The organism is Burkholderia sp. Leaf177 (assembly GCF_001424345.1).
GTDB lineage: Bacteria > Pseudomonadota > Gammaproteobacteria > Burkholderiales > Burkholderiaceae > Caballeronia.
On the sequence record NZ_LMPF01000001.1, the window covers coordinates 575,565 to 633,235 of the forward strand.

Below are 57,671 nucleotides of genomic sequence, written 5' to 3' on the forward strand. Positions count from 1 at the left end.
GTGGAATTCACGCGCCTTGTCCGGATCGAGGCCGAGGTTGAACTGGTCGTCCCAGCGGAATTCGAACCGCGCTTTCGATAACGCATTGTCACGAACCTGCGCGCCTGGATGACCCTTGGCGAGATCGGCGGCGTGCGCTGCGAGCTTGTACGTGATGATGCCGGTCTTCACGTCGTCTTTGTTCGGCAGGCCCAGATGTTCCTTCGGCGTGACGTAGCAGAGCATGGCGGTGCCGAACCAGCCGATCATCGCGGCGCCAATGCCCGACGTGATGTGGTCGTAACCCGGTGCAATGTCCGTGGTCAACGGCCCGAGCGTGTAGAACGGCGCTTCGTCGCACCAGTCGAGCTGGAGGTCCATGTTCTCCTTGATGAGCTGCATCGGCACATGGCCCGGCCCTTCAATCATCACCTGCACGTCGTGCTTCCACGCAATCTGCGTCAACTCGCCGAGCGTCTTCAGTTCGCCGAGCTGGGCTTCGTCGTTGGCATCGTAGATGGAACCCGGACGCAGGCCGTCGCCAAGCGAAAATGCCACGTCGTAGGCCTTCATGATTTCGCAGATGTCCTCGAAGTGCTCGTACAGGAAGCTTTCCTTGTGATGGGCCAGACACCATTTCGCCATGATCGAGCCGCCGCGCGAGACGATGCCCGTCATGCGGTTTGCGGTCATCGGCACGTAGCGGAGCAAAACGCCCGCGTGAATGGTGAAGTAATCCACGCCCTGTTCGGCCTGTTCGATCAGCGTGTCGCGAAAGATCTCCCACGTGAGGTCTTCGGCCTTGCCGTTGACCTTTTCGAGCGCCTGATAGATCGGCACCGTTCCGATCGGCACCGGGCTATTGCGGATGATCCATTCGCGCGTCTCATGAATGTGCTTGCCGGTCGAAAGATCCATGACCGTGTCGCCGCCCCAGCGGATCGACCACGTCATCTTGTCGACCTCTTCGCCAATTGACGACGTCACCGCCGAATTGCCGATGTTCGCGTTGATCTTCACCAGGAAATTGCGGCCGATGATCATCGGTTCGCTTTCCGGATGGTTGATGTTGTTCGGGATGATCGCGCGTCCTCGGGCGACTTCCTCGCGCACGAATTCGGCCGTGATTTCCTTCGGCGCACCTTCGCCAAACGCCTTTGCGCCGAACGCCTGGCCGGGATGCTGGCGGCCCATCATCGCGGCGAGCTTTTCGCCGTTCGGGCCGCTCTGCTTCAGCGATTCGAGATATTCGGCGCGGCGCTGGTTCTCGCGGATTGCGACAAATTCCATTTCCGGCGTGATGATGCCCCGCCGCGCGTAGTGCATCTGCGAGACGTTTTTGCCGGCCACGGCGCGGCGCGGTGTCCGGTGCAGGCCTTTGAAGCGCAGATCGGCGGTGGCGGGATCGGCGGCGCGTTCGCGGCCGAAATCGCTGGAAAGACCGTTGAGCGATTCGGTATCGCCGCGTTCCTCTATCCACGCCTGGCGCAACGCGGGCAGGCCCGAGCGGATATCGATGCTCGCGTCCGGATCGGAATAGGGGCCGGAGGTATCGTAGACATACACCGGCGGGTTTTTTTCGCTGCCGAAACTTTCGTTCGTATCGGATTGCGTGATTTCGCGCATCGGCACGCGGATGTCCGGGCGCGAACCCGTCACGTAGATCTTGCGCGAATTGGGCAGCGGAGCGATAGCGGCGGCGTCGACTACAGCGTCGGCAGACAGGAACTTCGGGTTGGCGTTCATGCGGTTTCTCCTGTGTCGACCGGAGCAAGGGCATAAGCGCCGACTCCGGTCCCATGCAGATGGTTGCTATGGGGACGGTGTTCCCAGCCGGCCGCGCGTTTGCAAGACGAAGCCACGCGCACGGTGTCAGCTGAGCCAAACGCTAGCAACGGGAGACCGAAGAAAAAGCAGAGAGAGGAGGCGGCGGATTCGGCGAGGATGCGCGAGAAGAAAGAGAAAGACCCCGGCGCGGCAAAATCCGAACGCTTCCCTGCGCTGGCATTATCCAGATCAGGTTCAAAGGGTATTTCTCACCCGCGACACACGGACAATCCGTAGAACAGATTGCGATGTGCAGCGCAGGACCCCCGCGTTAGCAGCCGCAACAATACACCGCGCCGTAGCGTGTTGGCAACCATCTGTAACGATCTTGCGTAAGCGCAGGGCGCTTACTGCATAATGGCGTCCACCGCGTGCTGTCATGGTGTTTTCCCGGATGCGCCCCGATTTTTTTCGTGCGTCCGGTCCAGATCTGACCTCGTGGCGGTTCGTGCCCGCTTTCGAGCGGGTTGCGAGCTTCGGCATGAAGATGCCCGACCCTTTTCTGCTGCTTCCGACATGTTGTTCTGCCTTGCCCGTTTTGCCGCGATACTCGAGCGGCATGCGCGCCGTTCATCGATTCACCGCTTGTCCGCGGTCGAATCAATGCCGGCGGTCCTGAGCTTTTCTTCGGGTTTGGCCGCGTGGCCAGCCGGCATCGCCATCGGCGCGGAGTGACGGATGTCTACACCGTTGCCGCCGCAGTCTTCATCTTCGTCACCTTCTTCACAATACGTTCCGCCCGCGCCGGATCATTCCGCCGATATCCTGCCATTCCCACAGCCGGTTGCTGAGTCGCCGCCGCAGTCTGATGCCTTCGCGGCAGACGTATCGCCGCCGCAAGCCGTAGCCGATACCACCCAGCGTCGTCCGTTCAGTCTGCCGGGTTATTTCCCGTTCCGGCTTCCCGCCACACGCGGCGGACGGATCGCGCTGGCGCTTTGCGTGGTTTATTTGGTCTGGGGCTCGACCTACATGGCCGTGCATCTGTCGCTGGAATCGTTTCCGCCGCTGATGCTTTCCGGCTTGCGCAATTTGTTCGCGGGCATCGGCTTGTTCATCTTCGCCGCGCGCCGCAATCCGATCTGGCCGAAGGCGGCCGAGGTCCGCAACGCGGCGCTGGTGGGTACGTTGCTCGTGGGTTTGTCGAGCGGAATGCTCGCATTCGGCATGCGTACGGTCGAGACCGGCACGGCCGCCGTCATGGTCGCGACCGTGCCGCTGTTCGCAACGGTCATCGCCGCCATTGCCGGGCGCAAGGTAGCAAAGGGCGAATGGATCGCGGTGGGATTGGGTCTGGTCGGAATCGGGCTGCTGAATCATGGCGATCCGTCGTCGGGTTCAACGGCCGGCAGTCTTGCAATCTTGTGTGGCGCGATTTTCTGGGCGGGCGGTTCTCATCTCGCCAGCCGTCTGAAGTTGCCTTCGGACTTGCTGGTATCGACCGCATTGCAGATCGGGCTGGGCGGGATGATGGCGACCATCGTGGCGTGGGTGTCGGGCGAGCGGATCGTAAGCATGGGATTCACGCCGTTCCTCTCGTATCTCTACTTGATGCTCGTTGGTTCGATGGCCGCGTATGTCGCTTATGCATACCTGATCCGGCACACGAGCCCGATCATTGCGAGCAGTTGCATGTACGTGAATCCGGTCGTGGCCGTGGTGATCGGCGCGCTGTTCCTGGGCGAAGTGATCACGGAGTGGACCGTGATGGCCACGTTGATCATTCTGGCTAGCGTAGGTTTGTCGTTCTGGTTCGACTATAAGCGGCGCGGGCTGGTTTGATTCTTCACGCACAAGACGAAAAAAGAGCCTCCTGAGAGGCTCTTTTTGCATTCGCTTACGACTTACGTTACTCAGCGCCGTGCTTATCGGCTGAATTCGTGAGTGCGTTACCAGCCTTCGAGATGTCCTGGCCGGCGCCGGCCGTCGTGTTGCAACCTGCGAGTGCGGCGGTTCCTGCGATCAACAGCAAAGCGATGAGTCGAGTCATGTGAAATTCCCCTTGAGTATGCTGCGATGAATATGGGCAGTCGGCTTATTGTCGATAAACCTGCGATACATGCCCGAAGTTCGAATCCCGGCCATTCAGCGTATCAGCTAACACGTCGTGGCTTTGGTAACGACCGATCCTTGAAACGATTTCCAGCATTGACTGCATCGTTTCGATCGACCACACCGGTCTGAAGAATCTTAAAAAAATGATTGTCCCGGGGCTGTAGGCGCGGATGTTTTTATCGTGTAGGTGCGCTCTCCAAGTTATGTCGGCGGGGTCCTACACGGGCGCTTTTGCAAGGGCTCATGTAGCAAACTCATGTGGCTAATTCACGTAGAAAACTCACGTGGAAAAATTACGCACGCGAGGCATGGTCACGCGGATATCCGTGCCGTGCGGCTCGCGCCGCTGGATCTCGATGCGCCCGCCGCGCGCGCTCACCCGCTGCCGCATGCCAAGCAGCCCGTGCGTATGCGTGCGCTGCAAATCCTGCGGGCGGATGCCGACGCCGTCATCGGCTATATGCATGGACACGCGTTCGTCATCAAGGGCGAGTGCGATCGAGACCCGAGAAGCCCGTGCGTACTTCGCGGCATTCGTAAGCGACTCCTGCGCGACGCGAAACAACGCGATCTCCACTTCCTCGCCGAGCTTGATGTCGTCCTCAGGCAGGGCGAGGTCGAGCGTCCAGCCGGTGCGCTGGGCGGTTTCATCGGCGAGAGTGCGCAACGCCGTGACAAGCCCGAAGTTTGCAAGCACGGTAGGCCGCATGTCTTCGATAATCCGCCGCTTCAGCGCAATACCTTGATCGAGATTGGCCAGCGCACGACCGAGTTTTTCGGCCATCGCGGGTTCCATGTTTTTGAGTTTGTTGGTCACCCATGCCACGTCCATTTTGCTGGCTGTGAGTATCGAGCCGAGTTCGTCGTGGAGTTCGCGTGCCAATTCAGTCTTCTCGTTTTCGCTCACGGACTGCAAATGCCATGCGAGCGCTTCGAGTTGCCGCGTGCGCTCAAACACGAGTTGATCAAGCTCCTCCTGTTGCGTGATCAGCTTCTGCTGCACACGATCCTGCTTGTCTAGCTGAATGCCCAGGTTTCGGAACAACAGCAGGAACAACACGATGTTCAGCGCGCACAACGCGCCTACGCAGAATGTGGAAATACGCTGGTCGGCGCGGCTTGCGTCGAGCGCGGATTGCGCACGGCGTTCTTCGTTGAGGCGCAGCAGGGCAAGGGCTGTATCGAGCGTGTCCGTGTTGGAAGCGTCTTGCGAAGTCAGTCCCGCGTTGATGCGTGCATCGAGAATCGCGCTGAGCTGGCGGAAGCCGGCGAGCGCGGTGTCGTCCGCTTTACGGCGGTAATAGGCATCGAGCAAAGCCACTGATTTTTGAATACGGCTCGCCGTCGCCTTGTAATCCGTTAGGGTCGCCGCGTCCGGAGATGGATGCGAAGCGCGTTCGTCGGCGTTCAGGGATGCGATGTCGCCATTGAGCGCCGTCAATAACGTGGTCGCGCTTTTGGCTTCGAGCGCGGTCTCGTACTCTGCGGCAATGCGCATGCGTCCGGATTCGAGAATCACGAGACCGCCGACCGTAATCACGATGGCGACGGTCATCGCGACGGCCCAGCTCCAGCGGCGCATCCAGCCGTTGATGCGCGCGTTGAGCCTGGCTGCGTGTTGCGCAACGCCTGGCGTCGAGGCCGTCTTGCTGCCGTCGTGTAAAGAAGAAGTCATGAGAGTTGCCGGATTTTTATGCAGCCAGTGTAGCTTTTCAGGCCGATCAAGGCCGCTGAATCAACGCAAACGACCGCTGCTCCAAGATATTTGAAAGCGCATGTCGGCGGTCTCCTACATCAAAAACGGCCAGCGTCCACGTGGAAGCGGGCAGACTCGCCGCTAACATCCGATTATCAAGTCCAACTCTATGGGGAATCGATCATGTTGAAGTGGGCATTGTTTTTCGCGATTATCGCCGTCGTTGCCGGTCTGCTCGGCTTCACCGGCGTTGCAGCGGGTGCGGCCGGTATTGCGAAGTTCCTGTTCGTGCTGTTCCTGATTGTTTGCGTGGTCTTCCTCGTACTCGGCTTCGTAGTGACGAAGAAAATAGTCGATTAGGTTCGGATCCATTCGCAACCAGCCCGATCATTCCTCGATACAGACAGCGGTGCCCGAAAGCGATCTCTTTACCGGTCGCCTTCGGACAACCAAGCTCTTGAATCCATACAAGACGAGGAGGTCGTCCATGCTTCATTACGCCGTCATTTTCTTCGTCATCGCGATCATTGCCGCGGTGTTCGGTTTCACGGGAATTGCCGCGGGCGCCGCCGAAATCGCGAAGATACTTTTCTATATTTTCCTCGTGGTGTTTGTCGTGACCTTGCTGCTCGGCGTGTTCCGGACGTGACGACCAGGCACGCCGTATGCGGACGATGAAAGAAGCGACCGTAGACGCGAGCTATGCCACATTTAAAGGCTCAGCACTCGTCCGGATTCCGTCTAATTGCTGAATACAGAACCCCAAATTTGGAGCACATCAATGTCGAAATCGTCTGCTGTAAAAGCTGCACCGGTCCAACCCAACGACGCAGGTCAAAAGTCGGATCCGTTTGTGCTGGACGTTGAAAAGATTCGCGCCGACGCCCGTCAGCACATGGACGATGGTCCCGTCACGGCAAGCTACGGCGCCGACAAGGATGTCGTGCTGAAGTTGCTGAACGATGCGCTCGCAACCGAGATCGTGTGTGTGTTGCGCTACAAGCGCCATTACTTCATGGCAAAGGGCATCCATTCTGAAGCCGTTGCAAGCGAGTTCGCCGAGCACGCGACCGAAGAGCAGGAACACGCCGATTCCCTCGCTGAACGTATCGTCCAGCTGGGCGGCGAGCCGAACTTTGCGCCGGATAGCCTGGCGTCGCGTTCGCACTCGGAATACAAGGAAGGCGGCAATCTCACCGACATGATTCGCGAGAACCTGATCGCTGAGCGCATCGCGATCGACACGTATCGCGAAATCATCCGCTACCTCGGCGAAAAAGATGTCACCACGCGCCGTCTGTTCGAAGAGATCCTGGCGGTCGAAGAAGAACACGCCGACGACATGGCCGACTTGCTCGACGGCCTCGACGGTTGATACTCGTTGAAATAACGAAGTAACGGACGATAGAAACGAACGACGACGCGCGACGGGATGATTTCCGCCGCGCGTCGTCAGTACAATGGGTCAATACAAAACGGCCGCGGGCAGCGTAGATGATTCGAGTGTTGATAGCGGACGATCACGCCATCGTGCGAAGCGGGTTCCGGCAGTTCGTCGCCGATGAACCCGACATGGAAGTGGCGGGCGAAGCGTCCACCGGGGACGAGACCATCGCACTCGTGCGCGAAAGCGCGTTCGACGTGGTCTTGCTCGACATCGCCATGCCGGACAAGAATGGCATCGACACCTTGCGCGTGATCAAGCAGATCCGCCCGGAGCAGGGCGTGCTGATGCTTTCCGGCTATCCCGAAAGCCAGTACGCGATCAACTTGCTGCGCGCCGGCGCCAATGGATATCTGAACAAGGACGCAGCGCCCGACGAGATCGTGCGCGCCATTCGAACGGTCGCGCGCGGGCATCGGTACTTGTCGGAATTCATTGCGGACGCGTTGGCCGACAAGCTCGAAAAGCCGGCGACCGAACGGCCGCACGAGATGTTGTCGGAGCGCGAGTTCCAGATATTTTGCAAGCTGGCTGGCGGACAATTGCCGACGGAGATAGCGGACGAACTGCATTTATCGGTGAAGACGATCAGCACGTATCGCGCGCGTGTTCTCGAAAAAATGCGTCTCGCCAACAACGCCGATCTCACGTATTACGCCATCAAGAACGGGTTGATCGAGTAGGAGGATGCCCGCCGTGGGCCAACAAACGATCGCTGATGAAACCGGCCTCGCGCACAGGCGGCCGCTGAGCGTATTGCTGATCGAAGACTCGCCGTTGATCCGGCGCAGCCTCGTCGAGGCTATCGATGCGTCCGGCGAACTCAAGGTGAACGCATGGGCCGATACGCCCGAGGCCGCGATTGCGCTGCTGGCATCGGCCGCGTTCGATGCGGTGATCGTCGATCTGCAGTTGAAAAGCGGGTCGGGCATTGAAGTGCTGGCTTACCTCCAGCGCACGGGCATCACGGAATCAAGCTTTGCCGCCGTGCTCACCAATCATGCGTTGCCTGCATACCGCGAGCGCTGCCTGCAATTCGGCGTGCGCCATTTCTTCGATAAATCCCTGGAATTCGATCGTGTACTCGACGCGCTGCATCTCTATGCGCGCGCGCGGGCCTGAGTATATTTAAACCGACGTTATTCGGCGTCGCCTTGGTCAGGCTGCAAAGGATATTTTGCGGCGAGCGTGGCAGGCGTCAGCCATTGGAACGTGCGCATCTGGTCGCCAACGAAGGTGCACTCCACCGCAGCGGGAACGGGAAATTTGGTGGTCTTGATCGGCGTCACGCCGGCAGGCGCGCCTTTGACAATGTATGTCCCTTCGACCACCACTCGCGTTGCCCGATAGGAAACACGGGGAATTTCGTAATCCAGCTTCGGGCTGGTGGCGGGATAGGTCTCGACCATCTTCGCCTTGCATTGCTGAGCGTTTTGATATGCCGTGGTGCAGCCAGCGCTACAGGCGAGAACGGCGGCCGCGGCGACCGTATAAAGGCTTCGATGTTTCATGTGGGCTCGCGCTAATAGAGACGCTCGATAAGACGCGCAGTCTACTTCAGTCGGCGGGCATTGGCAGATTCGACCGGAACCGATAGCCGGCTCGCGCTGCAATGGCGTCCGCCCGTCTTTCCAAAGCCGTATCGGGTGCTGGTAGCGGGGACCGGACTTGAACCGGCAAGCCGTTAGGCGGCGGATTTTAAGTCCGCTATGTTTACCAATTTCATCACCCCGCCAGGCGGACGGCATTCTACCATCGGACGGACAAGGGGCCAATTTCAGCCGCCAGGCGCGTCGCCGCGCCGGCTCGCTCGGCGCGTTTCAAGCTTGATGGTTCATGCATCTATAAACGGTCTTCGCCCAGTTGCGCATTGCAGCAAACTCGAGCTTGCACGCAGCGCTTCGCATGTGTTCGGAAAGAAACAGAAATATATTCGCGATTGCTTGCATCCGTTTCATCGCAGCCCCGCGTATCTAGCTACGTGAAGATCAGCCGTCCTGATGGCATCAGGGTTTCATCGCTCCGGTCTGTCTTCATCCTCACCCTCATGTCTTATGCATCACGGCTCCTTGTTACAAGGTGTGGCCGCTGCTTTCGCTCGGCTGTGCGTGTCGCGTGGTGTCGTACGGTTAATTACTTAAAGCAGGTAAGGAGATAGTCATGGCAGAAGAAATTGCGATCCTCGATATCCTCGAACGCCGCGCCAACAAACTGGCAAAACGCCGGCAGTTCTTCAGGAGCGCGGGCGGCCTGGGATTAGGGCTCGTCGGTGGCACGATACTCGGCGCATGCGGCGGCAGTTCAGGCGATAACGCCAACGCCCAAACAGGCCCGAGCGATGCAGACATTCTCAACTTCGCACTCAACCTCGAATACCTCGAAGCAAGCTTTTATGCCTATGCAGTGACAGGCGCTGGCTTGCCGGCCAACCTGATGAGCGGCGCGGGCACGCCCGGCACGGTCATCCCGGGGCAAAAGGTCGATTTCACCGGCGACCCGCTGGTAGGCGCGTACGCCGCTGAAATCGCCCGCGATGAACTCGAGCACGTCACCTTCCTGCGCACGGCGCTTGGCGGCGGCGCAGTGGCAATGCCGGCGCTCGATGTCGGCGGCACGAGCGCGACCGGCGCTTTCTCGCTGGCGGCACAAGCGGCCGGCGTGATTGGCCCGGGCCAGGTGTTCAATCCGTACTCGAGCCCGACCAACTTCCTGATTGGCGCGTTCATCTTCGAGGACGTGGGTGTGACGGCTTACAAGGGCGCGTCGCCGTTGATCACGAACAAGACGTATCTGGAGGCGGCCGCCGGCATTCTTGCGGCCGAGGCCTATCACGCCGGCCTGATCCGAACTGTGCTGTTCTCGCGCGGCATGACGACGCCTTCCATCTATACGACCGTGCAGCAGATCTCCGATGCCCGCGATTCCCTCGACAGCTCGACGGACGTCGACCAGGGCATCACGGGCGCGGCGGCGGGAAGCTCGAACATCGTGCCGCTCGATGCAAACGGTCTTGCGTTCAGCCGCAGTTATGACGATGTCCTGAACATCGTGTATTTGAACAAGGGCGCGGTGACGCAGGGCGGGTTCTTCCCGGCTGGCGTGAATGGCACGTTGCACATGAGCAGCGCGTTCGCGTAAGCGCTTGGAACTTGGGGTGGTTGGGTAAAGCAGGCAGCGCCGGTTCTCGCATGTGGGGTCATGCGAAACCCGGCGTTTTGTTCGGTCAATATTTGATTCGGGAGACGATCATGAAAAACGTTTCTATTGGTGCATGGCGCGAGCGGACGCGGCTCGGGATTGGAATATCGATCATCGCGGCCGGCGCCGGCTTGCAACTGCTTCAATGGCTTCATACCTCGATGCCCGGATAAATCCGCGCGCCATCGGCGCTTTCTCTCGTTCACGCTAAATCGACAACGCCGCGCCGCTCCCGCATAATTTGCAGCGCGCGTGCAAAACGCCACGCAGCACGGTGGGCGTCAGGTCGGTTCAGTCATAAAAACGGGAGAGGGCGCAGATGGGTACGAACCGTATCGAAGCATTCAGCGACGGCGTGATCGCCATCATCATCACGATCATGGTGCTGGAACTGAAGGTGCCGCATGGCGCCGACCTTGCCGCACTGGGCACCTTGATTCCCGTGTTCTGCGCATATGTGCTGAGCTTCGTGTACGTCGGGATCTACTGGAACAATCACCACCACCTGATGCATGCGGCCAAGCGCGTCAGCGGCAGCGTCCTGTGGGCGAACCTGCATGTCTTGTTCTGGCTGTCGTTGTTTCCGTTCACCACCAACTGGATGGGCGAAAACCACCTCGCTTCCTGGCCGACCGCACTTTACGGTTTCGATCTCTTCATGACAGCGGTCGCGTGGTACATCCTCACGCGCACGCTGATCGGCTTGCATGGCGCCAATTCCATGCTCGAGCGCGCGATCGGTTCGGACATCAAAGGCAAGCTTTCCGTGGTTCTTTATCTCGTCGCGATCGCTGCGTCGTTTTGGGAACCTTGGGTCGCAGCCGCGTTGTATGCGTTCGTGGCAATCGTCTGGCTCGTGCCGGATCGCCGTGTCGAGAAGGTCTTGATGACCGAGGAGCCGTAACAGCGGCTCTGACTCGCATGATCGGTGCTACGCTTGGGGCACGAAGTTCTCCGAGCGAAGCCCATGTCATCTGCAATTACGTCTCGCGCAATACGCATTGGCGTTTTATCCGATACCCACAATCTCGTGCGCCCCGAAGCGCTTCAGGCGTTGCGCGGTTGCGAGCAGATCATTCACGCCGGCGACATCTGCAATCCCGCCGTGCTGGACATTCTCAATGAACTTGCGCCCGTCACCGCGGTGCGTGGCAATAACGATTCGGGCGGGCGTATCGATGATCTCCCGAAAGCGGTGACCATGCGTTTAGGAGAGAAGTCTGTTCACATCGTGCACGATATTGCCGATGTCCCCCGACGGCTCGATGGAATCGATGTCGTCATTACGGGCCATTCGCACAAGCCGCTGGTCGAGCGGCGCGGCGCAACGCTCTTCCTCAATCCAGGAAGCGCGGGACCACGCCGCTTCAAATTGCCGATAACGCTCGGAATCATGACGATCGAAAGCGGCGAAGTGAACGTGGAAATCGTCACGCTGGTTGAGTGAAACTCGCGAGCACAAAAAAGAGGCCGTTCCCAATCAGGAACGGCCTCTTTGTTTTGCTGGGTTTGCTAAAACCCGTTTCAAGCGTGCGCGGTCACATCCGGCAAACGCTCATCCATTTCAGCGGCTTCGCGCGCGCCGCGCATCACGGCATGCGCTTCAGAACGCGAACCGACCGACGGCGGCGATCCCTTTAACGGCTTTCTCGCAGTTTCATGCAGCGCGAACACGGAAACTATGCCAATCACCGATGCGCCCATCAAGTAGTACGCGGGCATCATCAAATTTCCCGTCGATGAAACCAGCCATGCAGTCACCAGCGGTGTCGTGCCACCAAAAAGCGATACCGAAACATTGAAGCCGATCGCAAGCGCGCCGTAGCGGATTTTTGTCGGAAACAGCGCCGGCAACGCGGAAGGCATTGCGCCGGTGAAGCACGACAGCAGCACACCAAGGATCAGCATGCCGCTGAAAATCGTCGTCACGTCGCCCATGCGGATCAGCGTGAGCGCGGGCATGGAAAGCAGCAGCAAGCCGACGCATCCGAACATCATCACCGGCTTGCGCCCGATCTTGTCGGAAAGATGGCCGGCGAAAAGCGTCATCGGCATCATCAGCACCATGACGATCAGCACGATAAACAGTCCGTGCGTTTCATTGAACTTGAGCGTAGCCGAGAGATAGCTCGGCAGATATGACAGCGCCATGTAGTCGGTGACGTTGAAGATCAGCACGAGCCCGACGCATTGCAGCATCGGCTTCCAGTTCTTTAGCAGCATGTCGCGAAACTGGTCCTTCGGTGTGCTGTGCGCTTCAGTTTCGCGCTTGTCGGCTTCACGCTGGAACGCCGGCGTTTCTTCGAGCTTCAAACGAATGTACAAGCCGATCAAACCGAGTGGCCCCGCGATCAGAAACGGAATGCGCCAACCCCACGAAAGCAGCGATTGCTCGGTCATGGTCGCGGTCAATATCGCGACGCAACCCGCGCCGAGCACATAACCTACGAGCGTGCCGAATTCCAAAAAGCTGCCGAGGAAACCGCGCCGTTTGTCCGGCGCAAATTCCGCGATGAACGTCGCAGCGCCGCCGTATTCACCGCCCGTCGAAAAGCCTTGCAGCAAACGCGCGGCGAGCAACAAGATTGGCGCAAAAATACCGATGGTCCCATAAGCCGGAATCAAGCCGATGCAGAACGTGCCCACGGCCATCATGATCATCGTCATTGCAAGAACGCGCTTGCGGCCAATACGGTCGCCCAGCGGTCCGAACACCATGCCGCCGAGCGGACGTACGAGAAATGCCGCTGCGAACGTGCCGAAAGTGGCGATCAGCTGCGCGCCCGGATTGCTCGACGGGAAAAACACTTTGCCGAGCGTCACCGCAATGTAGCTGTACACGCCGAAATCGAACCATTCCATCGCGTTGCCTATTGCCATGGCGCCGACGGCGCGCTTGAGCAGGGCTTTATCGACGATGGTGATATCGGCAAGCGTCAGGTCTTTTTCGGGTTGGGGCTGCCGCCAGAGGCCGTCGTTCTGTGTTGCCATGTAAAAGAAGCTCCAGATGTGTCGCCGATCCGCTAGGGGGCGGGTGGGCGTGTGCGCAGGGCGCACGTTGCCGGAAAGTGCAGTTTCGCGACGAGGCGAGGCTCAGCCCATGAAGGAGCTGAGGGCCGGCCGGGCGCCGGACGCGTCGGCAATGCTCAGAGCAAAGCTTATGCCTCGCAACAATGGTCGCGAAATGGCACTTCGTGGGTACCGCTTGAATTGGTGGCTGGACACAATAAAACCCGTTCAACGCGGCGCGTGATGCGCGGCGGTACGGCTATTTGCTGTGTCGCGGATCGAGAAGGCTCGGGAACAACATCCACGGGCTAATCAGACTGTGGAAGCCTTGACAATCGCTGGCCGGTACTCTTGATTGACGCCAGGGCGAGGTCTCGATGACTTTTAGAGATGCTTCGCCATTCGTTCAATCGTGAGAAATTGACTTTGAGATGCAGTTGGAAAGAAGAAGATAATAGCACGATGGCAGAAGATGCGCAAATGGCCCGTCTTGGCGGGGACTTTGCGGTGGTCTTGGAACGTATCGCGCAAATGAAAAAGCCGGTCTCGAAAGACCGGCTCGTCACCAAAAAACGGCAGTTTCTGGCTCAGCTTTGTGCAGGAGGAACGTAGCCTTGAGCCGTGTCCGCGCCTTCGCCGAAAAAGTACTTTTCCGTTTGCTTAAGCAAGTACTGACGCGCGCGCGGATCGGCCATGTTCAGTCGGTTTTCGTTGATCAACATGGTTTGCTGCTTGAGCCAGCCTTGCCACGCTTCCTTCGATACCGTTTCATAAATTTTCTTGCCGAGTTCTCCCGGCAGCGGCGGAAAATCAAGTCCTTCGGCTTCTTTGCCGAGCTTCGCGCATTGAACCATTCGTGCCATCTGTCATTCTCCTGTAGCGGGTTTTCTGGACGCTTCGTTCCGGCGGCGCATCGAGTGCGCGGCGATCGTTGCGAGGCGTCGCTGAATAGAGTGCTTAAAGCTGTTTCATCAGCACGAGCGATTTGCGCTGCCAGTTATAAAGGCGGCGCCGGTCTTCGGGCAGATCATCCACGGTCACTTTCACGAAACCGCGCTTGAGAAACCAGTGCTCGGTACGCGTGGTCAGCACGAAAATATGCGTGAGTCCGCGTGCACGTGCGCGTTGTTCGACACGCTTGAGCAGCCGTTCGCCGTCGCCGGCGCCTTGTGCTTCGGGCGAAACGGTGAGGCACGCCATTTCGCCGATACGTTCCTGCGTGTACGGATAAAGCGCCACGCAGCCGAACAGAACGCCGTCGTGCTCGATCACCGAAAAATGATCGATGTCGCGTTCAATCTGATGCCGGCCACGCCGCACGAGCGTGCCATCCATTTCCAGCGGTTCGATCAGCGTCAAAATTCCGCCGACGTCATCCGGTGTGGCTTCCCGCAGGCTTTCCAGGTTCTCGTACGAGATCATCGTGCCGACGCCATCGTGCAGGAACAATTCCAGCAGAATGCTGCCGTCGAGCGCGTAAGGAATGATATGCGCCCGCGCCACGCCGCCCCGGCACGCGCGAATGGTGTGCTTCAGGTAGAACGCCGCGTCGCCTTGGAGCTCGCCGCTTTCGTGCAGGCGATAAGCGTCATCGAGCGACATTTCGCGCACGAGCTCGCCGTTTTCATCGACGAGACCCGGGGTTTCAGTCAGAAAAATGATCTTGTCGGCCCGCAACGCGATGGCCGCCGCCGAAGCGACATCTTCCATCGACAAATTGAACGCTTCGCCCGTTGGCGAGAATCCAAGCGGGGAGAGCAATACGAGCTTGCTGCTGGTGAGCGAATGGCGGATGGAATCGCCGTCGATCTTGCGGACCACGCCCGTGTGCTGGAAGTCGACGCCATCCAGAATGCCGACCGGCCGCGCCGTCACGAAATTGCCCGACACCACGCTGATATGCGCGTGCGCCATGGGCGTATTCGGCAAACCCTGACTGATCGCCGCTTCAATGTCGAGACGCACTTCGCCGGCGGCTTCTTTTGCCGATTCGAGCGCGCGGGCGTCGGTAATGCGCAATCCGTGCGAAAACTCGGACTCCACGCCATGCAGGTTCAGTTGCTCTTCGACCTGCGGTCGCGAACCGTGCACGAGCACCACGTGAATGCCCATGGCGTGCAACAGTCCGACGTCCTGGACCAGCGCGTTCAGCCTGCCTTCCTGCACCAACTCGCCGCCGAACGCGACCACGAAGGTCTTGTTCCGGAACGCGTGGATGTAGGGGGCGACGGAACGCATCCAGTCGACAAACTGGGCGTGTTGGTCAGGCGCTTCTGGCTCGGCGGAAACCGGCGGCTGCGCGGCGGGGAGGTCGGTCTGAGTATTCATGCCGGGATTATAATGCTGCACTATGCCGAATGCTTTTAAACGTCCCGCCAATGCGGACAAGCTTGACCCCCAGGAGCAGTTGAAAAAGCTGCGTGAAGCCCTGCTGCGCGATGTTGCGGCGCGCGAAAGCGATGGCGAAAACGACCCGGACGATTCCACCGATGAAGGCGTAAACCGCAAGAAGGAAGCGGCTGCGCGGCGGTTTGCGGGGGTATCGGGGAATGCGGGGGACGAGAAAAAACCGGGAGCGCCGAAGGCTACTTCTGGCCGCGTTGCGCCACAGCCTGCGCCGAAAAAAAATGTTGCGAAAGGCGTGGTGAAATCGCCAGCGGGAGTTTCAGGTTCGTCGGCTCCTTCTGCTCCTTCTGCGCAGCGTAAGGAAATTCGCGGCGGTTTGTCGGTGCTGGCTGAATTGGCGTCTTTGACGGGAACGTCGGGCCAAAGCGCTGCGCCTGATTCTTCAGCGGTCGCACCGCGCGCTGAACAAACACCCACGGAAAAGTTGACGGTAAAAAAAGCGGTTCGACCTCCAGTTACGGCACCTCCCGCGACGCCTTTGGAAAAGCCGGTCCCGCAACGGCCCGAACACAAAGCGCCCAAGGGCATTGGTATGTCCGCGCCGGGAAGCGTCCGGCCAAGCCAGAGCGAGCGTAGGCAGAAGTCTTCAGAACCTCGTTCCGTCAACAAACCAGTTGATTTGCAGCGAGCGCGTTCTGAACCGAGGCCTCCGACACGCGCGCCGGAATCGCGAGAGAATCCGCAGCACGCGGCGTCAAAGCACGGTTCAAGACCTGAACCGCGTCCCGCGACACGTGCGCCTGAACCGGGAGCCAATCCGCAGCGCGCGCCTAAGGACGCAGGGCCAAAGCTAGGTTCGAGTCCGCAAAAGGCGCGCGGCGGCAATCGCCCCAACGTTGCGCCGCAGCCAGACGCAGCGGCGAATAACCTGCATGACCGTAGCAAAACGAACGCGGACCAACCGCGCCAACCCGATACCGCGCCGCGCCGCGCGCGTCCCGAACGCGATCCGACACGCGACGCCGCGCGCCCGGTCCGCGTGATCGCACCAAACCTGATCCCGCCGATCCATTTTCCCGAGGCGCTCCCGGTTTCCGCTCGCCGCGACGAAATCGCCGCCGCGATCCAGGCGAACCAGGTTGTGATCGTCAGCGGCGAAACGGGTTCGGGCAAGACGACCCAGCTGCCGAAAATTTGCCTCGCACTCGGCCGCGGCCTCGGCGCGGGCGGCACCGGCCTGATCGGGCATACGCAACCGCGGCGAATTGCAGCGTCGGCGACGGGACGGCGGATCGCCGAAGAACTCGGCACGCCATTTGGCGAGGTCGTGGGCTACAAGGTTCGCTTCACGGACAACCTCTCGCCGGGTGCATCGGTGAAACTGATGACAGACGGCATTTTGCTCGCCGAAACGCAGACCGATCCGCTGCTCGCCGCGTACGACACGATCATCATCGACGAGGCGCACGAGCGCAGCCTGAACATCGACTTCCTGCTCGGTTATCTGCGCGAAATCTTGCCGCGCCGGCCGGATTTGAAGGTGATCGTGACGTCGGCGACCATCGATGCCGATCGCTTTGCCCGTCATTTCGGCAGCGACGAAAAACCCGCGCCGGTGATCGAGGTGAGCGGGCGTTTGTATCCGGTCGAAGTGCGCTATCGGCCGGTCGAGGAGACCAGCGCTGCGGTGAAATCGGCGCAAGGGACGAATGCGAGTCCGGCGACGGCCCAGAAAGACCGCCCGAAAAATCAGCGTGAAAACGATCGCGACCTGATGGAAGCCATCGTGGACGCCGTCGATGAACTCTGCCGCGAAGGTCCCGGCGACGTCCTCGTGTTCCTGCCCGGCGAGCGCGAAATTCGCGAAGCGGCCGAGGCGCTGCGCAAACATCATCCGCCGCATACGGAAATCCTCCCGCTGTTCGCGCGGCTTTCGGCGGCTGATCAGGAGCGTGTGTTCAAGTCATCGAACGCGCGCCGCATCGTGTTGTCGACGAACGTCGCGGAAACGTCGCTGACGGTGCCGGGCATTCGCTACGTTGTCGATACCGGCCTTGCGCGCGTGAAGCGCTACTCGTATAGAAACAAGGTCGAGCAGTTGCAGATCGAACCGATCTCGCAAAGCTCGGCGAATCAGCGCGCGGGCCGCTGCGGCCGCGTGGCCGACGGCGTCTGTATTCGTCTCTACGAAGAGGACGATTACGCGCTGCGCACCCGCTTCACCGACCCGGAAATCCTGCGTTCTTCGCTGGCGTCCGTGATCTTGCGGATGAAGTCGCTGCATCTGACGGCCATCGAAACATTTCCGTTTCTCGAGCCGCCGCCAGGCCGAGCGATTGCAGACGGCTATCAATTGTTGAACGAACTTGGCGCTGTCGATGACGACAACGCCCTCACGCCGCTCGGCCGCGAACTCGCGCGTTTGCCGCTCGATCCGCGCGTCGGCCGGATGATCCTGGCCGCGCGCGACCATCAGTCGTTGCGCGAAGTGTTGATCATCGCGAGCGCGTTGTCGGTTCAGGATCCGCGCGACCGGCCTATCGAAGCGCAGGAGCAAGCCGATCTCGCGCACAAGAAATTCGCCGATGAACGCTCCGAATTCCTGCAATGGACAAAAATCTGGGCTTGGTTCGAGGACGCGATTGCGCACAAGAAGTCGAACAAGCAGCTCACCGATGCCTGCCGTGCCAACTTCCTGAACCATGTGCGATTGCGTGAATGGCGCGACGTGCATTCGCAATTGCTGTCGGTCGTGCGTGAACACGGCTGGCGTCTCAATGAATCGGAAGCCACGTTCGAGCAGATTCACCTCGCGCTGCTGACCGGTTTGCTCGGCAATGTCGGTTTGAAAGCGGACGACGAACCGTATTACCTCGGCGCGCGCGGCATCAAGTTTTATCTGTGGCCGGGTTCGGCGTTGCTCAAGAAAGCCGGGCGATGGGTCGTGGCGGGTGAACTCGTCGAGACGAGCCGCTTATATGCACGCTGCATCGCGAAAATCGAGCCCGAATGGCTCGAACAAGTCGGCGCGCATTTGCTGCGCAAGTCGATTTCGGAACCGCATTGGGAAAAGAAGGCCGCGCAGGTTGCCGCTTATGAGCGCGCCACGTTGCACGGGCTGACGGTCTATGCCCGTCGTCGAGTGAGTTTTGGCAAGCAGGACCCGGAACGCGCCCGCGAGTTGTTTATTCGTGGCGCGCTGGTTGACGGCGAGTCTGAAACCCGCTTGCCGTTTTTCGCGCACAACCGCAAGTTGCTCGCCGATATTGAACAGCTGGAGCATAAGTCGCGGCGTCAGGACGTACTCGTCGATGACGAACTGATCTTCGGTTTCTACGATTCGCTAATCCCCAAGGGGATTTACTCGGGCGCGGCGTTTGAACGCTGGTATCGAGACGAAGAAAAGAAAGAAACCGCGTCGCGCCTGCTTTTCCTTTCGCGCGACGACTTGATGCGCCATGAAGCCGCCGGCGTCACGACCGATCTGTTCCCAAAGCGCATGACGATGGCCGGCATCGAAATGACATTGACGTATCACTTCGAGCCCGGATCTCCGCGCGACGGCGTGACGTTGACCGTGCCGTTATTCGGCCTGAATCGAGTCGATGCCCGTCGTTCCGAATGGCTCGTGCGCGGAATGCTGAAAGAGAAAGTGCAATTGCTGCTGAAGTCCTTGCCGCAAAAACTCCGGCGCCATCTCGTGCCGTTGCCCGAATTTTCAGCGGGCGTGGTCGAGCGTCATAGCGGCAAGACGTTCGGCGCGGGCGGATTGCTCGAAGCGCTGATCGCGGATATCCGCGAACAAACTCAGATCGCGATGAAATCTTCGGACTTCAAGCTCGAATCGCTGCCGGCGCATTTGTTCATGAACTTCAAGGTCATTGACGAACACGGCCGGCAACTCGCGATGGGCCGTAACCTGGCGCAACTGCGCGCCGAGTTGGGCGGCCAGGCGCAGCAGCATTTCCAGAAGCTGGCGGCGAGTGCGACGCTCGATATTGGCAACGACGCAGCTGCGCCAGTTACGCGAAACACCGCAGTGTCGGATGCATCTGGCGGAAGTTCGAGCACTGCTCTGTACGAAAATCTCACCACGTGGGACTTCGGAAAACTGCCTGAATTACTTGAAATCCGGCGGCGCGGACAAACGCTCTTCGGCTATCCGGCTTTGGTTGATCGTTCAACGCATTGCGATGTCGAAGTATTCGATTCGCCGGAAGAGGCCGCGCGGATTCATCGGGCAGGTTTGCGTCGATTGTTCGCGTTGCAGCTACGCGAGCCGATCCGTTATCTCGAACGAAATCTTGGCGGCTTGCGCGAGATGTCGTTGCAGTACATGGCGCTTGGGGCGCAGGAAGAATTGGCGAGTCAGATTATCGAAACGGCGCTGGATCGCGCGTGTCTGCAAGATCCTCTTCCCGATAACGATGCTGATTTCTACGCGCGTCGCGATCAAGGCAAGAGCAGGTTGACATTGCTGGCGCAAGAAATCGCGCGGCTCGCCGGTCAGATTCTGGCCGACTACGCAATGGTGACGAAGAAACTGACGCAGGCCAAGTCGTTCGGTGCGCCATACGCGGATATGGTCGCGCAGATGAATGCGTTGATTGGCAAGCGGTTTATCATCGATACACCTTACGCCCAGTTGTCCCATTTCCCGCGATATCTGAACGCAATGGCATTGCGCATCGATAAGTTGAAAGCGGATGCGGTGCGGGACGCGCGGTTATCGACGGAAATTGCGCCGCTGCTGCAAAACTATCAGCGGGCGATCGCACAACGCGGCGGAGTAGCAGATGCGCGATTGAGCGAATACAGATGGTTACTCGAGGAGCTGCGTGTGTCGTTGTTCGCGCAGGAACTTCGAACGCCAATGCCGATATCCGTCAAACGCTTGTACAAGGTTTGGGAATCGATGCAACGATAGGGCGCAATACATGCAACAAGCGCAAAAAAGCGCGAGATCAGCTTATAGCTAATCTCGCGCCTTCCGGTTTCCTGGAAATTACTTCGCCGTATCTGCCGGCGTTTCGACTTCGAGACTCAGTGGCGCCGCTGTCAAAACGGTACCTTCGGTGCTTACAGGACCGCTTGCCTCTGTGCTAATGGGCGTGAAAACATACTTCTGCCATTTGCCGCCCGTAAGCGTTTCCACGTTATCCCCACATTTACGATAAAAATTCCGAGCTTCATCGTGCGAATTGAATACCGCCTTCAGTTGGCAAACCATTTGCGGTGCGCCAGCGTCGTTGGTGACATTCAAAACGTAGTCCCATTCCCGCACCGCGAAGAATCCTTCGCTGAATTGCGGACGACCAAGCAAGCCAGCAATCTGATCCTTGGTCATGCCGGGCTTGAGCTTGCGCAAAGCTTCCGTCAGGGGATAACTGCCAGCATTCCATGCCGACGATGGAGCGGGGAATACCAACTGGTCTTGACCGCCGTCTTTGGCGAGCTGGCTCCCGGTGCCGCAAGCGGACAGCATGAAGGCTGTGATGAGCGCAGCGGCGAAAGGTAGTGCACGCGATGGTTTGCGGAGGGTGAAGTTCATCTCTTGATCGGATTCCGTTGTTTTCATTAGTTCGGTGTCGCGGGCCTTTTACATCCCCGCGACACATCCTCTTACAGACTGCTGGATTACCAGTGCATGCCCGCACCGACCGACACGCCGAACTGACCGCGCGTGCTCGTGGTGCCACTGACCTTGTAAGCCCAGATGCCGTTGTCGGAAAGTTGCGATACGCCGATAGCAACTGCCGACTGACCGCCATACGTGCCGCCGCCGAGGGCAACCATGCCGCGTCCCGGCAGCACTGCTTGCGGCAAGCCCGCGACCGCGAGTGCCGACGCCGTGCCAGCGTAGGCGTCGCGACGCGTGCCTTCCGTCTTCGAGTCGGTGTAATCGTTGGCCGACTTAAGCGTGCTGCCCGTGCTCTGGTTCAACTGGTTCACGTTGACCGCGTCGGTCCCTTGCGTGCCTGGTGCCATGTTCGTGATCTGACGCTCGCTGCCCGCTGCACCGACGGAAACAGTGTTCGCGCGATCGGCGACTGAGTTCTGGCCGAGAGCTACGGTGTTGTCGGCAGACGCTTGCGCGCCATTACCCATGGCGACCGAACCTGCACCGGTAACTACTGCGTTCTGACCGAAGGCCACTGCGTTGTCGGCGTTAGCTTGAGCGCCGCTGCCCATTGCAACCGAGCCTGCACCGGCCGCAACTGCATTTGCGCCTACCGCGACCGCTTTGACGCCAGTCGCCGATGCCGCGTCCGTATCCCGCGAACCATCGGCGCTGAACAAGGGGTCCTTGGCGTCGATAACCGCGTTCTTGACCGCGTCGCCGATTGCGTTGTTCACGGCGTCGTTGACTACGTCGCCAACTGACGCGTTCACCTGACCAATGGCATCGTTCAACTGGCCGACATTCACAGCATCGCTTGACTCCACGCCGGCCGCGACGTTGTGAATCGTCGTGCCACCATTGCCTTCCAGCGTCGCATTTTGATGATCCACCGAACCGTCGGCGTTGCGGTCGTACTTGACGGCGCCATCGGCAGCTGTTGTTGCAGCGTCGACTGCCGCAGCCGACTGGTCGCTGACAGCCTTCAATTGCGACACGTTGACAGCGTCGGTATCTGCTGCGCCCGGTGCCACGCCGCTAATGGTGCGGGCACCGACGTTCACTTCACCTGTGGACGTCTGCGAGCCGGACAAACCGTATGCTGCGTAGCCTGTCTGGGCGCCAACGGTCGTTGCTGAACCCGCGCCAAGCGCAACGCTGTTCGCATGATTTGCGATTGCGTTGTTGCCGATGGCAATCGAGTTCTCGAACGCGGCGTTTGCATTGGTGCCGACCGCAATGCTGCTTGTACCTGCTGCGATTGCCGAATGTCCGACCGCGAGCGCGTCCACTTCAGATGCTTTTGCCGAGTCACCGATTGCCGTTGCATCAACAGCGGTTGCTTCGGAATTCGCTCCGACCGCGATGGAATTCGCGCCCGCGGCGGTAGAGAAGCTACCTACCGCAATAGCATTTTGTTGATTTGCCGTTGCTTCCGTGCCGATTGCACTTGAGTCATCGCCGAACGTTTGGGCGGTTTGGCCGAGCGCCGAGGATCGTGCGCCGACGGCAGTGGAATTTGCACCGATGGCAGTCGATGTATCACCTTGCGCGCGAGCGTTGAAGCCGACTGCCACGCTATCGGTCGCGGATGTTGATGATGTGCCGACGGCGACGGAATTGTCGCCCGTGGCTGTGGCATAAAAGCCGCCGGCGATTGCGTTGACACCCTGCGCCTGCGCGCCTGCGCCTACCGCCGTTGCACCAGAGGCCGTTGCTGCTGCGTTCACGCCTAGAGCGCTTGCTTGTGCTTCCGAAGCATCGGCGCTGTTGCCGAAAGCTATTGAGTCTTCGCCAAGTGCTTTGGCAGAGACGCCAACAGCTGCCGCATTTTTCATCGCGACCGAACTAGTACCAACGGCAACAGCGTTGTTTTCTGCAGCAACAGCGTAGCTGCCGACCGCGACACCGTTGACTGCTTTGGCTTCAGTAAATGCGCCAAGGGCGGTAGATGCGTCTCCCGAGGCGTTGGCCCCGGCACCACTCGCAACCGCTTGTGTTCCGCTCGATAAAGCGGCGTCACCGATCGCCATTGAACTAATTCCGCTGGCCGTGGCGTCCGGGCCTACGGCGATAGCATTTGCCGCGAAGGTGCTTGCGTTAACCCCAACCGCAACGCCGTTTTCCAGCGCTGCAGCGTAGTTTCCTACCGCTACGCTAAATTCGCCGTATCCACCAGCTTCCGTGCCTATAGCGGTCGATCCAACACCGCGCGCGATAGCGCCTGCTCCTACTGCAGTCGAACCTCCAGCTGTAGCTTTTGAACCAAAACCCATTGCCGTAGACGCGGATCCGGATGCTGATGCCGTGGAGCCGATAGCGGTCGACCTTACCGCGGATGCATTTGTGTCGGTTCCGACTGCAATGGACTGGTCGCCTGACGCATTGGCACGTGCGCCCAAAACCGTAGATGCATTCCCGGTTGCGGTAGCGTTATTTCCAATAGCCGTTGAGTCGGTCGCCTTCGCGAACGAGTTGGTCCCAACCGCCATTGCGTCCTCAGCTGCAAAAGAATTTGCACCGACAGCAACTGCATTTGTGTCATTAGCCGTGGCCCAAGCTCCCAAAGCTGTGGCATTGGTATGAGTGGCTACCGCACCGGAACCCACAGCTGTTGCCTGCGGACCATCCGTTGTGGAGCCGGAACCTATAGCCGATGAATTAGTGGTGTCGTTGAGAGTTTCCCCGTTCAATACCCAGTCGTCGGCCTGCGCATGCCCGGCTGCCAATAATCCGCCCACCATCACTGCCTGCACAATCACGAGCTTGCTTGCGGAAGAAGAACGCTTGGTCTTCGATTTAGAAGTCTCGGAAGCCGCGACCCACGTGCCGGAGGTTTCGTTCCAGACTGCTTTGAAAATTTTATTCATGAAAGAAGGATGTCTAACAATTTGACAAATACATGTCGGGTTGATCGAAGGAAGCAGGTCGCGTTTGTGCCCGCATTGAATCCGTCACTTAACGCGACCGCTCCTGGTAACGAGGATCTCCCGCCTCGCAAACTCTGGCCCGCTCGGGCGTTGGACAGGCTCCCTACATTGCTGCGCTTCGGACTCAGAAGTGTGCGATCTTCCGTGTTGTGACGTCAGCGATATACACGATCTTTCCTAAATACAATCAAGTGCGCTGATTAATGTTTGGCAATGCAAACTTAAAGAAATTAGTGTGTAAATGAGTGGGTGTTTATGTTTTTTTGTCGCTGTTTTCGCGTGATGCCAATTTGCATTCATTGGGCGATGGCCCCCTTGGCGATGACCACTGCAAGCGGGCGAGCGTCCTTGTGGACGGATATGGAAAAAGCTGCGCTGCCGCAACCTTCTCAAAGCGCAAACGTTCTACAATGGGTGTTGTTTTCCGACCCGAGTTTTCATGCGTAATTATTCCCGTACTTGTTTCTCCGGCCAATTCGCGCGCGCTGTGGGCGCAACTGCCGCGTTGCTTGCCGCTTTCACACTCGTCAAACCGGCCCGCGCCAATAACGTGATCGTGCTGAATTCAGGCGAGGCCACACTGAGTCTTATCGACGAAGCGACTCGCCAGGTCGTGTCCACCATCCCGACCGGGAAGGAACCGCACCATCTGATGGCGACGCCTGACAATTCGTCGCTGATCGTCGCGAACTCGGTATCGAACAACCTCATGTTTGTTGACCCGAAGACCGGCAAGCCGCAGCGCTGGGTCGAAAACATCGAGGATCCGTATCAGGTCGGGTTTTCGCCGGACAACAAATGGTTCGTGTCGACGGGACTGCGGCTCGACCGGTTGGACATCTACCATTACGACGGCAAGAACATCTCGATCGCGAAGCGCATTCCGCTCGCAGTCATGCCGAGCCATATTGCGTTCACGAATGACAGCAAGACCGCGTTTATCTCACTGCAGGTATCCGGGGAAATCGCGGCTATCGATCTGGCAACTCAGACCGTGAAGTGGAAAATGAAGGTGGGACCGGTGCCCGCCGGCGTCTGGATGACACCGAACGACAAATACATGCTGGTCGGCATGACGGGCGCTGACTACGTCGCGGTGGTGGACTGGCGAAACCAAAAGATCGTCAAGACAATCAAGACGGGTAACGGTGCGCACAACTTTCGTTCGCTAGCTGACGGGAAGCACGTCGTGGTCTCGAATCGGGTGGCAAGCACCATCAGCATCATCGACCAGGATTCGCTCACGAACGTCGGCGACATCACGGGGCTGCTTCCGGGCCCCGACGACATGGAACTTTCCGCGGACAAACGTTATCTTTGGGTTACGTTCAGATTTGCAAAGAAGGTCGGAATCATTGACCTTACGGATCGAAAGCTTGTTCAGACCATAGCGGTCGGTCGGTCGCCGCACGGCATTTACTTTTTCAATCGGGCGCCAGTGTTTGGTCCGAACGGCGGTTGAAGTCTGTGGTTGGATTGACGAGTTGGTTTGAAGATTTGCAGGGCGGGGTTTGGTTGGCGTCGCCCCGGTAACGGTTACGGAGTTCCATGTTTCATTCCATCCTTTCCATGTTGGATACGGTCGTCTCGACAATGCAGACATGGCTGTACATAGAGATCGTGCAGCCCTTCATGTTCAAGGTCGGCCTGATGGGTTATGACGAAGACACGTATGACGCCTTGTATTGGGTGATCGTGGGTGTGCTCGAAATACTCGCCATGTACGCAATTCTGCGGCCGCTGGAAGCGTTGCGTCCTGCCGAAAAATGGCAGGATCGCAAAGGCGTTCGCGTGGACGCGTTGTACACATGGATTGTCAAGCTGGGCATTCTGAACCTGTTTTTCTTCTTCACGTTTCAGCCGTTTTTCGACAGTTTTCAGAGCTGGTTGCGCTTGCATGACATCTCGAACATCCAGCTCGATAACCTTTGGCCGGGCGTGACGTCACAACCCATCGTAGCGTTCCTGATCTATCTCCTCGTACTGGATTTTGCGGGCTATTGGTATCACCGGATGGAGCACCGCATTGGGATCTGGTGGGAATTGCACGCAGTTCATCACAGCCAGCAAAAGATGTCGCTGTGGACCGACGACCGCAATCATCTGCTCGACAACATCCTGCAGGCGGGGTATTTCGCCACGGTCGCCCTGGTGATCGGCGTACAACCCTCGCAATTCGTGGTGCTTCTTGCCATTACGAACATGATGCAAAGCGTTCAGCATGCGAATATCCGCGTGCATTTCGGCTGGCTCGGCGAGCGTCTGCTCGTAAGCCCGTCGTTTCACCGGCGTCACCATGCAATCGGCTTCGGTCATGAGGGCACTACGTACGGTTGCAACTTTGGCGTGCTGCTCCCGTGGTGGGACATGATTTTTCGGAGTGTTTCGTGGAATCGCGAACTTGAGCCGACAGGCATTCGCGATCAACTGCCGGTTGCGGACGCGCCGGGACGCGATTATGGCGATGGTTTCATCGCACAGCACTGGCTCGCGTTCAAGCGTATTGGCGAGCGCATCAGGTCTCACCGAGGAATGCGCGCTCCAGATTCGGACTCGGACGCCGCAGCTGTCTGACTTTTAACTGCCACGTTATTTGCATCCGGTCTTGACCGGTTCATGCAGTAACACATTTGCTCTTGTTCGCCGGCCTCGTGCCGGCGAATTGCGTTTTCGTCCCAACGTTAGCTATTCGGACGAGGAGCGCGCAACATACTCTCTGGTTTATCCTGTCTCCTTTACCTCTTAATCGATCTTTGCATGAATGACTTGTTGCGATCGTTCGTGCGCGCGCTCGCGAACGCGTTTCATCCGAGAATGCTTTGGCTGACGTTCATGCCCTTCGCCGTGGCGACTGTTGCATGGGGCGCCATCCTTTGGTTTTTCTGGCAAACCCTGACTGGCGCCGCGCGTAACTGGCTTGATGGCTGGGCGCTTACGTCGGCCATGTACCGGGTTTTTGACTCTGTCGGATTCTCGTCGCTACATGCAGTGATCGCGCCGTTTTTTATTGTGATCATGGCGATTCCATTGATCGTCGTGACCATTTTGCTGCTCATCGCGACGTTATCGATGCCGTCCGTGATCAAACTGCTGACGCGGCGTCAATACGCATCGCTTGAAATGCGGCGCGGGGGATCGTGGTACGGAAGTCTCGGGCATTCGGTTGTTACCACCGTCGTTTGTCTTGTGCTGTTGGTCGTTACATTACCGCTGTGGTTGATTCCGCCGTTTTTCGCAATCATCCCGCCTGTGCTTTGGGGATGGCTGACGTACCGCGTCATGACCTACGACGCGCTCGCGTTGCATGCAAGCGCCGAAGAGCGTCGCACGATTGTTCGGCACGCGCGCTGGCCGTTGTTCGGCATTGGCGTGGTCAGCGGATTGCTCGGTTCGTTACCTACCATGTTGTGGGCGTGGTCAGTGTGGTTGCTGCCGTTGTTTCCGGTTGTCGCCGCTGCGACGATCTGGATTTATGCGTTCATTCTCGTTTTTTCAGCGCTTTGGTTCGCGCACTATTGCTTGCATGCGTTGGAGCGCCTGCGGATCGATACCGCCAGTCCAACGCCATCGCTAAGTGGTCCGGACATATCGGCTGAACCGCGAATATCGGGCTAATTTCTACGATCTGGGAGCATTCATGGGCTTTGGCGTGATCATCATTGGCGACGAAATCTTGTCCGGTCGAAGGACTGACAAGCATCTGTCGAAAGTTATCGAATTGTTGTCGGCGCGCGGCTTGTCGCTTGACTGGGCCGAATATATCGGGGATGACCGCGAGCGCATCACGGCCACGCTCAAGCGCGCATTTGCGGCAGGCGACGTTGTGTTTTCCACTGGTGGAATTGGCGCAACGCCCGACGATCACACGCGGCAATGCGCGGCTGCGGCGTTAGGCGTACCTCTTGAACTGCATCCGGAAGCGGCTGAGCTGATCCGCGCGCGCATCCGGGAAACAGCAGGCGACAAGCCGGCCGATCTGAATGCGCCCGACAATCTGCATCGGCTGAATATGGGAACGTTTCCGAAGGGCGCGAGCATCATCCCGAACAGCTACAACCGTATTCCGGGATTTTCGGTTGGCGACGTTCATTTCGTGCCGGGATTTCCCGTCATGGCATGGCCCATGATCGAATGGGTGCTCGACAACAAATACGCCGAACTGCATCACGCGACACCGTATGTCGAGCGGTCATTGTTCGTTTTCGGCTTGCCGGAGTCGCGCATTACGCCGCTCATGGAATCTATCGAGCGGGACTTCGTGGGCGTGCGGGTTTTCAGCTTGCCGAGCGTGGGCGATGTTGCCCGTGGCGAAGTGTTCGGGCGCGCCCATATCGATCTTGGCGTAAAGGGCGAGCCAGAGGCGGCTAGTGCCGCGTTTGAACGGTTGCGTGAAGGTGTCGTCGCACTGGGCGGCGAGATCGTGGAAGTCGAGCCGGGCGCTGCGCAATAACCGTCGTGCAGCGCCACGGGGTAATGAGCTAAGCGCCGAGCCAGGGCAAGCCGCGATAGCACCAACCCGAGACGGTCTTGCGATGACCATGCGCGTCTTTGTCGCCTTCAAAACCCTCGAGGATGTCGAAGGCTTTGGTGAATCCCGCGTTCTGCGCCGCTACCGCCGCTAGCTTCGAACGTGCAGCGCTTCGGCAAAGGAACAGGATTGGAGTATCGGGAGCGGCAAGCTCGCGTAATTGCTGGATGAAGCCCGTGTTCGGCACCGAGCCCGGGTATTGAATCCACTCGATATTCGAGTACTGAGCGGTATCAATGGCCGGCCGTCCGACCCAATCAAGCTCGGCGCGCGTTCGAACGTCGACAAGACGCACGGAAGGATCGAGCTGCAGGAGTTCGAAGGCTTCAGCCGGAAGAACAGCGCCGGCGTAGGGAAGCTGATTCTCTGCAGCGCGGCCGGTACCTTGGGCGTACAACTGTTCGAGCGTACTCATGGACGAAGGTCTCCAATCGGACATTTTGATGAGGCATTCTAGCCTGTCGGTAGAACGCCATCGCGCTTGACCGGTCGGTGAGAAAGCTGCATCAAAACGGTGCGCCGAGTTTGAATCGCCCTGAATCAGTGCTAACGTTATAAACCAAATGCTGGTATGCACAAAAGTGGTGCAAAGGAATCGGATGGCAGTGGGACCACAACTTACCGCATAAGTTTGTTTCCCCGAAAAAGCGCGCAGCTTCAATCGCTTAGCGCAATAATGGTGCACTTGGCATAGAAGCTGCTTTTCACTACACCGATGCGTTTGAATCGGTTAGGCGGCGAATAAGTGTTCGTCGATTTTGTTAATCAGGAGATAGGTAATGAGCAAATCCGTGGCCGACGTCATGCAACTCGTCAAGGACGAGGACGTCAAGTTTGTCGACTTCCGTTTCACCGACACGCGCGGTAAAGAACAACACGTTTCGGTGCCGGTTTCGGCATTCGACGAAGACAAATTTGAAAGCGGCCACGCTTTCGACGGTTCGTCTATCGCCGGATGGAAGGGCATCGAAGCGTCGGACATGTTGTTGATGCCGGATGCAGACACCGCGTTTATCGACCCGTTCTATGAAGAGTCGACGCTCGTGATGTCGTGCGACGTCGTTGAGCCGTCGGACGGCAAGGGTTACGAACGCGATCCGCGTTCGCTCGCAAAGCGCGCTGAAGCCTATCTGAAGAGCTCGGGCTTGGGCGACACGGCTTTCTTCGGTCCGGAGCCGGAATTCTTCATTTTCGACTCGGTGCGCTGGAGTGCAGACCAATCAGGTTGCTTCGTCAAGGTAGGTTCCGAAGAAGCACCGTGGTCGTCGTCAATGGAATTCGAAGGCGGCAACACGGGTCACCGTCCGGGCACGAAGGGCGGTTATTTCCCGGTTGCTCCGGTCGACACGTTCCAGGATATTCGTTCGGAAATGTGCCTTTTGCTCGAGCAGATCGGCATTCCGGTCGAAGTGCATCACCACGAAGTGGCGGGTCAAGGCCAGAACGAAATCGGCACGAAGTTCTCGACGCTGGTTCAGCGCGCTGACTGGACGCAACAACTGAAGTACATCGTCCAGAACGTGGCGCACACGTACGGCAAGACGGCGACGTTCATGCCGAAGCCGATCGTTGGCGACAACGGTTCGGGCATGCACGTTCACCAGTCGATCTGGAAGGACGGCAAGAACCTGTTCGCCGGCGACGGTTATGCAGGATTGTCGGAATTCGCGCTGTTCTACATCGGCGGGATCATCAAGCATGCTCGTGCGCTGAACGCAATCACGAATCCGTCGACGAACTCGTACAAACGTCTCGTGCCGCACTTCGAAGCACCGGTGAAGCTGGCTTACTCGGCCAAGAACCGTTCGGCTTCGATCCGTATTCCGCACGTGTCGAACCCGAAGGGCCGTCGCATTGAAACGCGTTTCCCGGATCCGATGGCGAATCCGTACCTGTGTTTCTCGGCGCTGATGATGGCCGGTCTCGACGGCGTGCAGAACAAGATTCATCCGGGTGAAGCAGCAGACAAGAACCTGTACGACTTGCCGCCGGAAGAAGACGCGAAGATCCCGACCGTGTGTGCTGGCCTGGATCAGGCGCTCGACGCACTCGACGCCGACCGTGAGTTCCTGACGGTAGGTGGCGTGTTCACGGATTCCATGATCGACGCGTATATCGAACTGAAGACGACCGAATTGCAGCGCTATCGTCAGGCTGTGCATCCGATCGAATTCGAGATGTACTACTCGCTGTAAGCGGATGGCGCGCGCTTTTCTGAACACTTGAAAAGCGCGCCGCTCGATGCGAAGCAGAAGTGTCAGGTGAACGGAAAAGGGACGGCGTGCCGTCCCTTTTTTTGATCGCCGGATCTTCGTCTCACCAGTTTCAAGACCGGGTCTCACTGCACGATGGTTCTCAAGAATCTCATCAAGGCGAGAAAAAGTCTTCCCGACAATTCGCTGTCCGACGACGCCACGCTCGTCGCCACCAACTTGCTGCCGGGCATGGAAGCGTTGCCCACGGTCGTTTTGGTGCTGGACAAGTCGACGCTGAAAATTGCATTCGCGAATCCGTCGGCTGAAGCCATGCTCGAGCGTTCGCGCAAGCAACTGGCTCAAACCGCATGGCCCGAATTGTTTGCCAATGCCGACGAGTTGGTAGCGACCATTGCGTCTATCGCCGATCACAGGTTCAACGCGACTCATCTCGACGCCGTGCTCGAACGTCCTGGCCGCGAGGCGCTGCATGTGCATGCGATTGTCGCGTATCTGGAAGTCGCACCTAACTACGTGTTGCTCGAACTCTTCGAGAACGAGCGGCATCTCAAGACCGACCGCGAAGAACGGATCCACGATCTGACCGCGGTCAACAAGCAACTGATCCGCAATCTCGCGCACGAAATCAAGAATCCGCTCGGCGGTATTCGAGGCGCCGCGCAATTGCTCGAATTCGAGCTGGGCGCACGGGAGCGTGATGAGCTGCGCGAATACACGCAAGTGATCATCAAGGAATCGGACCGGCTGCAAACACTTGTCGATCGGTTGCTCGAGCCGCATCGGCATCCGCATATCGTGGGCGACGTGAACATTCACGAGGTCTGCGAGCGCGTGCGCGCGGTGATTCTCGCCGAGTTTCCGCGCGGCCTGACGCTTGATCGCGATTACGACGTGAGCGTGCCCGACCTGCGCGGCGACAAGGAACAACTGATCCAGGCGCTGCTCAACATTGTTCGCAACGCGGCGGAAGCGCTGCGAGAACGGATTTCGCAAGGCGACGCGCGAATCGAGTTGCGCACGCGCATTGCGCGCAAAGTGACGATCGGCAAACGCTTACACAAACTGGCATTGGACTTGCATATCACTGACAACGGTCCAGGCATTCCGGAAGAAATACGTGACCGGATTTTTTATCCGCTCGTATCGGGTCGGGAAGACGGCAGCGGACTTGGCCTGACGCTCGCGCAGACTTTCGTGCAGCAACACGACGGCTTGATCGAGGTGGAAAGCAAACCGGGCTGCACCGAGTTCACGATCCTGTTGCCGTTCGAAGGATGAGCGGTCTCGCCAGCAAAAACGCGACATTCGTTTAACGATCAATCACGAGGGTTCATCGATATCTTGAAAAGCGCTCATGCGCCTGACCGTTTCGACGGGCTTAAACCGAACCACACGAAGACATCTCGCCGAACTATATGAAGCCGATCTGGATAGTAGACGACGACCAATCCATCCGCTGGGTGCTTGAAAAAGCGCTCGCAAGAGAGAACTTCGCGACGCGCAGTTTTTCCGGCGTCCGCGACGCACTCGCTGCGCTCGAACAGGAAAGCCCGCAAGTGCTCGTGTCCGACATCCGCATGCCGGGTGGCTCGGGCCTCGAATTGCTGCAAACCGTCCGCGACAAGCTCCCTGGCTTGCCGGTCATCATCATGACCGCGTTCTCCGATCTCGACAGCGCCGTCGCCGCATTTCAAGGTGGTGCGTTCGAGTACCTCGCCAAGCCGTTCGACGTGGACAAGGCGGTCGAACTGATCCGTCGCGCTGTCGATGAAAGCATGCGAGGCGAAGCGGCCTACGACAATAGCGTTACCGAAACGCCGGAGATGCTCGGCCAGGCGCCGGCCATGCAGGACATGTTTCGCGCAATCGGACGTTTGTCGCATTCCGCTGCAACTGTGCTCATCACGGGCGAATCAGGCACCGGAAAAGAGCTTGTCGCCCGCGCGCTGCACCGCCATAGCCCGCGCGCGAACGGGCCCTTCATCGCACTGAACACCGCGGCAATTCCGAAGGACCTGCTCGAGTCCGAACTGTTCGGCCACGAACGCGGCGCGTTCACGGGCGCGCAAGCCATGAGACAGGGGCGTTTCGAGCAAGCTGAAAATGGCACGCTGTTTCTCGATGAAATTGGTGACATGCCGTTCGATCTCCAGACGCGTTTGTTGCGGGTGTTGTCGGATGGACAGTTTTATCGTGTAGGCGGACATAATCCGTTGAAAGCGAATGTCCGCGTGATTGCAGCGACACATCAGAATCTCGAATCGCGCGTGCGGCAAGGCCTGTTTCGCGAGGACTTGTATCACCGGCTGAATGTGATCCGGTTGAGGTTGCCGGCGTTGCGTGAACGCAGCGAAGATATTCCGCTGCTCACGCGTCACTTCCTGCAAAAGAGCGCGCGTGATCTGGGCGTGGAACCGAAGCGCGTGTCTGAAGATGCGCTGACGTTTCTCGCATCATTACCGTTTCCAGGCAACGTCCGGCAGCTTGAAAATCTCTGCAACTGGCTGACCGTAATGGCGCCGGCGCAGACTATCGAGCGCAAGGATTTGCCGCCCGATCTCACGCCGACTCAGGAATATGCCGGCGAAAGTACTGCGTTGACGGCGTCGGCGGCGGAGGGGGCGGTATCGAATGCAGGTCTTTCGAACGGCGTGCCCGCGGCTTTGGGCGCGCCGCCTGCGGGAATTCCTGCGAGCATCTGGGAAAACGGCTTGCGTACTGAAGTCGCGCGTTTGCTGCGCGAAAATACCGCCGATGTCATGGATGAACTCGCGCGCCGGTTTGAAGCGGCCGTGATTCGCGAGGCGCTGGATTTCACTCGCGGCCGAAAAGTCGAAGCGGCCGAACGCCTGGGTATTGGCCGCAACACGATCACACGCAAGATCCAGGAGTTGCATCTGGACGCGTAAACAGGAAGGGGGACAGAAGCGGGGACAGAAGCGGGGACGGCTTCGTCCCCGCCTGATTAAGCGATGGTCGCGATCACCGGCGCGTGATCCGACGGCTGTTCCCACTTTCTCGGCACTTTATCCACTTCACATGCCGTGCAGCGCGCGGCAAGCTCCGCTGTCACAAGAATGTGATCGATGCGCAATCCTGCATTGCGCCGAAACCCGAGCATCCGATAATCCCACCATGTAAATAGCTTTTCCGGCTGCTCGAATTTGCGGAAGGTATCGGTGAGGCCGAGTTCGATGAGTTGAACGAAGTGCGCACGCTCGTCGGGTGACACCAGATTCTGACCTTCCCACGCTTTCGGGTCGTGAACGTCGCGATCTTCCGGCGCGATGTTGTAGTCGCCGAGGAGCGCCAGTTGCGGATAGGTTTTCATCTCCGCTTCTATCCAGTCGCGCAGCGCTTCGAGCCAACGCATCTTGTAAGCGAATTTTTCGGTGCCCGGCGCCTGTCCGTTCGGAAAGTAGGCCGAAATGATCCGCACGCCTTCTACGGTCAAGGCGATGACGCGTTGTTGCGGATCTTCGAAAGCGGGGATGTTGCGCACGATCGTGGTTTCGTCGACGGTTAAACCGCTTCGCACCAGAATGCCGACGCCGTTATAGGTTTTCTGGCCTGCGTACCAGCTCTTGTACCCAGCAGCTTCGAGTTCGGCGACCGGGAATTTGTCGTCGGTGAGCTTGAGTTCCTGCAGGCACAGCACGTCAACACTGCTCGTTGCCAGCCAGTCGATAACGTGCTGCAAGCGAACTTTGAGGGAGTTGACGTTCCAGGTTGCGATTTTCATGAGGTGAATGTTTGGGTTTGACTCGATCACTGACGTAGCGGCACGGCGACGAGTTTAACGCCAAGTGCGGCTGCCACTTTCTGGATCGTTTCGAAGCGGGGTTTCGCGCCTTCGGATAGCGACTTGTAAAGGCTTTCGCGCTGCACGCCGGCGTCTAACGCGACTCTCGACATGCCGCGCGTTTTTACAACGTCGGCGAGTGCCGAGAGCAAAACGTCCGAATCGCCCGAGTCCAGTGCTTCATTCAAATGAGCGGCAATCGCCTCCTTGCTATCGGGACAATCGGATGGGCTGAACTTTGAAGCGCGAGTCGAATTCATTTTCGGTTCTTGGCCAAGTCAGGCGCGCGCCCCAGACAGCAGACGGGATGATCGGCGCCGAGTGTATCTTGTCGGATATGTTGATTCACTGTAACGCGTGTGCCGAGCATTGTGATTCGGGCATGGATTCACTTTAATTTGCCGACGCTCGTACTTCCAGTAGACCGAATGGCTAACGTGCTCTGCGCCGGCGGAAATTCGCCTTTCTGTCCCGCTACAATGTCCTGAAGACATCGGCAAAAGGACGAACCCATGGACCTGATCATTCGACGCGCAGCGCTCGCCGATTCGCGTGACCACGTGGATATCGGCATCAAGGACGGCCGGTTTGCCGCCATCGAAGCTCGACTCGACGTCAACGCGGCTGAAGAAATCGACGCTGCGGGTTCGCTCGTCACGGCGCCGTTCATCGATGCCCATTTCCACATGGACGCCACGCTGTCCTATGGCCTGCCGCGCGTGAATGCATCGGGGACGTTGCTGGAGGGCATCGCGTTGTGGGGCGAGCTGAAGCCCGAGCTCACTCAAGAAGCACTAGTCGATCGAGCGATGCAATACTGCGACTGGGCCGTCGCGCGCGGCCTGCTGGCAATCCGCTCGCACGTCGATGTTTGCGATCCGCGCCTGCTTGCGGTTGAGGCGTTGCTCGAAGTGAAGCGTCGCGTGAAACCGTATCTCGACTTGCAGCTCGTGGCTTTTCCGCAAGATGGCATTCTGCGCAGCAAGGGTGCGTTCGAAAACCTGAAGCGCGCCATATCGATGGGCGTGGACGTGGTCGGCGGCATTCCGCATTTCGAACGTACGATGGCCGACGGCGCCGAGTCCGTGCGCCTGCTGTGCGAGTTCGCAGCGCAGAAGGGCTTGCGCGTTGACATGCATTGCGACGAATCCGATGACCCCATGTCGCGGCACATAGAAACTTTGGCGGCGGAAACGCATCGGCTGGGCTTGCAGGGGCGTGTCACCGGTTCGCATCTGACGTCCATGCATTCCATGGACAACTACTATGTGAGCAAGCTGATCCCGTTGATCCGGGATTCGGGGGTCGCCGCGATCGCGAACCCGCTGATCAACATCACGTTGCAAGGTCGCGCTGACACTTACCCCAAACGTCGCGGCATGACCCGCGTACCTGAGCTGATGGCGGCGGGCGTCGATGTCGCTTTCGGCCACGATTGCGTGATGGACCCGTGGTACAGCCTCGGTTCCGGCGACATGCTCGAAGTCGCGCACATGGGATTGCACGTTGCGCAAATGACGGGCATCGACGCGATGCGTGCCGCATTCGAAGCAGTGACTACAACGCCTGCGAAGATTCTGGGCATCGAAGGATATGGGATTGCGGTGGGCAACAACGCGGACTGCGTGGTGCTCGACGCGCGCGATCCTATTGAAGCTATTCGGTTGCGGGCGGCGCGCACGGCTGTCCTTCGGCGCGGCAAGGTGATCAGCCGTTCGCCTTCGACACGCGCGAAACTGAGCCTGGAAGGGCGGCCGGGAGAAGTGAATTTCAGGCTGGACCGGTGAGCTGGTTGCCAACAAAAAAGCGGCCCCGAAGGACCGCTTTCAGCAGCTCATAACCAATCGATCAATGCGCGGCAGTCGGCGACATGCCGTTATGCCGCAACAGTGCATCGATATTCGGCTCACGCCCGCGGAACGCCTTGAACGAGTCCATGGCCGGTCGGCTGCCGCCTACCTCCAGGATCTCGCGCCTATAACGAATGCCCGTTTCCGCATCCAGCACCGAGCCGCCGCCTGCCTTCGCCGCTTCTTCGAAAGCAGCATACGCGTCCGCCGACAACACTTCGGCCCACTTGTAGCTGTAGTAACCCGCGGCATAGCCGCCCGCGAAAATGTGCGTGAAGGTGTTGGTCCAGCGTGAGAAGGGCGCTTGCGGCACGACATGGAAGCGCTCGTTGATCTCGCGCGCGAAGTCGTTGACGTTCGTGGCGCCTGCCGGATCGTAGTTGCTGTGAAGCTGGATATCGAACATGGACAACACGATCTGGCGCAACGTGCCAAGGCCGCTCTGGAAGTTCTTGGCGGCCAGCATCTTGTCGAAGAGTTCGCGCGGCAAGGTGGCGCCTGTATCGACGTGACCGGACATGTCGGTGAGAACGTCCCATTCCCAGCAGAAGTTCTCCATGAATTGCGACGGCAGTTCGACTGCGTCCCATTCCACTCCGTTGATGCCGGATACGCCCAGTTCATCGACGCGCGTCAGCATATGATGCAAACCGTGGCCGAATTCGTGGAACAGCGTGATCACTTCGTCGTGCGTAAAGCACGCGGGTTTCCCGCCAACGGGCGCCGAGAAGTTGCACGTCAGGTATGCAACAGGCGTCTGCACGCCGCCGTCCTGGCTCTTGCGGCGCGAGCGGGCGTCGTCCATCCACGCGCCGCCGCGTTTGCCTTCGCGGGCATACAGGTCGAGATAAAACTGCGCGACGAGCGAGCCGTCCTTGTTCTCAACCCGGAAAAAGCGCACGTCCGGATTCCAGACAGGCGCTTCATCGCGACGTATCGATACGCCGAACAAGGTTTCCGTGACCTTGAACAAGCCCTTCAACACGGCTTCTTGCGGGAAATATTGTTTTACTTCGTTTTCGGAGAACGAATAGCGTTGCTGGCGCAGGCGTTCGGCGGCAAAGGTCGAATCCCACGGCTGCAATTCGGGCATGCCCAACTCGGTCGCGGCAAACGCGCGCAGTTCCATCCAGTCCTGCTCGGCGTGGGGTCGCGCGCGCACGGCCAGATCTTCAAGGAACGAAACCACTTGCGCCGGCGACTCGGCCATCTTCGGCGCGAGCGAAACCTCCGCAAAGTTCTGGTAGCCAAGCGCGCGCGCCTCTTCCTCGCGCAACTTCAATTGCTCGACCACATTCGCCGTGTTGTCCCATTCCGGCTTGCCCTTTCCATAATTCGCGCCCAGCTCCGATGCCCGCGTCACATACGCGCGATAAATCGCTTCACGCAACGGCCGATGTTCGGCGTATTGCATCACCGGGAAATACGATGGGAAATGCAGCGTGAACTTCCAGCCTTCAGCGCCTTCTTTTTGAGCGGCTTCGCGCGCCGCTTCAATGACATCTTCCGGCAAGCCCGCAAGCTCGCTTTCATTCGTCACGATGTACGAAAACGCGTTGGTGGCATCGAGCACGTGATCGGAAAACGCCTTCGATAACGCCGCCTGTTCCTCCTGCAACCGCGCGAAACGTGGTTTTTTGTCTTCGGGCAATTCGGCGCCCGACAAACGGAAACCGCGCAATTCGTTGCTGAGCAATTTCTTCTGCTCGGCGGTGAGCGTCGCGTGCGCTTCGCTCGCGGCGATTGCCTTGTACTTTTCGTAGAGCGCCAGATTCTGTCCAACGCTCGCCGAAAATTCGGTGACCCGCGGCAGGTTCTCGGCGTGGGCGGCGCGCAGCTCGGGAGTATCGGCGACGGCGTTCAGGTGGCCGATCACGCCCCACGCACGCGACAGCCGTTCGCTCGCGCGCTCGACGCTTTCCACGATGTCATGCCACGTCGCCGGCGTTTCGGGCGCGGCGGCGTGATCGACGGCGGCTTTTGCATCGGCGAGAAGCACGTCCAGCGCGGGCGTGACGTGTTCTGGCTTGATGTCGTTGAAAAGGGGCAGGTCGGAGAAGTCGAGCAGCGGGTTGCCGTTCACTTGGGACTGAGCTTGATTCGCGGTATTCGATGGTGTCGAACTGGACATGACTCTCCCGGTCTCGGATGAAATCTCTAATAAAAAATCGCGACGGTGCGCCGAAAAACACGACGCGCCGGATCGACGGTGATCAATCTATTGTGGGGACGCCTCGGTCAATTCTCAAATCGTTTCTAACTACGGCGGCGATTGATGCAATGCCCGCGAGCGGCGGCGGGGAGCGTCGCGCAATAAATCAGTCGCGGTCTTGCTGCATAGCCCGTTCGGCGGCTTCGATGGTATTGACCAGCAACATGGTGATGGTCATCGGCCCGACACCGCCCGGCACCGGCGTGATGAATCCAGCAACTTCTTTCACATTCGCATAATCCACGTCGCCGCAAAGTTTGCCGTTTTCGTCGCGATTCATGCCTACATCGATGATCGTTGCGCCTGGCTTGACCATGTCGGCAGTCAGGATATTGCGCCGTCCGGTTGCCGCGACGACCACGTCCGCGTTGCGTGTCAGCGCCGCGAGGTCGCGCGTTTTGCTGTGCGTGATCGTGACTGTGGCGCCGGCTTCGAGCAGCAGCATGGCCATCGGCTTGCCGACGATGTTCGATCGCCCGATCACGACGGCATTCGCACCTTCCAGCGGGATCTTGTGCGCCTCGAACATTTTCATCACGCCGTAGGGCGTGCAGGGACGGAACAGCGGTTTGCCGGTCATCAGGGCGCCCGCGTTCTCGACGCTGAAACCATCGACGTCCTTGGCCGGCGCAATTGCTTCAATGACCTTGTGCGCATCGATATGTTTCGGCAGCGGCAGTTGAACCAAAATGCCGTGGACGTTCGGATCGTTGTTCAGGTCGTCGATACGCGCGAGCAGTTCGCTTTCCGTGAGCGTGGACGGAAACCGGTCGAACACGGAATGCAGGCCGTTGTCCTGGCACGCTTTAATTTTATTGCGGACATAAACTTCGCTGGCCGGATTTTCGCCAACGAGCACGACGGCCAGGCCAGGTTGCTGGCCACGGGCGGTGAGGGCGGCGGCGCGTGTTGCAACATCGGCGCGAAGGGTCTTGGAGAGGGCGTTGCCGTCGATGATTTGGGCAGTCATGGAGGATCTGGGCGGGAAGCCGCTGGGTGCTAGAAGGGCGCAGAGCGCGGGAGGCTGTCGTGCCGATGGCTTTTTCAAAGGCGCGACGTTGCGATCGGTCTTGAATTATACCCGTCATGGCCCGACGGATATGTACGCGCAGAACGTGGCGGGAGATTGGATAACGGGCGTTGATTCGCGTACAAAGCGAATGCTGAAGGCAGTATCCGGTAGCTTGGAAAAAGCTCCGGCAAGACGTGCAACACCAGCGGCGCCGATTCAACGACCGGCGCGCCGATGCCGCAATAAAACTTTTACTGCGCCTGTTGCGCCTGCGGCTTGTTGGAAAGCGCGAGCCTCAACAGATCGGCAACGGTATTCACGGAAAGTTTTTCCATGATATTTGCCCGATGCGCCTCGACCGTCTTGATGCTGATGCCGAGATCGTCGGCGATCTGCTTGTTCAGGCGTCCCGCAATGATCCGCTCCAGCACCTGATGCTCGCGCGCTGTGAGCTTGCCCAGCCGTTCGGCCGCCGCACGTTGTTGCTGCACGCTCGAGCTTTCGGTACGCGCTTTATCCAGCATGCGCTCGACCAGCTTGCGCAGCTCGGCTTCATCGAACGGCTTTTCGATGAAATCCATCGCGCCCTTCTTCATGGTCGAAACGGCCATGGGCACGTCGCCGTGACCCGTCACGAAGATGATCGGCAGCAGCGAATTCTCGGCGATCAGCTTTTCCTGCAACTCGAGACCGCTCATGCCGGACATGCGTACATCGAGTATCAGGCATGAGATCGCGCCGGAATGGGCGATCGGGAGGTACGCATCGAGGTAAGCTTCGGCGCTCGCAAAACACGAGACGCGGTAGCCATTGGCTTCAAGCAGCCAGCGCAAAGAATCACGCACGGCCTCGTCGTCGTCGACGACAAAGACCGTTTCCTGAGTGGTGACTGTGCTCATAGCTCTCCCGTAACAGTTTGTTGTGTGGGTTGATGGCTGAGAGCCTCCTGCCCGCTATTACCCGGACTGTCGGCTTCTCCGATTGGCAAACTGCAATGGAATGTTGCGCCCGTGACCTGGCCGGCGGTGTCGATATTGTTCACCACCCAGAGCCGTCCACGATGCGATTCAATGATCGACCGGCAAATATTCAGGCCCATGCCCATGCCGTCGGACTTGGTGCTGTAGAAGGGCTCGAACAGGCGCTCGGCGGTGGCTTCGTCCACGCCCGGGCCCTGATCGACCACGCTGATGCAGACAAAGCCGCCATCGGTGCGTTGCACGACCACGCGGATGACCGGATCGACCGCGTTCGGCTTCGCGTCGTGCATGGCTTCGGCCGCATTCTTCAGCAAATTCACGAGCACTTGTTCGATCAGCACCGGGTCCACATGGATCACCGGCATGCGTGAACGGATTTCGGTCAGTATGCGGATCTTGCGTTTGCGCGCTTCGATTTCGGCAAGACCAACGGCGTCCGCGACGATATCGCTGACACGCGTTGGCTGGCGTTTCGGCTCGCTGCGCTTCACGAACTCGCGGATGCGTTTGATGATCATGCCCGCACGCACCGCCTGCTGCGCGGTTTTTTCGAGCACGGGCAACAGCGCGTCCTGCGTCATGCGGCCGGATTTCACGAGCGCGACGCAGCCCGAGCAATAATTATTGATCGCGGCGAGCGGCTGATTCAGCTCGTGCGCGAGCGACGACGCCATTTCGCCCATCGTCATCAGGCGGCTGGTGAACTGGAGCTTTTCTTCCTGCTGGTCGGCGAGCTCCTGTGCCTGCTTGCGCGTGGTGATGTCCGTTGCAATCTGCATTTGCGCGAGATGGCCGTCAACCCACTGAATGTACTGGCGGCGGACTTCGAACCACTTCTGGATGCCTTCCACATACACTTCTTGCGCGTCCGACGTGCTTTCGGTCAGCGCGGTGGCGGGAAGGCCGGCGTAGGTATCGACCATATCGATGGAATCGGACGATGCCTGCGCCGTATCAAAGCCCGCGCCCGCGAGTTCCAGATGGCCGTCCGGACGAATGCCGAACAAATGCCGGTAATAACGGTTCGCGAAGAGCAGCTCGGCTTCGTCGGCGGCGAGCACGGACACGGCGGCGTCGAGACTTTCAAGCACCGTCGTGAAGCGCTCGTGCGCGGCGGCCAGGTCTTCGCGCGCACGGCGCGGCTCGGTGATGTCGGTCATGGACGACATCCAGCCCGTCTGGCGTCCCGAACTGTCGATCAGCGGCGAAACATAAAGCCGCGCGTGGAAAAACGATCCATCTTTTCGCCGCACACGCAATTCGAAACCCGACGACGGCGCCTTGCCGCGCAGTGTCATGTCAAGTTGGCGTTGCATCTCCGGATATGCGTCTTTCGGCCAGTACGGGAAAGGCGCGACTTTTCCGACGAGATCGCTTTCGTCCCAGCCGGTCATCCGGCAAAACGCCGGATTCACGTGCGTGATCCGGCCATGCATATCGAGCACACGCATGCCGATCAGCACCGAATTTTCCATTGCGCGTCGAAAGAACGCTTCGGCATAAAGCGCTTGTTGCGCCTCGAACCGTTGCCGCGTGTGCTTCCAAAGGCTCCACAGGCTCCACAGCACGAAGCACGACAATCCCGCGACGAGCCAGACGAGCGTGTTATTGGTGAAATTCGTGAGTTGCGGATACGAATAAACGCGTACCGATACCCCTTGTCCCGGCGGATCGAGCGGCAAATCGTAGAACATGTCGCGCGGCAGACGCGGGCGGGTAGACGTGGTCGCCAGTTCGCGATTGTTCAGGTCGGTGATGGAAATCTTGTACTTCGCGGACAACTCGCCGGGAATATCGTGCTTCAGAATGCCTTCGATGGAAAACACCGCGGCAATCGAGCCAAGGAAATCGCGATCCCGATATACCGGCGTCTGCAGCGTGATGTAGCCGTTGCCGACGTCGTCGTAGAGAAGGGGCGAATAGATCTGGCGGCGGGTGGTGCGGGCTTCGTCGAAGGCGGCCTGGACGGCGTCGTCCATTTGCGCGTCCGTGGGCTTGGCGAGCCGCGAGCCAAGAATGGGCAGCGGCGTATTCGGCCAGCGCGGCTTGTGCTGCGCCGTGTACCAGTTCATGTATAGGATCTCGGGATGCCCCTGCATGATGTCGCCAGTTGAACTCTGGAACGACTGGGGATCGCCGTGACCGGCCGCAATGTCGCGTGAAAGCGCCTGGATCTGTTCTTGCGCGCCGGTCATGGACAGCCGGATCTGCTGCTGTGCCCATGCGACATTTCGATACAGCGTGTCCTCTTGCTGCTGCTGCTCGCGCCGGTTGAGACTCCATAAAATGAGGCTCATCACGACGAGAAAGACCAGAATGGAGATCAGCGGCGTGAGTAGATACGAGTTCGACCACCACGGTCCGTGGTGCCAGCGGGTCGGCGCCGTGTCGTTGAGTTTCTTCGACGAGCGGGCCGAGCGTGCGAAAAACCGGTCGGTCAACATGCGCGCAATTGTAACGCAGCGCAGGACTGTTAAAAGGCGTAAAAAGGCTCCAAAAGGTCGGCATTTGATCGCAAGGGCACTAAACCTCTCTCAAAAAGTCCTTGTCCCACGGTGCGTTGCAGCATTTTTCCGCATTATGAGATTGCCTCTCATGATTCGAAAAATTGCTTGCCTTACCGTTTAGAGCCTCTTTAGAATTGCCGCACGCGCGCTTGTCCCTAATGTTTTCCGCAGTTCATCCTGCGGTTTTCCAAGAGGCTCGCGTCGACTGTTCACAGAGCGTTCCTCAAATCAGGAGACGAGCATGTCAGCTGTACCCGACGAAGTGATGAAATATGTCGCCAACGCAAAAGACGACGAAGATCCACAGGAAACTGCCGAGTGGCTCGAGGCCCTCGATGGCGTAATCTCGGCGGAAGGCCCGGATCGTGCCCATTACCTGATCGAAAAGCAGATCGAATTCGCGCGCGTGCACGGCGAACATCTGCCGTTCTCGGCGAATACGCCCTACATCAATACCATTCCGGTTGCCGCGCAGTCGAAGATTCCGGGCGACCAGGACATCGAACACAAGATTCGTTCGTACACGCGCTGGAACGCCATTGCCATGGTGCTGCGCGCCGGCAAGGACACGAACGTGGGCGGTCATATCGCTTCGTTTGCGTCGGCTGCAACGCTTTATGACGTTGGTTTCAACCACTTCTGGCACGCGCCGTCGCCCGAACACGGCGGCGACCTGGTGTTCGTGCAAGGCCACTCGTCGCCGGGCGTGTATGCCCGCGCGTTCCTGCTCGGCCGCCTGAAGCAGAGCCAGCTCGACAATTTCCGTCAGGAAGTGGGCGGCGAAGGCATTTCGTCGTACCCGCATCCGTGGCTCATGCCGGATTTCTGGCAATTCCCGACCGTTTCCATGGGCCTCGGCCCGATCATGGCGATCTATCAGGCGCGCTTCATGAAGTACATCGACGCGCGCGGTATCGCCAAGGCGGGTAACCGCAAGGTCTGGGCGTTCCTCGGCGACGGCGAAACGGACGAACCGGAATCGCTCGGCGCGATCGGCATGGCTGGTCGCGAGCGTCTGGATAACCTCGTCTTCGTGATCAACTGCAATTTGCAGCGTCTCGACGGCCCGGTGCGCGGCAATGGCAAGATCATCCAGGAACTCGAAAGCGAGTTCCGCGGCGCCGGCTGGAACGTGATCAAGGTCGTGTGGGGCAGCCGCTGGGATTCGCTCTTCGCGCGCGACAAAACCGGTGCGTTGATGCGCCGCATGATGGAAGTCGTCGACGGCGAATATCAGACGTACAAGTCGGAATCGGGCGCGTATGTTCGCGAGCATTTCTTCAACACGCCGGAACTCAAGGCGATGGTTGCTGAATGGTCCGACGAAGACATCTGGAACCTGAATCGCGGCGGGCACGATCCGCACAAAATCTACGCGGCCTACGCGGAAGCATCGAAGACGAAGGGCCAGCCGACTGTCATCCTCGCCAAGACCATCAAGGGTTATGGGATGGGCGAAGCTGGTCAGGCCATGAACATCACGCACCAGCAGAAAAAGCTGCACACGGATCAGCTGAAGAAATTCCGCGACCAGTTCAAGCTGCCGATTCCCGACGACCAGATTGCCGACGTGCCGTACCTGACGTTCGAAGAAGGTTCGAAGGAACTCGAGTACATGCGTGCTCGCCGCCAGGAACTCGGCGGTTATCTGCCGGCTCGCCGTCAAAAGGCCGAGTCGCTGCCGGTGCCGGATCTTTCGGTGTTCGAACCGGTGCTCAAGGGCACGGGTCCGGGCCGCGAGATTTCCACGACCATGGCGTTCGTGCGGATCCTGAATATCCTGCTGAAGGACAAGGCGCTCGGCAAACGGATCGTGCCGATCGTGCCGGATGAATCGCGTACGTTCGGTATGGAAGGCCTGTTCCGCCAGATCGGTATCTGGAATCAGGACGGCCAGAAGTACGTGCCGGAAGATTCCGACCAGCTGATGTTCTATCGTGAATCGGAAACCGGCCAGATCCTGCAGGAGGGGATCAACGAAGCGGGCGGGATGTGCGACTGGATTGCGGCGGCGACGTCGTACTCCACGCACAACGAGATCATGATCCCGTTCTACATCTTCTATTCCATGTTCGGGTTCCAGCGCATCGGTGACCTGGCGTGGGCCGCTGGCGACATGCGTTCGCGCGGCTTCCTGCTGGGCGGCACGGCAGGGCGCACGACGCTCAACGGTGAAGGTTTGCAGCACGAAGACGGCCATTCGCTGATGTGGGCGGCGTCGGTTCCGAATTGCGTGAGCTACGACCCGACCTTCGGCTACGAACTTGCCGTGATCATGCAGGACGGATTGCGTCGCATGGTGGCCGAGCAGGAAGACGTGTATTACTACGTCACGGTCATGAACGAGAACTACGAGCACCCGGCGATCCCGCAAAGCGATTCGGTTGCGGCCGATATCGTCAAAGGCATGTACGCGTTCCGCAAGTCGGATGCAAATGCAACAGCACCGCGCGTTCAGCTGATGGGCGCGGGCACGATCTTCAATGAAGTGATCGCTGCTGCCGACCTGCTGAAGAACGACTGGAACGTCGAGGCCGATCTCTGGAGCGTTCCGAGCTTCACCGAACTGGCGCGCGACGGCATGGACGTCGAACGCTGGAACCTGCTGCATCCGACCGAAGAGCGCCGCGTCGCGCACGTGAGCAAGTTGCTGAAGGACGCGAAGGGTCCGGTGATTGCATCGACGGATTATGTGCGTGCGCTCGTCGACCAGATTCGCGGTTTCGTGCCGAACAAGTTTGTCGTGCTCGGCACGGACGGTTATGGCCGTTCGGACACGCGTGAAAAGCTGCGCCATTTCTTCGAAGTCGACCGCTACTGGGTCACCGTCGCGGCGCTCAATGCGCTGGCCGACGAAGGCACGATCGACCGCAAGGTCGTTGCCGAGGCGATCAAGAAGTATGAGCTCGACCCCGCCAAACCCAACCCGATGACGGTTTAACGCATCGGCCCCCGAGTGTTGCTGCGCGAAGTCGCCCCGGCCCTGGCTTGTTGCCTCGTGCCAGGGCGATTTTCGCGTCGCGACCCAGGAGACAATAAACAATGAGTCAAGCGATCGAAGTCAAGGTGCCGGATATCGGCGATTACACGGACATTCCGGTGATCGAGGTGCTGGTGAAAGCAGGCGATACAGTTGAGAAAGAGCAGTCGCTCGTCACGCTCGAATCCGACAAAGCGACCATGGACGTGCCGAGTTCGGCGGCCGGCGTCGTGAAGGAAGTGAAGGTCAAGGTCGGCGACAACGTGTCGGAAGGATCGTTGATCGTCGTGCTGGAAGGTGGCGAAGCGGCGGCTCCTGCTGCTGCGCCGAAGGGCGCTGAAAAGCCGGCCGAACCCGCCAAGGAAAAGACCGTCGAAACCGCTGCGCCTGCGGCGTCCTCAGGCGGTGGATCGGTGGAAGTGAAGGTGCCGGATATCGGCGACTTCAAGGATATTCCCGTTATTGAAGTGAACGTCAAGGTTGGCGACAAGGTCGAGAAAGAGCAATCGCTCGTCACGCTCGAATCCGATAAAGCCACCATGGACGTGCCGTCGCCCGCAGCGGGCACGGTCAAGGAAATCAAGGTCAAGGTCGGCGACAACGTGTCGGAAGGGACGTTGATCGTTGTGCTGGAAGATGGTGCGGGTGCTTCGGCGCAAGCCGCGGCGCCGAAGCAGGAAGTGCCTAAGCAGGAAGCGCCGAAGGCTGCGGCGCCTGCGGCACAAGCTGCCCCGGCGCAAAAAGAAGCACCGTCCGCGCTCGCGCTCGCGCCGGCAATACCTGCCGGCGATGGTGGCGCGCGCACGTCGAGCCATGCATCGCCGTCCGTGCGCAAGTTCGCGCGCGAGCTTGGCGTGGATGTGTCGAACGTGACGGGTTCGGGGCCGAAGAACCGCATCACGCAAGCGGACGTCACTGCGTTTGTGAAGGGTGTCATGACGGGTCAGGGCAAGGCGCCGGCTGCGTCTGCCGCTGCAGCGCCGGCCGGTGGCGGCGAGCTCAACCTGCTGCCATGGCCGAAGATCGACTTCACGAAGTTCGGTCCGGTCGATCCGAAGCCGCTTTCGCGCATCAAGAAAATCTCGGGCGCGAACCTGCATCGCAACTGGGTCATGATTCCGCACGTCACGAACAACGACGAAGCCGACATCACCGACCTCGAAGCACTGCGAGTGACGCTGAACAAGGAAAACGAAAAGGCCGGCGTGAAATTCACCATGCTCGCGTTCGTAATCAAGGCAGTGGTTGCCGCGCTCAAGAAATTCCCGACGTTCAATGCAAGTCTCGACGGCGATAACCTGGTCTTCAAGCAGTATTACAACATCGGTTTCGCCGCCGATACCCCGAACGGTTTGATGGTTCCGGTGATCCGCGATGCTGACAAGAAAGGTCTCGTCGATGTTGCGAAAGAGATGGCCGACCTGTCGAAAGCCGCGCGCGAAGGCAAGCTGAAGCCGGATCAGATGCAGGGCGGATGTTTCTCCATTTCGTCGCTCGGCGGGATTGGCGGAACGCATTTCACGCCGATCATCAACGCGCCAGAAGTGGCCATTCTCGGTTTGTCGCGCGGCGCGATGAAGCCGGTGTGGGACGGCAAGGCGTTCGTTCCGCGACTGATTCTGCCTTTGTCGCTGTCTTACGATCATCGGGTTATCGATGGCGCCGAGGCCGCGCGGTTCAATGCCTACCTGTCTGCTGTGCTGGCGGATTTTCGCCGCGTGAGTCTGTGATTTTTCGCGCTTGGCAGGCTGCGGGTTGTTGCGGCCTGCCGTGCTTCTCATTGCACTTGCCTAGCACTGCATCAAGGTAAAGACAGACAAGTCTGCCGACGGCAGAACCGATCGCTTTCGCAGGTTCTGCCGGCTTCTCATTTAGGGGACAACATGAGTCTCACCGAACTTAAAGTACCCGATATCGGCGATTTCAAAGACGTCGACGTCATCGAAGTCAATATCAAAGCCGGCGACACCATCGAAAAAGAACAGGGCGTCCTGACTCTCGAATCCGACAAAGCTTCCATTGAAGTGCCCAGCGATCTCGTTGGCACGGTCAAGGAAGTCAAAGTCAAAGCCGGCGATAAAGTCTCGCAAGGCACGGTGATCGCGACCGTGGAAACCGCCGACGCAGGCAGCGAAAAGCCAGCGGAAAAACCCGCTGCTTTGGCAGAAGCCAAAGCCGAAGCTTCAGCAGCCGCGCCGAAAGAAGCGGCGGCTTCCAAGCCTGCTGAACAAAAACCCGCGGGCGGCGGATCGCAGGACGTGAAGGTGCCGGACATCGGCGATTTCACGGATATCCCGGTCATCGAAATTCACGTGAAGGCCGGCGATACAGTCGAGAAAGAGCAATCGCTCGTCACGCTCGAATCCGATAAAGCCACCATGGACGTGCCGTCGCCAGCAGCGGGCACGGTCAAGGAAGTGAAGGTCAAGATCGGCGATAACGTTTCGGAAGGTTCGCTGATCCTGACGCTCGAAGGCCAGGGCGGCGGCGTGAGCCAGGTCGAAGAAAAGCCGAAGACGGCCGCGCCGCAGCCGGCCGAAAAAGCCACTGCCGCACCCGCGCCGAAGGCTGCATCGTTCTCAGGTTCCGCCGATATCGAATGCGACATGCTCGTGCTCGGCGCCGGCCCGGGCGGATACTCGGCCGCGTTCCGCGCGGCCGACCTTGGCATGAATACGGTCATCGTCGAACGCTATGCAACGCTTGGCGGCGTTTGCCTGAACGTCGGCTGCATTCCGTCGAAGGCCTTGCTTCACGCTGCATCGATCACCGAAGAAGCCAAGGCGCTCGCGCACCACGGCATTTCGTTCGGCGAGCCGACCATCGATCTCGACAAATTGCGCGACTTCAAGTCGGGCGTCGTCAAGAAACTGACCGGCGGTCTTGCCGGCATGGCGAAGGCGCGCAAGGTGCAAGTGGTGACGGGTGTGGGCAAGTTCGTCGGCCCGAACCATATGGAGATCGAAGGCGAGGGCGGCAAGAAGGTCGTGCAATTCAAGAAGGCGATCATCGCGGCGGGTTCGCAAGCCGTGAAGTTGCCGTTCATGCCGGAAGATCCGCGTGTGGTCGACTCGACCGGCGCGCTCGAATTGCGCCAGATCCCGAAGCGCATGCTCGTAATCGGCGGCGGCATTATCGGCCTGGAAATGGCGACGGTGTATGCGGCGCTGGGCGCGCAGATCGATGTAGTCGAAATGCTCGATGGCCTGATGGCCGGCGCGGATCGCGATCTCGTGAAGGTCTGGGAGAAGTTCAACGCCAAGCGCTTTGCCAACGTCATGCTCAAGACGAAGACAACCAAGGCGGAAGCCAGGGAAGACGGCATCTACGTAAGCTTCGAAGGCGAAAAAGCGCCCGCCGATGCACAACGCTACGACCTCGTGCTCGTGGCGGTCGGCCGCAGCCCGAACGGCGGCAAGATCGGCGCGGACAAGGCCGGCGTGGCGGTGACGGATCGCGGATTTATCAACGTCGACAAACAATTGCGCACGAACGTCGAGCACATTTTTGCGATCGGCGACCTGGTCGGCCAGCCGATGCTCGCGCACAAGGCCGTGCACGAAGGTCACGTTGCAGCCGAAGCGGCGCATGGCGAAAAGGCGTATTTCGACGCATTGCAGATCCCGTCCGTTGCCTACACCGATCCCGAAGTGGCGTGGGCCGGCAAGACGGAAGACCAGTGCAAGGCCGAAGGCATCAAGTACGGCAAGGCGGTGTTCCCGTGGGCAGCGTCGGGCCGCGCGATTGCCAATGGCCGCGACGAAGGTTTCACCAAGCTTATCTTCGACGAAGAAACGCACCGGATCATCGGCGGCGGGATCGTGGGCACGAGCGCGGGCGACCTGATCAGCGAAGTGTGCCTGGCGATCGAGATGGGTGCGGACGCGGAGGATATCGGCAAGACGATTCATCCGCACCCGACCCTCGGTGAATCGATCGGCATGGCCGCCGAGTTGTATGAAGGCGTGTGTACGGATCTGCCGCCGCAGCGCAAGAAGTAAGATCTCGCGGCTGAGCATTGAAAGCGGCGCGTTCTGCGAAGAACGCACCGCTTTTTTAGTACGTAAAAAAGCCGTTCCAACGTGAGTTGGAACGGCTTTTTGCATCTACTCAGCTCTCAATCAATCGCGCGGAATAATCCTGCGCAGATTTGAAGAACGTCGCTTAGGCAGTCTTCTTTACAGCAGCGCGCGAAGCTTGAGCGGTCGCTTGCGATGCAGCCTTCGTAGCGGCCGTAGCGGCTGCGTTGAAGTTGCTTTCAGCGATTTCAACCGCTTGCTTGCTTGCCTTGTGAATGGTTTCGTACGTGGTGTTGGCGGCGGTGATGGCCGACTTCATCACGGCGACAGCCGTTTCCGAACCTGCCGGTGCGTTCTTCGCGACGTTGTCGACGAGTGCTTGCACCTTGCGGTTCTGGTCTTCGTACTGAGCTTCGGCGACGCGTGCGAATTCAGCTTGCGTGGACGATGCGATTTCATACAGATGGCGGCCATACGACAGCGCCTTTTCAGCAACCGGCTGAGCCAGGCTGGCCTGGAGTGCGAGCAGTTCTTGCGCGTCCTTCACCGACAACACGCGTTGCGTGTTTTCCTGGCTTTCAGCCAGCGTCGACTTCACGACTTGCAAGTTCAGCTCAAGCAATTTTTCCATGCCTTCGAAAGCCTTGTTCGTCAGGCCAAACAGGGTGTCGAACTGAGCTTTGTTGGCGGCGGCGATTTGTTCCGGGGTCAAAAGGGTCATGTCACGCTCCTGAAAGTCGACCCATCATCAGCGCGGGTCGTGGGTTTTTGGCGGCAACGGAAGTTCCGGTGCCGTATGAGGCGATCAGCTATTGGTGCGTCGCAACATGGAACCCATTTTAGGCATATTCCGAAAGATGTCAAGTTTCTTTTTGTGCGTCGCAACATCCGACGAAATCATATTAAACAATGGCTTACGTGATTCGAGTGCCGTATCTGGAACCATATTTCGCGATCGTTCGCACTAGTTTGGGGCAATAGGCGCAAACGATTCAGATGCTAGGATCACGTCTCAATAAATTGGAATTTTGTTTCAATGAAGGCTTTTTACAGCGATCGCTTCGTACTTCCATTGCCGGCGGGGCATCGCTTTCCCATGCGGAAATATCGGATATTGCGTGAGCGTGTCCAAGCCGAATTGCCGGATGTCGAACTGGAAGAGGCGCCAATCGCGTCCGATTCGGATCTGCAAAGAGTTCATTCAGCCGATTATGTGGCGCAGGTTGCGACCGGTTCGCTCAACGACGCGGCTCAGCGGGAGATCGGTTTTCCCTGGTCGCCCGAGATGGTCGAGCGCGCGCGGCGTTCGGTGGGCGCCACGGTCGCTGCTTGCCGCGCTGCGCGGCGGGATGGATTTGCCGTGAATCTCGCAGGCGGGACGCATCATTCGTACGCGTCGCATGGCGCGGGTTTTTGCGTTTTCAACGACGCGGCCGTTGCCGCGCGCGTGATGCAGGCCGATGCGCGAGAGCGGGGCGAAGGCGCGTGGCAAGTTGCGATCATCGATCTGGATGTTCATCAGGGGAACGGCACGGCGGCGATTTTCCACGACGATCCGAGCGTGTTCACGCTGTCGATGCACGGTGAATCCAACTATCCGTTCAGGAAAGAAACCAGCAGTCTGGATGTCGCGCTGCCCGACGGCTGCGACGACGACACTTACATGGACGCGCTCACAAGCGCATTGGCAACGATGTTCGAACGCATCGAGCCAGCGATGCTGATCTATCTCGCCGGCGCCGATCCGCACACTGGCGATCGGCTAGGCCGCCTGGCGTTGTCCGTCGATGGACTCGCGCGCCGCGATTCGCTGGTATTTGCGGCGGCGCGCGATCGCGGCTTGCCGGTTGCGGTCGCCATGGCAGGAGGCTACGGCCGCGACATCGACATCACCGTCGATATCCATCTCCAAACCATCCAGCTTGCATCGGTCGCGGCAGGTTTGGCCCGCGCACAGCGTGCCGGGCTTACCGGTCATGACCGTTCATTTGAAAAGGTTTGAAACGCAGTACATTAAATACGTTAAACAAACGTTAACATTCGAAACCGGCCCGACTTCGTGAAATTTTGTATGAACAAAAACTAACGGGTCTGGTCGAAATGCCGGTCGAACTGTTGTACCCAGCCGGACACATCTGTAGTTGAACTCGTGCTATGTGAGAATTTTTCGCCTTCGAGCAGGCCGCGAAGTATCGAGCGGATCTTTCCAAGGCTGCCTTAAAAAGTGTCTCAAGTTTCACTAACTATTGCCGTTAGTTTGCTGATAGCCAGCTTTTGGTAATTGCGTGTATCGATCAAAACGATTGTGCCGATTGCCATGTTTTTTTACGATTACGCCCTAGAACGTACTAGCTCTTCCGGTTCGTCTCTTACAATCCAGTTTAAGTACTGCCGATAAGTGCTTAATATTGCTAATTTTTCGAAGCTTTACTACACTGGCGACACTCTCCCGCCGGTCCAGAACAGAACACTAATGAAAACCGAAATGTTTTCGTCGCTCAGGGTGATCCACGGCGTTGCAGTCCGCACTGCGCTGTCGATTGCCGTGTCGGTGGCGCTCGCGACGTCTTTCGCGGCCGCACCGGTCGACGCCTTAGCCAAGACCCCAACCTCGAAGTCTGCCAAGAAATCCGCAAAACCCGTTGTCGCGCCGCAAGCGAAATCCGCAAAGCCGGCCAAAGTCGCCACGCGCGCGCCCAAGGGTGCGAAGACGGCGAAAGTCGCTGCCGCTGCCGCTGCTGACGACGAAGCCGCGCCCGCGGCGCGTGGCAAGCGCGCGCATCGGGTGAGTTATCGGATGGATGCGCATGGCCGCCGTTCCGCCGTGCGCTCGGTTGCGTATCAGCCGCGTCCGCCGACCGTGGGTCAGGCGTTCGGCTTGCACGAAACGCCGGACAGCCTCGCGCTGCGTTCGAGCGTGGCTTACGTGGTCGACCAGAACACGTCGGAAACGCTCTTCGATAAAAACTCGCGCGCTGTGGTGCCCATTGCGTCGATCACGAAGCTGATGACAGCCATGGTCGTGCTGGATTCCAAAGCGCCGCTGACCGAAGAAATCAGTGTCACCGACGAAGACCGCGATTACGAGAAGTACACCGGCTCGCGCCTTTCCGTTGGTTCCGAACTGAACCGCGAAGACATGCTGCATATCGCGCTGATGGCATCGGAGAATCGCGCCGCTGCCGCTTTGTCGCGCTATTACCCGAATGGCCGGCCTGGTTTTATTGCTGCGATGAACGCGAAAGCGAAGATGCTCGGCATGACCGACACGCACTTCGAAAACTCGACCGGATTGACGAGCCAGAACGTGTCGAGCGCGCGTGATCTCGTGAAGATGGTCAATGCGGCCTATCAATATCCGTTGATCCGGAAGTTCTCGACCGATCGCAGCTACGACGTGTTTACCGGCAAGCGCAATCTGGCTTATAACAGCACGAATGCGTTGATCCGTAATCCGAGTTGGGAAATCGGCCTGCAGAAAACCGGCTTCATCAATGAAGCAGGCGAGTGCCTCGTGATGCAGACGACCATCAATGGACGTCCTGTCGTCATTATCCTGCTTGACTCGTCGGGCAAATATTCACGTTTCGCCGATGCCGGCCGTCTGCGCGGTTTCCTCGAAACCGCTGGCGAGCCGCACATCACGAGCGCCGATGCCGGCGGTGGCGGCACCTGATCCGCGTTTGAATCTGCGAGCGTAAAAAGCCGATTTTATCGAGAGATAAAACCGGCTTTCAAGTTTTATGTGCCGCAAAAAGCCGAGCTTAGCGTTGCTGCGAATCCGCGCTCGGTTCTGGCCGATAACCCAGCGATCGTGAAATTTCGAGCGCCGTCCCACTAAGCTGGTTCAGCCACGAGTCCTGGAGGCGGTCGGCCGGCGCAGAAAGCGACAAACCCGCGACCAGCCGGCCGGTATCGTCGTAAATTCCTGCCGCGATGCAACGCACGCCGAGCTCAAGTTCCTCGTTGTCGCGTGCGCATGCCTGGCTGCGTACGAACGACAACTCGCGCTCGAGCTTGGCGAGATCCGTAATGCTGTTTTGAGTGTGGCCCGAAAGGCCGGTGCGCGTGGCGTAGGCGCGGACCCGAGCGGATTCATCGGCGGCGAGAAAAAGCTTTCCCACCGATGTCAGATGCAATGGAGCACGTCCGCCAATAGCCCGCACCACCTGCATGCCCGAGCGTTCCGAATACGCGCGTTCTATATAGACGATTTCATCGCCTTGACGCACCGACAGATTGACCGTTTGCCCAGTCTCGCGATGCAACTCGCGCATTGGCGGCATGGCGGCTTCGCGCACGGAAAGCCGCGCTTTCACCAGATTTCCGAGTTCGAGCAGACGCATGCCGAGCCGGTACGTGCCTGGATCGGAACGGTCGACCAGACGGCACGTCACCATATCGTTCAGGATCCGATGCGCGGTCGAAGGATGCAGCGACGTGCTCTGCGAAAGTTCTTTGAGACTGACGGGATCGGTGTGCGAGGCGAGCGCGTCGAGCAGGCGCATCATGCGCTCGATCACCTGTATGGACGTTCGGGATTCCGGGTCTGTATCGCTCATGGGGAAAATCAGTTGATACGTCAAACAGCGGAATCTTGATTGTATCTCGTATTGTGAAAAGTGCGAAAGACGGCCGGAGATGATCGCGACTGCATTTTCAGTGGTTGAGCGTTCCGATCGGCGATAAAAAAAACCGTCCCGGATCGATTGATCGGGGACGGCTTCGTCAAGCTTAAAAGGTGTGAGACTTAGTGGTTCCTTTCGGAGCCCTGCGGCCCTTGGACTGGCGATGGTTTGTTCCAGTTGGACCGACCGACGTATGGCGTACGCGCCTGCTGTTGCTGCGGTTGAGGCTGCGCGCCCGGACCGCCGCCGGCCTGTTGTGGCGGACGACCGCCACCTTGCGGGCCGCCGCCTGCCTGCTGACCGCCGTGGCCGCCGCGATCGCCTCTGTCGCCACCACGATCTCCACCACGATCTCCACCGCGGTTTCCTCCGCGATCCCCTCGGTCGCCGCCGCGATCCCATCCTCCTGGAGGCGGACGGCGATATCCAGGGCCATCGTCCCAATAACGCGGTCCCGGACCGCCACCGTAATATCCTCCACCAATCACGACTCCGGACTGAACGACCGGCGCGCCGTAATAGCCGGGGTCGTAACCGCCCGGATACGCGGGATAAGACGAATAACCGCCTGTCGCATAAGCAGGTGAACCGTCGGGGTAGACGGCGCATCCCGCGACAAGCGCGGACGAAACGAGGATAAGGCCTGCAGCTGCGAGTTTCATAGGGTGTATTGCAAACGGTGATTGATTACCGTATCTGACAGCATTGACGACAGGATGTCGCAAGAAGTTTGTAAAGTTTTATCTCGTTGGTAATGCGCGCCTGACTGCTGCTGACCCTTTGCCGCGGGCGTTCCACCGCAATACAACGCCAGGCGGCCATACGCTGTTGACACAATTGCAACAATGCTTTGTGGTCAAACGCCTTTATCGGACTAGGACTAACCCTTAAAATCGGTGTGTCCTGCAGTGGGCCCGTCAGCCCACGGGACACAAGAAAGGGTTACAAATGAAAAAGACAATATCGACCTATTGGCCTGTCGCCATGCTTGTACCGCTGGTTCTCGCGGGCTATTGCCATGCCACGCATCCAATGGCGGGTGCCACGGCGCATCCACAGAGCGCGGCAACCGTCAGCGCTGAGTTCGCACGTGCTATCTCTTTGGGCCTCGTGGATTCGGATAATTCCGTACCGGCAAATTCGCCGTCGGCCGCGGTGTCGCAGCCGTTCTGAGCGTGTCGATCGGGCGAACAAACAGTGTCCTTTGTATAATTCGGGACCGATTGTGAACGCTCGCCTAAGTAACTCCGGGACGGGTTTCAAGACGGCGAATGAGGCGTGATCGACGCTTCAGGCTAAAAACCTCCGGAACCCGATGAACACTATCGCCATTTGCTTTGTCTGCCTTGGCAACATCTGCCGTTCGCCCAGCGCCGAAGCGGTGATGCTGCATCAGGTGAGCAAGGCGAAACTTGCGGACCGGATTGTCGTGGATTCGGCGGGAACTGGCGATTGGCATATCGGCCAGCCGCCCGATGAACGCGCTCAGCGCGCAGCAAAAGCGCGCGGCTACGACATGTCGGTGCTGCGTGGCCGGCAGGTGGCGGAAGAAGATTTTGCACGGTTCGATCTGCTGATAGCAATGGACGATGCAAACGCGGCTGCGCTTGCGCGCATCTGTCCGCCGGAATATCAGGACAAGATCCGGTTGCTGATGGAGTTCGCCACGCGCGACGACAGCCGCGTAGTAGCCGATCCTTACTTCGGCGGCGACGAAGGTTTCGAGCGCGTGCTCGACCAGTGCGAAGACGCCTGCGAAGGGTTGCTAAAGGCGCTGCGCACGCAGCTGGTGTCTTGACACAGAAAGGCGCAACCTTGTTTCAACGCACGAAATGTCTCAGAGAATTCCTATTAATTAAGCCTGAGATACTTGACTAAATCCGTAGGCTATTTATACTTGACCAAAATCATCCAGTATTAGCAGCAGCCCCCGGTAGCGTACAAATATGAGACTCACCACGAAAGGCCGTTTCGCCGTCACGGCGATGATCGACCTGGCATTGCGCCAGGAGCAGGGCCCGGTGACGTTGGCCGGAATCAGCCAGCGCCAGCACATTTCGCTCTCTTACCTTGAACAGTTGTTCGGCAAGCTGCGCCGCCACGAAATCGTGGAGTCGGTGCGCGGCCCGGGCGGCGGATACAATCTCGCGCGCCGTGCTGAAAACGTCACGGTTGCGGACATCATCATCGCGGTGGACGAGCCTATCGACGCGACTCAATGCGGCGGCAAGGGCGCGTGCGAAGGCACCAAGCAGCACGACGGCCACTGCATGACCCACGAACTCTGGTCCACGCTCAATCAGAAGATGGTCGAGTATCTCGATTCTGTCTCGCTGAAAGATCTCGTCGACCAGCAGCGTGCGCGCGATGGATCGCCGGCGGTATTGCGCGATCGCCGTGCCGACACGGCGGGCGTGGAGCCAGCCCGCGTGGCGCCCAAAGGACCGAATTCCGTTTTCAACCTGGCTGGCTGACGGTTGCCGCGCATCTGTTAAATCGACGCGGCTGTCTCGCCTGAAAAGCCAATTGAGTCAAATCCCGGAGCAACTGATGAACAACGACATTCCCCACCTGCCCATTTACATGGACTACAGCGCAACGACTCCCGTCGATCCGCGCGTGGTGGACAAGATGATTCCGTACTTGCGCGAGCAGTTCGGCAACCCGGCATCGCGTAGCCATCAGTACGGCTGGGACGCGGAACGGGCGGTCGAAGAAGCGCGCGAGAACGTGGCAAAGCTGGTCAACTGCGATCCGCGCGAGATCATCTGGACGTCGGGCGCAACGGAATCGGACAACCTTGCAATCAAGGGCGCCGCGCATTTCTACAAGA

The 57,671-nt window shown here is 59.0% G+C and carries 47 protein-coding genes, 1 tRNA gene and 1 riboswitch (2 of these 49 cut by a window edge); of the genes, 28 read left to right on the forward strand and 20 right to left on the reverse strand.

What is annotated here, in order from left to right; all coding sequences use genetic code 11:
- Nucleotides 1-1,725, reverse strand: the 5' portion of a protein-coding gene (gene thiC / locus ASG35_RS02580; protein WP_056352443.1) for a phosphomethylpyrimidine synthase ThiC. 207 nt of this gene lie to the left of the window's left edge; only the first 1,725 of its 1,932 coding nucleotides appear in the window; its start codon is at nucleotides 1,723-1,725; its stop codon lies off the left edge, out of view.
- A gap of 229 nt (nucleotides 1,726-1,954) precedes the next feature.
- A riboswitch (TPP riboswitch) is annotated at nucleotides 1,955-2,084 on the reverse strand.
- A gap of 400 nt (nucleotides 2,085-2,484) precedes the next feature.
- Here thiC and ASG35_RS02585 point away from each other — a divergent pair.
- On the forward strand, nucleotides 2,485-3,588 hold the full coding sequence (locus tag ASG35_RS02585; protein ID WP_082508190.1) for an EamA family transporter: 1,104 nt from the start codon (nucleotides 2,485-2,487) through the stop codon (nucleotides 3,586-3,588).
- A 67-nt stretch (nucleotides 3,589-3,655) separates the two neighbouring features.
- Here ASG35_RS02585 and ASG35_RS02590 read toward each other — a convergent pair whose 3' ends face one another.
- Together ASG35_RS02590 and ASG35_RS02595 are read right to left on the reverse strand one after the other, a co-directional pair.
- Nucleotides 3,656-3,796 (reverse strand): entericidin A/B family lipoprotein, encoded by a 141-nt coding sequence (locus ASG35_RS02590; RefSeq protein ID WP_056352444.1) that lies wholly within the window; start codon nucleotides 3,794-3,796, stop codon nucleotides 3,656-3,658.
- A 345-nt stretch (nucleotides 3,797-4,141) separates the two neighbouring features.
- Nucleotides 4,142-5,536: a sensor histidine kinase gene (locus tag ASG35_RS02595; RefSeq protein WP_056352445.1), complete on the reverse strand. Its 1,395-nt coding sequence runs from the start codon at nucleotides 5,534-5,536 to the stop codon at nucleotides 4,142-4,144.
- Nucleotides 5,537-5,740: 204 nt separating this feature from the next.
- Between ASG35_RS02595 and ASG35_RS30640 the strand changes: the two genes are divergently transcribed.
- From ASG35_RS30640 to ASG35_RS02610, 5 genes are all read left to right on the forward strand, one after another.
- Nucleotides 5,741-5,917 carry a DUF1328 family protein gene (locus ASG35_RS30640; RefSeq protein ID WP_075360549.1) on the forward strand — a complete coding sequence of 59 codons (177 nt, stop codon included), beginning with the start codon at nucleotides 5,741-5,743 and terminating at the stop codon, nucleotides 5,915-5,917.
- Nucleotides 5,918-6,044: 127 nt separating this feature from the next.
- A complete protein-coding gene (locus ASG35_RS30645; protein ID WP_075360550.1) occupies nucleotides 6,045-6,206 on the forward strand; it encodes a DUF1328 domain-containing protein in 162 nt (53 codons plus the stop codon).
- 132 nt (nucleotides 6,207-6,338) lie between these two features.
- Nucleotides 6,339-6,932 (forward strand): ferritin-like domain-containing protein, encoded by a 594-nt coding sequence (locus tag ASG35_RS02600; RefSeq protein WP_056352446.1) that lies wholly within the window; start codon nucleotides 6,339-6,341, stop codon nucleotides 6,930-6,932.
- A gap of 119 nt (nucleotides 6,933-7,051) precedes the next feature.
- On the forward strand, nucleotides 7,052-7,684 hold the full coding sequence (locus tag ASG35_RS02605; protein ID WP_056352447.1) for a response regulator: 633 nt from the start codon (nucleotides 7,052-7,054) through the stop codon (nucleotides 7,682-7,684).
- Between the two features lie 13 nt (nucleotides 7,685-7,697).
- Nucleotides 7,698-8,123, forward strand: a complete 426-nt coding sequence (locus ASG35_RS02610) for a response regulator (protein ID WP_235527423.1) — start codon at nucleotides 7,698-7,700, stop codon at nucleotides 8,121-8,123.
- Between the two features lie 17 nt (nucleotides 8,124-8,140).
- On the opposite strand, the gene ASG35_RS02615 is transcribed toward ASG35_RS02610, so the two are convergent.
- Both ASG35_RS02615 and ASG35_RS02620 read right to left on the reverse strand, forming a co-directional pair.
- Nucleotides 8,141-8,512, reverse strand: coding sequence for a hypothetical protein (locus tag ASG35_RS02615; RefSeq protein WP_056352449.1), 372 nt, complete (start codon nucleotides 8,510-8,512; stop codon nucleotides 8,141-8,143).
- 139 nt (nucleotides 8,513-8,651) lie between these two features.
- Nucleotides 8,652-8,736 (reverse strand) — tRNA-Leu (locus ASG35_RS02620).
- A 425-nt stretch (nucleotides 8,737-9,161) separates the two neighbouring features.
- Between ASG35_RS02620 and ASG35_RS02625 the strand changes: the two genes are divergently transcribed.
- The 4 genes from ASG35_RS02625 (at nucleotide 9,162) to ASG35_RS02640 (ending at nucleotide 11,646) form a co-directional block, all read left to right on the forward strand.
- Nucleotides 9,162-10,139, forward strand: coding sequence for a ferritin-like domain-containing protein (locus ASG35_RS02625; protein WP_056352450.1), 978 nt, complete (start codon nucleotides 9,162-9,164; stop codon nucleotides 10,137-10,139).
- Nucleotides 10,140-10,249: 110 nt separating this feature from the next.
- Nucleotides 10,250-10,372 (forward strand): hypothetical protein, encoded by a 123-nt coding sequence (locus tag ASG35_RS32430; protein WP_255580791.1) that lies wholly within the window; start codon nucleotides 10,250-10,252, stop codon nucleotides 10,370-10,372.
- 146 nt (nucleotides 10,373-10,518) lie between these two features.
- A complete protein-coding gene (locus ASG35_RS02635; RefSeq protein ID WP_056352452.1) occupies nucleotides 10,519-11,103 on the forward strand; it encodes a TMEM175 family protein in 585 nt (194 codons plus the stop codon).
- Nucleotides 11,104-11,166: 63 nt separating this feature from the next.
- The gene (locus ASG35_RS02640; RefSeq protein ID WP_056352453.1) at nucleotides 11,167-11,646 is read left to right on the forward strand and encodes a metallophosphoesterase family protein; all 480 of its coding nucleotides are present in this window, start codon (nucleotides 11,167-11,169) and stop codon (nucleotides 11,644-11,646) included.
- A 77-nt stretch (nucleotides 11,647-11,723) separates the two neighbouring features.
- Here ASG35_RS02640 and proP read toward each other — a convergent pair whose 3' ends face one another.
- The 3 genes from proP to argA form a co-directional block, all read right to left on the reverse strand.
- A complete protein-coding gene (proP, locus tag ASG35_RS02645; RefSeq protein ID WP_056352454.1) occupies nucleotides 11,724-13,190 on the reverse strand; it encodes a glycine betaine/L-proline transporter ProP in 1,467 nt (488 codons plus the stop codon).
- 605 nt (nucleotides 13,191-13,795) lie between these two features.
- Nucleotides 13,796-14,071: an oxidative damage protection protein gene (locus ASG35_RS02650; protein ID WP_082508191.1), complete on the reverse strand. Its 276-nt coding sequence runs from the start codon at nucleotides 14,069-14,071 to the stop codon at nucleotides 13,796-13,798.
- 94 nt (nucleotides 14,072-14,165) lie between these two features.
- Entirely contained in the window at nucleotides 14,166-15,536 is a 1,371-nt protein-coding gene (argA, locus tag ASG35_RS02655; protein ID WP_056352938.1) for an amino-acid N-acetyltransferase, read from the reverse strand.
- Between the two features lie 79 nt (nucleotides 15,537-15,615).
- Here argA and hrpA point away from each other — a divergent pair, with 79 nt between their 5' ends.
- On the forward strand, nucleotides 15,616-20,481 hold the full coding sequence (hrpA, locus tag ASG35_RS02660) for an ATP-dependent RNA helicase HrpA (RefSeq protein WP_235527424.1): 4,866 nt from the start codon (nucleotides 15,616-15,618) through the stop codon (nucleotides 20,479-20,481).
- Nucleotides 20,482-20,559: 78 nt separating this feature from the next.
- Here hrpA and ASG35_RS02665 read toward each other — a convergent pair whose 3' ends face one another.
- A complete protein-coding gene (locus tag ASG35_RS02665; protein WP_056352456.1) occupies nucleotides 20,560-21,132 on the reverse strand; it encodes an outer membrane protein assembly factor BamE in 573 nt (190 codons plus the stop codon).
- A gap of 59 nt (nucleotides 21,133-21,191) precedes the next feature.
- On the reverse strand, nucleotides 21,192-24,044 hold the full coding sequence (locus tag ASG35_RS02670; protein WP_082508192.1) for a YadA-like family protein: 2,853 nt from the start codon (nucleotides 24,042-24,044) through the stop codon (nucleotides 21,192-21,194).
- Between the two features lie 499 nt (nucleotides 24,045-24,543).
- Here ASG35_RS02670 and ASG35_RS02675 point away from each other — a divergent pair, with 499 nt between their 5' ends.
- The 4 genes from ASG35_RS02675 (at nucleotide 24,544) to ASG35_RS02690 (ending at nucleotide 28,554) form a co-directional block, all read left to right on the forward strand.
- Nucleotides 24,544-25,566 carry a YVTN family beta-propeller repeat protein gene (locus ASG35_RS02675; protein WP_056352458.1) on the forward strand — a complete coding sequence of 341 codons (1,023 nt, stop codon included), beginning with the start codon at nucleotides 24,544-24,546 and terminating at the stop codon, nucleotides 25,564-25,566.
- Between the two features lie 86 nt (nucleotides 25,567-25,652).
- Nucleotides 25,653-26,678 carry a sterol desaturase family protein gene (locus ASG35_RS02680; RefSeq protein WP_056352459.1) on the forward strand — a complete coding sequence of 342 codons (1,026 nt, stop codon included), beginning with the start codon at nucleotides 25,653-25,655 and terminating at the stop codon, nucleotides 26,676-26,678.
- Nucleotides 26,679-26,861: 183 nt separating this feature from the next.
- Complete coding sequence (locus ASG35_RS02685) at nucleotides 26,862-27,719, forward strand: EI24 domain-containing protein (RefSeq protein ID WP_056352460.1); 858 nt, start codon at nucleotides 26,862-26,864, stop codon at nucleotides 27,717-27,719.
- 22 nt (nucleotides 27,720-27,741) lie between these two features.
- Entirely contained in the window at nucleotides 27,742-28,554 is an 813-nt protein-coding gene (locus ASG35_RS02690) for a competence/damage-inducible protein A (RefSeq protein ID WP_056352461.1), read from the forward strand.
- A 28-nt stretch (nucleotides 28,555-28,582) separates the two neighbouring features.
- On the opposite strand, the gene ASG35_RS02695 is transcribed toward ASG35_RS02690, so the two are convergent.
- Nucleotides 28,583-29,047 carry a rhodanese-like domain-containing protein gene (locus tag ASG35_RS02695; RefSeq protein ID WP_056352462.1) on the reverse strand — a complete coding sequence of 155 codons (465 nt, stop codon included), beginning with the start codon at nucleotides 29,045-29,047 and terminating at the stop codon, nucleotides 28,583-28,585.
- 364 nt (nucleotides 29,048-29,411) lie between these two features.
- On the opposite strand from ASG35_RS02695, the gene glnA reads away from it, so the two are divergent.
- The 3 genes from glnA (at nucleotide 29,412) to ntrC (ending at nucleotide 33,757) form a co-directional block, all read left to right on the forward strand.
- Nucleotides 29,412-30,827: a type I glutamate--ammonia ligase gene (gene glnA / locus ASG35_RS02700; protein ID WP_056352463.1), complete on the forward strand. Its 1,416-nt coding sequence runs from the start codon at nucleotides 29,412-29,414 to the stop codon at nucleotides 30,825-30,827.
- A gap of 153 nt (nucleotides 30,828-30,980) precedes the next feature.
- Complete coding sequence (gene glnL, locus ASG35_RS02705; RefSeq protein WP_056352464.1) at nucleotides 30,981-32,126, forward strand: nitrogen regulation protein NR(II); 1,146 nt, start codon at nucleotides 30,981-30,983, stop codon at nucleotides 32,124-32,126.
- Nucleotides 32,127-32,263: 137 nt separating this feature from the next.
- On the forward strand, nucleotides 32,264-33,757 hold the full coding sequence (ntrC, locus tag ASG35_RS02710) for a nitrogen regulation protein NR(I) (protein ID WP_056352465.1): 1,494 nt from the start codon (nucleotides 32,264-32,266) through the stop codon (nucleotides 33,755-33,757).
- A 56-nt stretch (nucleotides 33,758-33,813) separates the two neighbouring features.
- Here ntrC and xth read toward each other — a convergent pair whose 3' ends face one another.
- Nucleotides 33,814-34,590, reverse strand: a complete 777-nt coding sequence (gene xth, locus ASG35_RS02715) for an exodeoxyribonuclease III (RefSeq protein ID WP_056352466.1) — start codon at nucleotides 34,588-34,590, stop codon at nucleotides 33,814-33,816.
- A gap of 26 nt (nucleotides 34,591-34,616) precedes the next feature.
- On the reverse strand, nucleotides 34,617-34,910 hold the full coding sequence (locus tag ASG35_RS02720; RefSeq protein WP_056352467.1) for an addiction module antidote protein: 294 nt from the start codon (nucleotides 34,908-34,910) through the stop codon (nucleotides 34,617-34,619).
- 252 nt (nucleotides 34,911-35,162) lie between these two features.
- Here ASG35_RS02720 and ASG35_RS02725 point away from each other — a divergent pair, with 252 nt between their 5' ends.
- Entirely contained in the window at nucleotides 35,163-36,437 is a 1,275-nt protein-coding gene (locus ASG35_RS02725) for an amidohydrolase family protein (RefSeq protein ID WP_056352468.1), read from the forward strand.
- A 61-nt stretch (nucleotides 36,438-36,498) separates the two neighbouring features.
- Here the strand turns inward: ASG35_RS02725 and ASG35_RS02730 are convergent, their stop codons facing one another.
- From ASG35_RS02730 to fixL, 4 genes are all read right to left on the reverse strand, one after another.
- The gene (locus ASG35_RS02730; RefSeq protein WP_056352469.1) at nucleotides 36,499-38,631 is read right to left on the reverse strand and encodes a M3 family metallopeptidase; all 2,133 of its coding nucleotides are present in this window, start codon (nucleotides 38,629-38,631) and stop codon (nucleotides 36,499-36,501) included.
- Nucleotides 38,632-38,818: 187 nt separating this feature from the next.
- On the reverse strand, nucleotides 38,819-39,682 hold the full coding sequence (folD, locus tag ASG35_RS02735) for a bifunctional methylenetetrahydrofolate dehydrogenase/methenyltetrahydrofolate cyclohydrolase FolD (protein WP_056352470.1): 864 nt from the start codon (nucleotides 39,680-39,682) through the stop codon (nucleotides 38,819-38,821).
- Nucleotides 39,683-39,975: 293 nt separating this feature from the next.
- Nucleotides 39,976-40,623, reverse strand: a complete 648-nt coding sequence (gene fixJ, locus ASG35_RS02740) for an oxygen response regulator transcription factor FixJ (protein ID WP_056352472.1) — start codon at nucleotides 40,621-40,623, stop codon at nucleotides 39,976-39,978.
- Nucleotides 40,620-43,148 (reverse strand): oxygen sensor histidine kinase FixL, encoded by a 2,529-nt coding sequence (gene fixL, locus ASG35_RS02745; protein ID WP_056352474.1) that lies wholly within the window; start codon nucleotides 43,146-43,148, stop codon nucleotides 40,620-40,622. Before fixL ends, fixJ begins: the two co-directional genes overlap by 4 nt.
- Before the next feature lie 304 nt (nucleotides 43,149-43,452).
- Between fixL and aceE the strand changes: the two genes are divergently transcribed.
- The 3 genes from aceE (at nucleotide 43,453) to lpdA (ending at nucleotide 50,192) form a co-directional block, all read left to right on the forward strand.
- Entirely contained in the window at nucleotides 43,453-46,152 is a 2,700-nt protein-coding gene (gene aceE, locus ASG35_RS02750) for a pyruvate dehydrogenase (acetyl-transferring), homodimeric type (RefSeq protein WP_056352476.1), read from the forward strand.
- Nucleotides 46,153-46,253: 101 nt separating this feature from the next.
- Nucleotides 46,254-47,921 (forward strand): dihydrolipoyllysine-residue acetyltransferase, encoded by a 1,668-nt coding sequence (gene aceF / locus ASG35_RS02755; RefSeq protein WP_056352478.1) that lies wholly within the window; start codon nucleotides 46,254-46,256, stop codon nucleotides 47,919-47,921.
- Nucleotides 47,922-48,074: 153 nt separating this feature from the next.
- Nucleotides 48,075-50,192: a dihydrolipoyl dehydrogenase gene (lpdA, locus tag ASG35_RS02760; protein ID WP_082508193.1), complete on the forward strand. Its 2,118-nt coding sequence runs from the start codon at nucleotides 48,075-48,077 to the stop codon at nucleotides 50,190-50,192.
- Between the two features lie 163 nt (nucleotides 50,193-50,355).
- Here lpdA and ASG35_RS02765 read toward each other — a convergent pair whose 3' ends face one another.
- Nucleotides 50,356-50,931, reverse strand: a complete 576-nt coding sequence (locus tag ASG35_RS02765; protein WP_056352480.1) for a phasin family protein — start codon at nucleotides 50,929-50,931, stop codon at nucleotides 50,356-50,358.
- 315 nt (nucleotides 50,932-51,246) lie between these two features.
- On the opposite strand from ASG35_RS02765, the gene ASG35_RS02770 reads away from it, so the two are divergent.
- Nucleotides 51,247-52,212, forward strand: coding sequence for a histone deacetylase family protein (locus tag ASG35_RS02770; protein WP_056352482.1), 966 nt, complete (start codon nucleotides 51,247-51,249; stop codon nucleotides 52,210-52,212).
- A 471-nt stretch (nucleotides 52,213-52,683) separates the two neighbouring features.
- Nucleotides 52,684-53,886 (forward strand): D-alanyl-D-alanine endopeptidase, encoded by a 1,203-nt coding sequence (gene pbpG / locus ASG35_RS02775; protein WP_056352484.1) that lies wholly within the window; start codon nucleotides 52,684-52,686, stop codon nucleotides 53,884-53,886.
- A gap of 88 nt (nucleotides 53,887-53,974) precedes the next feature.
- Here pbpG and ASG35_RS02780 read toward each other — a convergent pair whose 3' ends face one another.
- The gene (locus ASG35_RS02780) at nucleotides 53,975-54,772 is read right to left on the reverse strand and encodes an IclR family transcriptional regulator (protein ID WP_056352486.1); all 798 of its coding nucleotides are present in this window, start codon (nucleotides 54,770-54,772) and stop codon (nucleotides 53,975-53,977) included.
- Nucleotides 54,773-54,944: 172 nt separating this feature from the next.
- Nucleotides 54,945-55,322, reverse strand: coding sequence for a hypothetical protein (locus tag ASG35_RS02785; protein ID WP_056352488.1), 378 nt, complete (start codon nucleotides 55,320-55,322; stop codon nucleotides 54,945-54,947).
- 464 nt (nucleotides 55,323-55,786) lie between these two features.
- On the opposite strand from ASG35_RS02785, the gene ASG35_RS02790 reads away from it, so the two are divergent.
- The 4 genes from ASG35_RS02790 to ASG35_RS02805 form a co-directional block, all read left to right on the forward strand.
- Nucleotides 55,787-56,011, forward strand: coding sequence for a hypothetical protein (locus tag ASG35_RS02790; RefSeq protein WP_056352490.1), 225 nt, complete (start codon nucleotides 55,787-55,789; stop codon nucleotides 56,009-56,011).
- A gap of 142 nt (nucleotides 56,012-56,153) precedes the next feature.
- The gene (locus ASG35_RS02795; protein ID WP_056352492.1) at nucleotides 56,154-56,636 is read left to right on the forward strand and encodes a low molecular weight protein-tyrosine-phosphatase; all 483 of its coding nucleotides are present in this window, start codon (nucleotides 56,154-56,156) and stop codon (nucleotides 56,634-56,636) included.
- Nucleotides 56,637-56,784: 148 nt separating this feature from the next.
- A complete protein-coding gene (gene iscR, locus ASG35_RS02800; RefSeq protein WP_056352494.1) occupies nucleotides 56,785-57,312 on the forward strand; it encodes a Fe-S cluster assembly transcriptional regulator IscR in 528 nt (175 codons plus the stop codon).
- A gap of 76 nt (nucleotides 57,313-57,388) precedes the next feature.
- Nucleotides 57,389-57,671 carry the start of an IscS subfamily cysteine desulfurase gene (locus ASG35_RS02805; protein ID WP_056352495.1) on the forward strand. It continues 941 nt past the right edge of the window, so the window shows 283 of its 1,224 coding nt (coding positions 1-283); its start codon is at nucleotides 57,389-57,391; the stop codon falls past the right edge of the window.

Coding starts and splice junctions, on each gene's coding strand:
- ASG35_RS02585 (WP_082508190.1), top strand. CDS start 2,485: ATGTCTACACCGTTGCCGCCGCAGTCTTCATCTTCGTCACCTTCTTCA.
- ASG35_RS02590 (WP_056352444.1), bottom strand. CDS start 3,796: ATGACTCGACTCATCGCTTTGCTGTTGATCGCAGGAACCGCCGCACTC.
- ASG35_RS02595 (WP_056352445.1), bottom strand. CDS start 5,536: ATGACTTCTTCTTTACACGACGGCAGCAAGACGGCCTCGACGCCAGGC.
- ASG35_RS30640 (WP_075360549.1), top strand. CDS start 5,741: ATGTTGAAGTGGGCATTGTTTTTCGCGATTATCGCCGTCGTTGCCGGT.
- ASG35_RS30645 (WP_075360550.1), top strand. CDS start 6,045: ATGCTTCATTACGCCGTCATTTTCTTCGTCATCGCGATCATTGCCGCG.
- ASG35_RS02600 (WP_056352446.1), top strand. CDS start 6,339: ATGTCGAAATCGTCTGCTGTAAAAGCTGCACCGGTCCAACCCAACGAC.
- ASG35_RS02605 (WP_056352447.1), top strand. CDS start 7,052: ATGATTCGAGTGTTGATAGCGGACGATCACGCCATCGTGCGAAGCGGG.
- ASG35_RS02615 (WP_056352449.1), bottom strand. CDS start 8,512: ATGAAACATCGAAGCCTTTATACGGTCGCCGCGGCCGCCGTTCTCGCC.
- ASG35_RS02625 (WP_056352450.1), top strand. CDS start 9,162: ATGGCAGAAGAAATTGCGATCCTCGATATCCTCGAACGCCGCGCCAAC.
- ASG35_RS32430 (WP_255580791.1), top strand. CDS start 10,250: ATGAAAAACGTTTCTATTGGTGCATGGCGCGAGCGGACGCGGCTCGGG.
- ASG35_RS02635 (WP_056352452.1), top strand. CDS start 10,519: ATGGGTACGAACCGTATCGAAGCATTCAGCGACGGCGTGATCGCCATC.
- ASG35_RS02640 (WP_056352453.1), top strand. CDS start 11,167: ATGTCATCTGCAATTACGTCTCGCGCAATACGCATTGGCGTTTTATCC.
- proP (WP_056352454.1), bottom strand. CDS start 13,190: ATGGCAACACAGAACGACGGCCTCTGGCGGCAGCCCCAACCCGAAAAA.
- ASG35_RS02650 (WP_082508191.1), bottom strand. CDS start 14,071: ATGGCACGAATGGTTCAATGCGCGAAGCTCGGCAAAGAAGCCGAAGGA.
- argA (WP_056352938.1), bottom strand. CDS start 15,536: ATGAATACTCAGACCGACCTCCCCGCCGCGCAGCCGCCGGTTTCCGCC.
- ASG35_RS02665 (WP_056352456.1), bottom strand. CDS start 21,132: ATGAAAACAACGGAATCCGATCAAGAGATGAACTTCACCCTCCGCAAA.
- ASG35_RS02670 (WP_082508192.1), bottom strand. CDS start 24,044: ATGAATAAAATTTTCAAAGCAGTCTGGAACGAAACCTCCGGCACGTGG.
- ASG35_RS02675 (WP_056352458.1), top strand. CDS start 24,544: ATGCGTAATTATTCCCGTACTTGTTTCTCCGGCCAATTCGCGCGCGCT.
- ASG35_RS02680 (WP_056352459.1), top strand. CDS start 25,653: ATGTTTCATTCCATCCTTTCCATGTTGGATACGGTCGTCTCGACAATG.
- ASG35_RS02685 (WP_056352460.1), top strand. CDS start 26,862: ATGAATGACTTGTTGCGATCGTTCGTGCGCGCGCTCGCGAACGCGTTT.
- ASG35_RS02690 (WP_056352461.1), top strand. CDS start 27,742: ATGGGCTTTGGCGTGATCATCATTGGCGACGAAATCTTGTCCGGTCGA.
- ASG35_RS02695 (WP_056352462.1), bottom strand. CDS start 29,047: ATGAGTACGCTCGAACAGTTGTACGCCCAAGGTACCGGCCGCGCTGCA.
- glnA (WP_056352463.1), top strand. CDS start 29,412: ATGAGCAAATCCGTGGCCGACGTCATGCAACTCGTCAAGGACGAGGAC.
- glnL (WP_056352464.1), top strand. CDS start 30,981: ATGGTTCTCAAGAATCTCATCAAGGCGAGAAAAAGTCTTCCCGACAAT.
- ntrC (WP_056352465.1), top strand. CDS start 32,264: ATGAAGCCGATCTGGATAGTAGACGACGACCAATCCATCCGCTGGGTG.
- xth (WP_056352466.1), bottom strand. CDS start 34,590: ATGAAAATCGCAACCTGGAACGTCAACTCCCTCAAAGTTCGCTTGCAG.
- ASG35_RS02720 (WP_056352467.1), bottom strand. CDS start 34,910: ATGAATTCGACTCGCGCTTCAAAGTTCAGCCCATCCGATTGTCCCGAT.
- ASG35_RS02725 (WP_056352468.1), top strand. CDS start 35,163: ATGGACCTGATCATTCGACGCGCAGCGCTCGCCGATTCGCGTGACCAC.
- ASG35_RS02730 (WP_056352469.1), bottom strand. CDS start 38,631: ATGTCCAGTTCGACACCATCGAATACCGCGAATCAAGCTCAGTCCCAA.
- folD (WP_056352470.1), bottom strand. CDS start 39,682: ATGACTGCCCAAATCATCGACGGCAACGCCCTCTCCAAGACCCTTCGC.
- fixJ (WP_056352472.1), bottom strand. CDS start 40,623: ATGAGCACAGTCACCACTCAGGAAACGGTCTTTGTCGTCGACGACGAC.
- fixL (WP_056352474.1), bottom strand. CDS start 43,148: ATGTTGACCGACCGGTTTTTCGCACGCTCGGCCCGCTCGTCGAAGAAA.
- aceE (WP_056352476.1), top strand. CDS start 43,453: ATGTCAGCTGTACCCGACGAAGTGATGAAATATGTCGCCAACGCAAAA.
- aceF (WP_056352478.1), top strand. CDS start 46,254: ATGAGTCAAGCGATCGAAGTCAAGGTGCCGGATATCGGCGATTACACG.
- lpdA (WP_082508193.1), top strand. CDS start 48,075: ATGAGTCTCACCGAACTTAAAGTACCCGATATCGGCGATTTCAAAGAC.
- ASG35_RS02765 (WP_056352480.1), bottom strand. CDS start 50,931: ATGACCCTTTTGACCCCGGAACAAATCGCCGCCGCCAACAAAGCTCAG.
- ASG35_RS02770 (WP_056352482.1), top strand. CDS start 51,247: ATGAAGGCTTTTTACAGCGATCGCTTCGTACTTCCATTGCCGGCGGGG.
- pbpG (WP_056352484.1), top strand. CDS start 52,684: ATGAAAACCGAAATGTTTTCGTCGCTCAGGGTGATCCACGGCGTTGCA.
- ASG35_RS02780 (WP_056352486.1), bottom strand. CDS start 54,772: ATGAGCGATACAGACCCGGAATCCCGAACGTCCATACAGGTGATCGAG.
- ASG35_RS02790 (WP_056352490.1), top strand. CDS start 55,787: ATGAAAAAGACAATATCGACCTATTGGCCTGTCGCCATGCTTGTACCG.
- ASG35_RS02795 (WP_056352492.1), top strand. CDS start 56,154: ATGAACACTATCGCCATTTGCTTTGTCTGCCTTGGCAACATCTGCCGT.
- iscR (WP_056352494.1), top strand. CDS start 56,785: ATGAGACTCACCACGAAAGGCCGTTTCGCCGTCACGGCGATGATCGAC.